Source organism: Sagittula salina (genome assembly GCF_017813235.1).
In the GTDB taxonomy this organism is placed as follows: domain Bacteria; phylum Pseudomonadota; class Alphaproteobacteria; order Rhodobacterales; family Rhodobacteraceae; genus Sagittula; species Sagittula salina.
Genome location: NZ_JAGISH010000005.1, coordinates 56,274 through 112,646, shown reverse-complemented (window position 1 = coordinate 112,646; position 56,373 = coordinate 56,274). Strand labels below are relative to the sequence as shown.

The following is a 56,373-nucleotide window of genomic DNA, read 5'->3' as shown; positions in this document are numbered from 1 at the left end:
AGGGCATGTTCACCACGGCGCTGGAAGAGGGCGAGATCATCACCGCCGTCCGCTTCCCGATTCCCGAGAAGGCTGCCTACATCAAGTTCCAGCAGCCTGCGTCGCGGTTCGCACTGGTGGGGGTCTATGTCTCGAAAGGCGCGGGTGGCGTCCGCGTGGCGGTGACGGGGGCCTCGAATGATGGGGTCTTCCGCTGGAGCGAAGCCGAGGCGGCACTGGCGGGCGATTTCTCGGCCGGTGCGGTCGAGGGGCTGGCAGCGCCATCGGGGGCGGACATGATTTCTGACCTGCACGGGTCGGGCGATTATCGCGCCCATCTCGTCAAGGTCCTGACCAAACGGGCCGTGGCCAAGGCCAACGGCTGACGCCGCGCCTGTGCCGAAAAATAGCCCCGGCTCCTTGGGCCGGGGTTTTTTCTGTCCCAGCATGGGACATTCAGGAACCGGTTTGTTTTCAATAGCTTGACGGCCCATTGTTAACCCGGTCTAAAGGAATTTCCCCGTGTCCCGTTCCCATTTTGTTCATTGTCGGGGCGGATGCCTTGGAGCATTTGGGGCGCCCGGTACATGCGGGCGGCGAGGGGCTTCATCCTGCATGAAATGCCCGGAGCGTGGACGGCGGGGTGCGCCACCAGTCAGGGACAATCCGGTGGGATCGTCTGGTAGGCCCGGAGGGACTCGAACCCCCAACCAAGGCGTTATGAGCGCCCTGCTCTAACCAATTGAGCTACAGGCCCACCGTGCCGGTGTGATTAGGCGGGGGAAGGCAGCGCGTCAAGCGGAACGGGATGCTGAGGTGTGAGCAAAAGCGGGCCAGCTTGGATTGGCGCGAACCGGTACGAGCCGTGAGCGGTAGGAGAGGCCGTGCCAACCGGGATCGGTGGTGACGTGGGCCTGCGCGGTTTCGATTCCCCGCGATCTGGGGGTCGCCGCGCCGCGCTGGCGCGTTGCAGCCTGCGTGCCTTTGGGGTAAGCGCGGCGCAACGAATTGGCCGACCCCCCGGCCAGAGCTTCGGAGAGCGAGATGAGCGACGGCAAGAATGGGCTGACCTACGCGGCGGCAGGCGTGGATATCGACGCGGGCAACGCGCTTGTCGAGCGGATCAAGCCCGCCGCGAAGCGCACCAACCGGGCCGGGGTGGCCTCTGGCCTTGGCGGCTTTGGCGCGCTGTTCGATCTGAAGGGCGCGGGCTATGACGACCCGATTCTGGTCGCCGCAACCGACGGCGTGGGCACCAAGCTCCGCATCGCCATCGACACCGGCCATTTCGAGGGCGTCGGTATCGACCTTGTCGCCATGTGCGTCAACGATCTGGTCTGCCAAGGCGCGGAGCCGCTGTTCTTTCTCGATTACTTTGCCACCGGCAAGCTGGAGACCGAAAGCGCCGCGCGCGTGATCGAGGGGATCGCGGAAGGCTGCGTACGGTCCGGCTGCGCGTTGATCGGCGGCGAGACGGCGGAGATGCCGGGGATGTATCCGGCGGGCGACTTCGATCTCGCGGGCTTTGCCGTGGGCGCGATGGAACGCGGTACGGCGCTGCCCGAGGGCGTGGTGGCGGGCGACGTGCTGCTGGGACTGGCTTCTGACGGGGTGCATTCCAACGGCTATTCGCTGGTGCGCAAGCTGGTCGAACGCTCCGGGCTTGGCTGGGACGCGGACTGCCCTTGGGCGGACGGAAGCCTTGGCGCGGTGCTGCTGACGCCGACGCGGTTGTATGTGAAGCAGGCGCTGGCGGCGATCCGTGCGGGCGGCGTGCATGCGCTGGCGCATATCACCGGCGGCGGCCTGACCGAAAACCTGCCGCGCGTCCTGCCAGAGGGTCTGGGCGCGGAAATCGACCTTGATGGCTGGGAATTGCCCGGCGTGTTCCAGTGGATGCGTGGCGTGGGCGGTATCGCGCAGGCGGAGATGCTGAAGACCTTCAACTGCGGCATCGGCATGATCTGCGTCGTTTCCGCCGGTCGGGCGGAGGCGCTGGAGGCGCTGCTGGCGGCGGAGGGCGAGACGGTCCATCGTCTGGGCACCGTCGTGCCGGGCGAGGGCGTGCGCTACAGCGGCACGCTGTGACTGCGGGCGGAGACGAAGGGCCTCGGCGCGATGCCCGGCCAGAGATGCGGCCAGAGATCCGGCCAGAGATCCGGCGCGATACTCCGCCTGAGTCACGGCCGGAGCCTCGACAGGCCGGAGGCGAGGGCATGACGCGGGTGGCGATCTTTGTTTCGGGCGGCGGGTCGAACATGGTCAAGCTGGTCGAAAGCATGACCGGCGACCACCCGGCGCGCCCCTGCGTTGTGCTGTCGAACCAGACGGGGGCGGGTGGACTGGTGCGTGCGCGCGAGATGGGCGTGCCCACCGTGGCGGTGGATCACAGGCCCTTTGGCAAGGATCGCGCCGCATTCGAGGCCGCGCTGACAGAGGCGCTGGCGCCGTATCGGCCCGACCTGATCTGCCTTGCGGGGTTCATGCGCGTGCTGACGGCGGGATTCGTAGATGGCTGGCGCGGGCGGATGCTGAACATCCATCCGTCTCTGCTGCCCAAGTATACCGGGCTGCACACCCACGCCCGTGCGCTGGAGGCGGGCGACCGGGAGGCGGGCTGTACCGTGCACGAGGTGACGCCCGTGCTGGACGACGGGCCGATCCTGGGCCAGGGGCGCGTGCCGGTGGAGGAGGGCGACACACCGGATACGCTGGCCGCGCGGGTTCTGACGATGGAGCACCGGCTCTATCCCGCCTGCCTGCGCCGCTTTGTCGAGGGGGAGCGCGATCCGCTTTACCTGCCCTGAGCGGTCGAAAACGGTCGTGACCGGCCGTGGCCGGCCATCCGTGGGAGGTTCCATTTCCCCTCCCGTCGAAATAGGCTATGCGGAGAAATCCGCCGCGCGATGCCAACAAGAACGGAATACCCTGCGAATGCAGACGATTTACACCACCGAAGAGCTTTCCGAATTCTGCGCGAAGGCCAAGGGGCAACCCTATATCACCGTCGATACCGAGTTTCTGCGCGAGCGGACCTATTATTCGAAGCTGTGCCTGATCCAGCTGGCGCTGCCGGGGCGTGACGGTCCGGCCGTTCTGGTCGATCCGCTGGCTGGCGCGCTGTCGCTGGAGCCGCTGCTGGATGTCTTTCGGGACGAGAGCATCGTGAAGGTGTTTCACGCGGCGCGGCAGGATCTGGAGATCTTCTTTATCGACCACGGGGTGATTCCGCAGCCGCTGTTCGATACGCAGGTGGCCGCCATGGTGGCGGGTTTCGGCGAACAGGTGGGCTACGAGACGCTGGTCAAGAAGATCGCCAAGCAACCGCTGGACAAGTCGAGCCGTTTTACCGACTGGTCACGCCGCCCGCTGACCGACGCGCAGAAGACCTACGCGCTGGCCGATGTGACGCACTTGCGGCAGATCTACGAATTCCTCAGCCAGAAGCTGGAGGAGACCGGCCGCGCCCGCTGGGTGGCGGAAGAACTGGGCGTGCTGACCGATCCGGAGACCTACATCACGCGGCCGGCCGAGGCCTGGCAGCGGATAAAGACGCGGTCGAACAGCCAGCGTTTCCTGGCCATCGTGCGCGAACTCGCCGCGTTCCGCGAAACCTATGCGCAGGAGCGGAACGTGCCGCGCAACCGGGTGTTCAAGGACGACGCGCTGGTCGAGCTGGCTTCGACCAAGCCCGCCAATGCCAATGACCTCGGGCGGTCGCGGCTATTGCTGCGGGAGGCGCGCAAGGGCGCGATCGCGGACGGAATTCTGGCAGCGGTCCAGGCCGGGCTGGCTGTGCCGAAGGAGGACCTGCCGAAGGTGGACGACGGCCCCGACCGGCTGCAGGTGAACCCGGCGCTGGCCGACCTGCTGCGGGTGCTGCTGAAGGCCAAGACGGAGAAGTTCGGCGTGGCCTCGAAGCTGATCGCGCCGGCGACCGACCTCGATGCCATCGCGGCGGGGCAGCGGCATGTCCAGGCGCTGAGCGGCTGGCGGCGCGAGGTCTTCGGAGATGACGCACTGCGTTTGTGCGAGGGCAAGATCGCGCTGGCGGCGAAGGGCAAGCACGTCGAGGTCATCGACCTGGATTGAAGGCCGGGCGCCGGGACGGGTGTGGTGTTCCGGCGCGGCTTATCACCGTGAATGGACGGGTTCTACCGCAATGGGGGCCGATCAGCGGCGCGAACTGCGTACGTTGTTGCGGCCCTTGACGCGGATGGTCGAGACGGTGGCCAGCTCGTTGTCCGTCACCCAGACCGCCGCCGTCACCGTGCGCGCGGCAACCGGACCGACGGGGCCGCGATACTGCTCCGCCCTTAGGGCGTAGGTCAGCGTGCCCGCGTCGCTTTCGTCATCCAGCTTCACCAGTCTGACAGCGTAGGGGCCCTGATAACGGGTGACACCCACGGCGCGGATCAGTGCCCCGCCGGGGCGGCGTTCGACGTGCAGTTCGGTCACGTCATCGACGTCGATACCGGCGTAGGTTTCCACCTTGGACTGGCGGAAGATCGATTCCTGTCGCCGCGGGATCAGCGGGTTGTAACCCTCCTGATCCGGGCGGATGTCGGCGCGCACCGTCGTGCTGCTTCCGAACCAGTTCATCGGGTTGAAGCGCGACTCGCGCACCGTGCCGCAGCTGGTCAGGACCAAAGCCGAAAGAACCATGACAGTGATCGGTGTCTGCATCGCGTGCCTCGCATTTTCTTGCCTGACGGTTACCCCATCGGGGCGCGCTTGAAAAGCCTGCGCGGTCTCTGGACCTTCGGGCCCGCGCCGCTTACCTCGGGGGGACAAAAGGAGACGGACCATGGCGCAGGCGGCATTCGAAGAAGTTGTGGAAGATTTCGAGTTCCTCGAGGACTGGGAAGACCGTTACCGGATGGTGATCGATATGGGCAAGGCGATGCCCGACATGCCGGACGCACTGAAAGCGCCCGCGACCAGGGTAGAGGGCTGCGCCAGCCAGGTCTGGTTGCACATCGCGCCCGAGGGCGGCGTATTTCACTTCCAGGGCGACAGCGATGCGATGATCGTAAAGGGGCTGATCGCGCTTCTGCACCGGCTTTATGACGGCGTGCCGGTGGCGGAGGTCGCGGCGATCGACGCCCGCGCGGAATTGGGGCGGCTGGGTCTGAACGAACACCTCTCCGCGCAGCGGTCCAACGGGTTGCGCGCCATGATCGAGCGCATCCGGAAAACCGCCGCCTGAGGGACCGCCCGGAATCCGCTTGCAATCCGGGCGGCAATGCGGTTCCTGCCCGGCAAGCCCGCAAACCGGGTCAACCAGGAGGGATTGCGATGAAGGTCCGCGTGTACGTGATGCTGAAGACCGGTGTTCTGGACCCGCAGGGCGAGGCCGTGCGCCACGCACTGGGTGCGCTTGGCTTCGACGGCGTCGAAAGCGTGCGGCAGGGCAAGGTCATCGAAATGGAACTCGCCGATGGCACCCCCGAGGCGCGGATCAGTGAGATGTGCGAGAAGCTGCTCGCCAATACGGTAATCGAAAGCTACCGGATCGAGACGTACTAAGTCGAATACAAGCGAAAATCTCGGGCTGCGGCGAGAAATCGAAACCCCGCCTTAGGATTATTCGTGCCATTCCCGGTCTGACCTTAAAAGACCGGGGATCCGCATGTTCCGCTTCCGCAAGAACCTGAAACTGACTCTTTCGCTCAGCATCGCCGCGATCCTTCTTGTCGTGTGCGGGGGGTTGTTTTTCGCCTTCGACCAGCAAAGCCGAAACAGCGCGGCGGAGGCGGCCCAGGCCCGGCAGTACGCCTCGTTGCGGGTTCTGCTCGACCGCTTCGAAAGGTCCTATCCCGACATCACCTACACGCTGGGCGAGGACGGCAGCGTATCGGATGTGACCTGGCCCGCCATGGCGGCGCCGGAGGGTCACGACCTGATCGACGATGTCGGCCGCATCTCCGGAGAGACGGCGACGCTTTTCCAATGGGTTCCGGAAGAGGGCGATTTCATCCGCCGCACCACCAACATCGTGAAGCCTGACGGCGAGCGGGCAGTGGGCACATGGCTGGGAAAACAGAACCCGGTACACGGCGAAATGCTGGCGAAGCGCACCTTCGAAGGTCAGGCGGTCATTCTCGGGAAACCATATTACACGATCTACCAGCCGATCATGGATGGGGCGGGCAACGTGGTTGGCATCTTCTACGTCGGGGTCGACAAAGGCGCCATCGACGCCCAGGTCCATGATCGGATGATGCTCGGTTCCATCGCCACCGGCGTTGCGGTCGTCTTTGGCATCATCGCCGGCCTGATAGCGCTTAACGCCGGGTTGCGGCCGCTGTCGCATATCTCGGCCCGGCTGGAGGATATGCGGGAGGGCGATCTGGCGAAGCCGGTGCCGCATACCAACCGGCCGGATGTCCTGGGGAGTACCGCGCGCGCCGTCGAAAACTTTCGCCAGAAACTGTCCGACGCGGCGCAAGCCGAAAAGCGCAGCGAAGAAGCGCGTGAGATACAGGCACGGGTGGTTTCGGCGCTTCGCAAGGGGTTGGAGGCCTTGGCCCATCGCGACCTGTCGGCCCGCATCGATCCGGCGGATTTCCCGGACGAATATGAAGCGCTGAGACGCGACTTCGATGAGGGGGTGCGCAGCCTCGCGGAGGCCATCCAGAAGGCCGAAGGCGTCGCCAGCAGCGTGCGGATGGCGGCGAGCGAGATCGGCAGCACCTCGGACGAACTGGCTCACCGGGTGGAAATGCAGGCAGCGACGCTGATGCAGTCGGCAGAGGCGCTGAATGGCCTGACCGGCACCAGCCGCGATATCAAGCAGAACGTCGAGGAGGCAGACCAGCTCGCCACGAAGTCCCGCCGGCTGGCGGACGAGAGCGGGCAGGTGGTGCGGGATGCGATCTCTGCCATCAACCGGATCGAGCAGACTTCCGACAAGATCAACCAGATCATCACTGCCATCGACGACATTGCCTTCCAGACCAATCTTCTGGCCCTGAACGCAGGGGTGGAGGCCGCGCGGGCTGGGTCCGCCGGGAAGGGTTTCGCCGTGGTGGCATCGGAGGTGCGCGGGCTTGCCCAGACCGCCGCGAATTCGGCGCAGGAGATCAAGGCCCTGATCACCGCCAGCGGGGAGGAGGTCAGCGAAGGCAGCCGCCTCGTACAGAAGACGGGCGTGTCTCTGGAGCAAGTCCAGACGCAGGTGGAAAGCCTCGGCCAGTTGATTTCCAACATCGCGGGCGCTGTGCGCACCCAGACTGATGGCCTGGGCAACATCAACGAGGGCGTCCAGCGGCTGGAGGGTGCGACCCAGGAGAACGCGGCCATCGTCGAAGAACTGAACGCTTCCGGTCAGAGTCTGAACATAGAAGCGGAGCGCCTGACGGAGACGATGGGTTTGTTTACCCAAGGCAGGGGCGCGCCGAAAAAGGGCAACTGGGACAAGGCTGAGGCAAAGCCCGCGTCGACGGCCGTGCCGAAGACCGCTCAGAAGCCAGCCACGAACGCGTCCCCGAAGCCGGCCCCGAAACCGGCCGCTATGCCGGCGTCAAAGCAAGCCGCGACCCCAATTCAGGAAAAGAAGGCGGTGAACGCTCCGGATCCGGCCCCGACTTCTCCGGCACCGACGTCCGGCGGCACCAACACCGACTGGGGAGAAGAGTTCTGATCGGAGCCGCGCTGAGCCGCCAGATGTCGCTGCGGTTCGCGAGGCTTCGGTGCCGCCTGCCGCAACGCTCGTGGACTGTGCGGTCCGGCCTCCGGAAAACAAGCGCCGGGAAGCGCGTAAATGCACGGGCGGCCGTCGAACATAGACCAGCCCGTGAGCCGATCTCGGAAGATTGCGTGGGTGAGTGACGAGGGGCCCGAGAGATCGGCAACTGGCAGGAGCGGGCTGCGGAAGACGCCCACTGTGGCAGGCGCGGTTGATTGCAGCGGGACACTGGGAGGGCGAGCCACGGAACTCCGAGCCGGAGGGAACGCGGGGCGGTACGGCCCCGTGCTCAGGGCAGGCAGCGGACCCCACGACGGAACCCAACCCCGTTCGGCACGACCAGGTCCGGTTCGGCAGGCACGAGGTGCCATGGCGCTGTCAAATCTGCGTTGATGTGCTAAGGGAAGCGCCGTGGCGAGTCGCCGCGTCAAGGTTCGAGCGCCATCCTGCGCTGTCTTATCGCGCCCGCCAACCCAAGGCCAAGGAAAGGACCGCCCGATGAAAGCTGCCGTCATCGTTTTCCCCGGATCGAACTGCGATCGCGACATGGCCACGGCCTTTGAACAGGCGGGGCTGGACGTCACCATGGTCTGGCACAAGGACAGTGACCTGCCGGAGGCTGTCGATCTTGTCGGCGTGCCCGGCGGCTTCTCCTTTGGCGACTATCTCCGCTGTGGCGCCATCGCGGCCAATGCGCCTGTCATCGGCGCGGTAAAGCGCCATGCGGAGCGTGGCGGCTACGTTCTCGGTGTCTGCAATGGCTTTCAGGTGCTGACCGAAACCGGCCTGCTGCCTGGCGCGCTCCTCCGCAACGCGGGACTGCAATATATATGCCGCACCGTCGGCCTTACCGTCGAAGGCGAGTCGATCTACACGGAAGCCTACGGCAGCGGCACGCGGATCGACCTGCCCATCGCGCACCATGACGGCAACTACTACGCCGATGCAGACACGCTCGACCGGCTGGACGGTGAGGGCCGCGTGGCCTTCCGTTACACCGACAACCCCAACGGGTCGGCGCGGGATGTCGCGGGCATCCTGTCCGGCAATCGCCGTGTCCTGGGCATGATGCCCCACCCGGAGCGCGCGTCTGAAGCCGCTCATGGCAACGAAGACGGTGCGCGCCTTTTCGCCCATCTGACCCAGGCGCTGGCCTCGGCCTGACTTGAGCCCACCCCGCACGCGGCCTATCTTGCGCCGCATGGCAGACGCTCGTAACACGCTGAGACAACGGCGTGCCGCCCCCATCGGGGGGCGTGCACGGATTGCGCTTGTCGTGTTGCTGATCGGCGCCGTGGCGACGGTCTGGGTGACAAACTGGCTACTGACCGACCGCTTTACCGAGACGACGCGCAACCGGGCCGAACTGCGGCTCGCGCTATATTCCGGTAACCTGATTTCCGAATTGCGACGCAACGCCATCGTGCCGGAGCTTCTGGCGCGCGACAAGGCGCTGCTGGATGCGTTGAACGCGCAGGACTACACGCAAAGCTCGCAGCGGTTGATTTCCTTCGTGGACGAGATCGGCGCGGCGTCCCTGATGTTGCTGGACCGCGAGGGCCGCAGCGTGGCGGCCACCGACCGCAACCGGCTGGCGGAAAGCCACCGCACCGCGCCCTATTTCATTGAAGCCGTGCGGGCAAATGCCACTGTTTTCACCGAAATCGCGCGGGAGGCGGGCGGCTACCGTTTCACCTACTCCCGGCGGATGGAGACGGCTGGCGACACGGTAGGCGTCATCGTGGTCGAAGTCGATCTGGCCAAGTTCGAACGGGCCTGGGCGGGGATTTCGGACGCCGTCATGGTGACCAATTCCGACGGGATCATCGTGCTCGCGACAGAGCCGCGCTGGCGTGGGCTGACGCCGGAGGAGGCCCTGGGCAAGCCCGAGGACGGTGCCATCGAGCGGTTGATCGCCTCCGCCGCCGACTGGACCGCGACCACCGCCGACGCCTACCTGCGCGGCGAGGCGGTCATGCGGATCGACGGGCGCATTCCTTTCCGGGGCTGGACGCTGTCGACCTTTACCACCTATTCCAGCGTGCGCGAGCGTGTGAACGCCGTGCTGGCGCTGGAGATCATGGGATTCGCCATCCTCGCGGCGCTGGTTTTTTACGCTCTGTCGCGCAAGAACGCCGTGCGCATGGCCTTGTTTCAGCGGGAATCAACCGAGTTGCGCGCACTGAACGCCCGCCTTCAGCGGGAGATCGCCGAGCGTGAGAAGGTGCAGAAGAACCTCGCGGTGGCGGAGCAGTCCCTTGCCCAGTCGTCGAAGCTTGCCGCCCTGGGCGAGATGTCGGCCGCCGTGGCGCACGAGTTGAACCAGCCTCTGGCGGCGATGAAGACCTACCTCGCGGGGGCGCGGCTTCTGCTGAAACGCAACCGCCCCGATGAGGCGCTGACCGCCTTTCACCGCATCGACGACCTGATCGAGCGTATGGGCGGCATCACGCGTCAGTTGAAGGGCTTTGCCCGCAAGGGACAGGAGGCCTTTACGCCCTTTGACATGGGCGATGCGCTGGCCTCAAGCCTCTCGATGATGGAGCCGCAGCTGAAATCGCGCCGGGTGAAGATCACAAAGATCCTGCCCGCGGAGCCGGTGAAGGTCATGGGCGACCGGATGCGGGTGGAGCAGGTGCTGGTGAATCTCTTGAGAAACGCCCTAGATGCCACCAAATCAGTGGATGATCCGCAGGTTGAGATCATCCTTGCAGCCGGTGAAACCGCCACGCTGAGCGTGCGCGACAATGGAGACGGGATCGAAGACCTCGAAGCGCTCTTTGAGCCCTTTTACACCACCAAGGCCCCCGGCGAGGGGGTAGGCCTCGGACTTGCGATCTCTTCGGGGATCGTCTCGGAGCTGGGCGGGCGTCTCACCGCCCGTAACGGCGAATCCGGCGGCGCGGTGTTTGAAATGCAACTGCCCGTGTTGAACGCGGCGAGTGAAGCAGCGGAGTAATGACGCATATGGCGAACGCGATGAAGATTGCCATCGTAGACGATGAACAGGACATGCGGCAGTCGATCAGCCAGTGGCTGGCGCTGTCGGGCTACGATACGGAGACCTTTGCCAGCGCCGAAGAGGCGCTTGGCTCGGTCGGGCCGGACTATCCCGGCATCGTGATCTCCGACATCAAGATGCCGGGCATGGACGGGATTCAACTGCTTAAAAAGCTGATGGGATCGGATTCGAGCCTGCCTGTCATCATGATTACCGGCCACGGTGACGTGCCGATCGCGGTAGAGGCGATGCGCATCGGGGCGTTCGATTTCCTCGAGAAGCCGTTCAACCCGGACCGCATGTCGGAGCTGGCAAAAAAGGCGACCAACGCGCGTCGGCTGACGTTGGACACGCGCCAGCTACGCCGCGAACTTGCCGAGGGCGGCCAGATCATGAAGAAGCTGATCGGCGCCAGCCCGGCGATGGAGCGGTTGCGGGAGGATATCCTCGACCTTGGACAGGCCGACGGCCATGTCCTGATCGAGGGCGAGACCGGCACCGGCAAGACGCTTGTGGCCCACGCGCTGCATGCGGTGGGGTCGCGCGCCGGCAAGAAATTCACGTTGATTTCCTGCGGGGCGATGGACGAAGACGCGCTGATGAAGCGGCTCTTTGGTCCGATGCAGCCCGACGACACCCGTCTGCCCGCGCTGGAAGAGGCGCGCGCCGGGACGCTGGTGCTGGAGGACATCGAGGTGCTGTCGGACGCGGCTCAGGCGCGGCTCCTGTCGGTCATCAACGATCAGGGCACGCCCCCGGAAACGCGGATCGTGGCGATCTCCAACCTGCAGGAAGAGGGTCGCACCTGCGAACAGGCGCTGCGCCCGGATCTGTATTACCGGCTGGCCGCGCTGAAGATCGTGGTGCCGCCGCTGCGGGCCCGCGGCGAGGATATCCTGACACTGTTCACGCGCCTGTCGGAATCCTTTGCCGACGAATACGGCTGCGACGCGCCGAAGGTGTCGGCGCAAGAGGCGGCGCAGTTGTTGCAGGCCCCCTGGCCGGGCAACGTGCGCCAACTCATCAACCTCGCGGAACGCGCCGTGCTGCAATCGCGGCGCGGCCAGGGCACGATTGCCTCTCTGTTGATGTCGGACCACGATCAGATGCAACCGGTGATGACCACCGAGGGCAAGCCGCTGAAGGAATACGTCGAGGCGTTCGAACGGATGCTGATCGACAACACCATGCGGCGGCACAAGGGGTCGATTGCCAGCGTGATGGAAGAGCTTTGCCTGCCGCGCCGGACGCTGAACGAGAAGATGGCAAAATACGGCTTGCAGCGCTCCGACTACCTTTGAGGGCTGCGGAAGGCGCGTGACGACGGTCTCGCCACGCGCAGGCAATCTTTGAAGAAATGACAGCAAGGACGGGCGCGTAACGGCCCCGTCCTTGTGCGATTCCGGGGGGTTGCCTCTGGCCCGAAATGGGCTGAGGGTGCGCGCGCGAAGGGGAGGGTTCCATGGCGGCATTCGCGCAGGCGCATCTTGTTGGCTTGATCTGGGTTGCGGTGGCGCTGGGGCTGGGCGGAATCCTCAAGGGCGCCACGGGAGCCGGTGCACCGGTGATCGCGGTGCCGGTGATCGCGCTTTATTTCGACGTGCCCACGGCCGTGGCGGTGATGGTGCTGCCGAACTTCGCCACCAACCTGATCCAGAGCTGGAAATTCCGTGCGCATCTGCCTGCGGGACGCTTTCCCTGGCTGTTTGCCGGGGGCGGGTTCGTCGGCGCGTGGATCGGGACCGTGATGCTGGCGCATGTGGCGCCGCAGATACTGCTGATGATGGTGGCGGCGGTGGTGTTTCTGTATATCGGTTTCCGGCTGGCGCGGCCCGACTGGGCATTGTCGCGGGCGGTGGCGGATCGTGTGGTATTCCCTACGGCGACCGTGGCGGGCGTGCTGCAGGGCGCGACTGGGGTCAGCGCGCCGGTGTCCATTACCTTCCTGAACGCCATGCGGCCCGAACGGGCGGTGTTTGTGGCGACAATCTCGCTGTTTTTCCTCGCCATGACGCTGGTGCAGATCCCGGCGATGACGTGGTACGGGCTGCTGACGCCCTCGCGCGCCCTGGGGAGCGCCGCCGCGCTGGTGCCCATCGTGGCGGCCATGCCGCTGGGTGCCGCATTGGCGAAACGGCTGCCGAAGGAGGTTTTCGACAAGACCATCCTCGTGATGCTGGCCTGCGTGGCGGCAAAGCTGGTCTGGGACGCCTCGCTGCACTGATCCTGCCGCCTGAGCCCAAGCCCGACCTCGAGCCCGGACCGAACCGGAAACCAACGGATCCGAAACGGAAACCAACGGATCCGAAACGGGAAACGGCGCCCCTGTGAGGGCGCCGTTTCGGATTGCCTGCCTGAGGGGGATGCCTCAGGCCCGGCGACGGCGGCCGCCGCGACGGCCCCCGGACTCGCCCGCGGTGCCTGCGGGTTTGTTGAAGGCGATCCAGTTTGCCCCGCCTGCGTCCTGGTTCATCAGCAGGTTGGCGGCGCGGATTGCCTCCATTTCCTTGCCCGCCCGCGGTTGGGTGGACCCCATCCCGAAGAGCGTCACAAAGGTTTCGTCGTCCATGTCCGCCGGCAGCGTGATGCCTGCCGCAGCAATTGCGGCTTTCTTCTCTGCGATGGCTTTGGGGCCGATCGGCAGGGCCACCGGGTTCATGATGGCCGACGTCATGCCCGCGCCCATCGCCATCGGCAGGAAGGCGTTGTTCACACCGTGCCGGTTCGGCAGACCGAAGGAGATGTTGGACGCGCCGCAAGTGGTGTTCACACCCAGTTCTTCGCGCAGGCGGCGCACGAGGGTGAAGACCTGATGCCCCGCTGTCGCCATGGCGCCAATGGGCATCACCAGCGGGTCGACCACGATGTCATGGGCAGGAATGCCGAAATCCGCCGCGCGCTCGACGATCTTTTTCGCCACGGCAAAGCGGACCTCCGGGTCCTCGGAAATGCCGGTGTCGTCATTGGAGATCGCCACCACCGGCACGTTGTACTTCTTGACCAGCGGCAAAACGAGTTCCAGCCGCTCTTCCTCGCCGGTGACGGAGTTCAGCAACGGGCGGCCTTCGGCGGCGGCAAGGCCTTTTTCCAGCGCACCGGGAACGGAGCTGTCGATGCACAGTGGTACGTCCACCACCTTCTGTACCCGCTCGACCAGCTGGCGCATCAATTCCGGTTCGACAAAGTTGTTGTCGGCATAGCGCGGGTCTTCGGCCATCTTGTTGGAGAAAACCGCGCCCGAGTTGATGTCCAGAACGGTGGCCCCGGCGGCGACCTGCGCGATGGCATCGGCCTCCACGCGGGAGAAATCGCCGCGTTCGAGTTCCTCGTTCAGAATCTTGCGGCCCGTGGGGTTGATCCGCTCGCCGATCACGCAGAACGGCTGGTCGAATCCGATTATTGCGGTCTTCGTCTTCGACTCGACGATGGTCCGGGTCATGCTGTCTCTCCTGTGATGCGCCGGAGGATGTCCTCCAGCGCCATGTCGTTGAAATCCTGAAGCGTCAGCGCCGCGCCATGGGACCTGAGGTCCGCGTCCGACAGGCTGGAACGGATGCCCACGGGCAGGGCACCCGATGCCGCCGCCGCCCGCATCCCCGAGGGGCTGTCCTCGAAGGCGACGGCGCGGGCGGGGTCCACGCCGAGACGCTCCATCGCGGTGAGATAGGGCAGGGGGTCGGGCTTGCCGCGCGCGCATTCCTCGCCGATCACCAGCACGTCGAAAGCCGCCCGCAGGCCGATGGCCTCCAGCATGGCTTCGGCGTTGAGGCGCGGCGCATTGGTGACGACGGCCAGCCCCCAGCCCTCCGACGCGGCGCGCGCCACCAACCGGTCCACACCGGGCATGCCGGGGTAGGGTTTGGGCAGGCGGGTGCGGAACGCGGCCTCTTTCTCCTCCGACAGGCGTCCCGGGTCACCGGCGCCGGGCAGCAGGTCGGCGAAAATGTCGGCGTTCAGGCGCCCGTGGATGTGCCGGAGGTAGAACTCCTCTGTCACGTCGTGACCCGCGGGGGCCAGCATATCGGCAAAAACCTCCCGATGCAGGCGGTCGGTGTCCAGCATGGTGCCGTCGAGGTCGAAGAGAAGCGCGCGGTCTGTCATGGGTCAGGCGTTCGCGGGTTGCGCGGCGGGGCCGCCGTTCCGGGTGGCCCATTCGGCGTTCGGCCTGATGCCGCCGAGCGGAAAGAAATGGACCTGTTCGATGCCGAAATCCGGGTTGGCGGCCTTGTGCGCGGCAAGGTCGGTCAGCACGTCCGTGGGCTCGTAAGGCAGCAGCAGCTTGGAGACGTCCATGGCGCGTTTCTGCAGCACCTTCAGCGAGGGGCCGACACCGCAGGCGATGGCGAACTTGATAAGGGTCTGCAGCTTGGCCGGACCTGCGATGCCGATGTGCACGGGCAGGTGGATGCCCTCGGCTTGAAGCCGGGACACCCAGTCGATGATCGGCTGCGCCTCGAAGGCGAATTGCGTGGCCATGGCCATCTGCGCGTCGGTGCGTTCGCTGAACGACTGCTTCCAGCGCGCGGCCTCCATCACGGCCCGCTCGCCGCCGTCCATGTCGATGTCTCGGTTGCCTTCGGGGTGGCCGGCCACGTGCAGGCGTTCAAAGCCCGCCTTGTCGAATAGCCCCGTCTCCATCAGTTGCATGGAGCAGTGGAAGTCGCCGTGCGGTTCCTTCACGCCGCCGCCCAGCAGGAGGGCCTGTTTCACATCGGCCTCGCCCTGGTACATGGCAATCCAGTTTTCCAGCGTGGCGGCGTCCTTGATGATGCGCGCCGGGAAATGCGGCATGACGGGGTAGCCTTCGTCGCTCAGACGCTTTGCCGTCGCGACCATCTCTTCGATGGGGGTGCCCTCGATATGGGCGATATAGACGCGCGTGCCCTGGGGCAGGAGGTCGCGGAAGCTTTCTACCCCGGCGGCCGTGCGCGGCATGACCTCGATGGAGTAGCCTTGCAGGAAGGCCTCCAGAGCACCGTTCGCGGGCGTGGTGTGCAGGTCTTCGCGCTTGCGGAAGTTGAACAGAGCCATAAGGGCCTCCTTCAGGGACATGCGGGCAGGGTCATGGGGGGCAGGGTCATGGGGGCAGAACGACGGGCCAGGGGCGCGGGATGCTCAGGTGTCGACGCGGGCCTGCGCCCAGCCGTCATTGGCGATCAGCGCCTTGATCCGGTCGGTGTCGTAGTCGGCCTCGATTCGCGCGGCCTCGGCCTGCGCTGCCTGCATCGGGTCGCCGTCGACCTTTCCCTCGACCGCCTTGCGCCATTCCGCGAGGTAGGCGTCGGTCTCCGCGGCGCCGGTCTTCATCGCGGCGCGGTCGATGGCCTGCTCGAAGCGCTCCGGCAATTGCACCTTTGCCCCTCGGCGGCCCTTGCCGACGATGACCTGCGCGGGGATGTCCCGCCAGTAGACGATGGTCAGATCCTGTGTGCCCATGCGTTGATTCCCCCTGGATGCCCATAGTGATGGTACTTGTCCTGTTCGTACCCGCGTGACCGCCGCCCCCTGCGTCGTTTTTCGACCCAAGGCGCGCTGTCCGCGACAAGGTAGAGAAAACCGCGCCCGGGGGGAACGGCAGCACCCCCCCAAAGTTTTCAGGAAAATGATGAGCGCTTTGACGGTTAGCGGCCAGTCGAGGGACAGTCTTCGGCAAGTCGCAACGGCAAGCGGGCCCAACCTCAGACATCCCGACATCATGGGTATTCCATCCAGGAGTGCGCCGCCGGTGATCTCGACGGAGCGCCTGACCACACCGCAGCGCTTTGTCGATCAAGATTGGAGCGCCCCCGTTATGAATTCCGCAACCCGCCGGATGCGCGGGTTCATGCGGCTTGCTAGTTGGCAGCGTGATGCGTACATTGAACCCAAGTTGAAATCGGAAAGAGGCGCATCGAAATGGCGCCCAAGCGTCCCAAGGCTGCGGGCGCTTTCCCGAGACCGGTCGAGAGTCCCGCGCCGAAAAGCCCGGATCCCAACGCGCTGTATGCCGCGCTGGATCTGGGAACAAACAGTTGTCGCATGCTGATTGCCCAGCCAAAGGGCAGCCAGTTCCATGTGGTCGACAGCTTCTCGAAATCCGTCCAGCTGGGACAGGGGCTCGAGATGTCCGGCCGTCTTGGCCGCGCCTCGATGGGGCGGACGGTGGCTGCCCTGAAGGTCTGCAAGCAGAAGATCGACAGGCACAGCGTGACCCGGATGAGGCTGGTCGCGACAGAGGCCTGCAGACGGGCCAAGAACGCTCGTGACTTCATCCGCCACGTTCGCCGCGAAACCGGTCTGACGCTGGAGATCATCCAGCCAGAGGAGGAAGCCCGTCTTGCGGTGATCTCCTGTGCGCCGCTCGTCTCTACCAAGACGGAGCAGCTGCTGGTCGTCGACATCGGCGGCGGCTCCACGGAATTGGTGTGGATCGACCTTTCTGCGGTGGAGCCGCGCGAACGGCCGCGCGCGATCATGCGGCTGCATGCGGGCTTTCATCCGCCGCACAGCCCGTTTCCCACGGCCAAGGTGGTAGACTGGATATCGGTCCCGCTGGGCGTGGCCACATTGCGCGACCAGTTCGCGGATGTGGAGGACGATGGCGCGCGCTACGCGCTGATGAGCTGGTTCTTCGAGGAGAACATGGCGGAGTTCACGCCCTACCAGGACCAGCAGGCCCGCGAGGGGTTCCAGATCGTCGGCACGTCCGGCACGGTCACGACGGTGGCGGCCTCGCATCTGGGTCTGCGGCGCTACGACCGGACAAAGGTTGACGGCTTGCGGATGTCCTCGGACCAGATCGAGGCGGTCATCAACCGTTATCTCGAAATGGGACCGACGGGGCGCCGCAAGGACCCGCGCATCGGCCCGGACAGGCATGCGCTGATCATGTCGGGGTCCGCGATCCTGCAAGCGCTGTTGCGGGCATGGCCCACGGATCGGCTGTCGGTCGCGGACCGGGGCCTGCGCGAGGGATTGCTCTATGCGCAGATGTCAGCGGATGGCGTTCTGGAAGACGGTCCGCTATAGACGGCTCTCCGGGCAAAGAGGTCGGGGGGCGCTGCCCTCCGGACCCCCGGAGGTCTTTTGAAAGCACACAAGCAGGAAGGTCGCGCTGATGGCGAAGGGGCCGAAGAATACATCCGGGCGCGGCGAGCGCGATCTGAAGGTGAAGGTGAAGACCGCGCGCGGCCGCACGCTGTCCTCCACCCGCTGGTTGCAGCGGCAGCTGAACGATCCCTATGTAAAGCGCGCGAAGGTGGACGGCTTTCGCGGTCGCGCCGCCTACAAGATCCTCGAGATCGACGACAAGTACCGCTTTCTCGTGCCCGGCGCGCGGGTCGTGGACCTTGGCTGTGCGCCCGGTGGCTGGTGCCAGGTCGCCGCGAAGCGGGTGAACGTTCTGGGCGACCGCCCCGGCAAGAAGCAGGGGTTCATCCTTGGCATCGACTTGCAGGAGATCGAACCGCTGGCCGGGGTCGAGCTGCACCAGCTGGATTTCCTGTCGGAGGGTGCGGACGACAAGATCAAGGACTGGCTGGGTGGCAAGGCCGACGTTGTGATGTCGGACATGGCGGCCTCGTCCTCGGGGCACAAGCAGACCGACCACCTGCGCATCATCGCGCTGTGCGAGGCGGCGGCGGAACTGGCGTTTGACGTGCTGGAAGAGGGCGGGACATTTGTCGCCAAGGTTCTGGCGGGGGGCGCGGAAGGATCGCTTCAGGCGGTGCTGAAGCAGCGCTTTGCCAAGGTTGCGAATTTCAAGCCGCCAGCCAGCCGGGCCGATTCCTCCGAAAAGTTCGTGGTGGCAACGGGATTTCGTGGCTGAGGCGCGTTTGGCACTTCAGTTTTTTCCTGAACTTATCCGCGAAGCCTTTGCCATAAACTGCGACGCACACGCGGCCGGGCCAGCGTGCTTGTCGCCTGTTCCTGCATGCGCGTGATGTCCTCGGGTGACAGTGCGGTGGGCAGCCTGCCGGGAGCGGTTGCCGCCGGTTCATCGGGGCCATCTGTCACCGCTTCCTGTCGATAGAGCGAGAACAGACGGCTGTGGCGGCTCTGACGGGTCGGGGCCTCCGTATCGGGCGCGGTGAGCAAGGGCTTGGTTCCGGGATGCATGGTTGAAAATCGCTTACTGGATGCCATGCGGGCGTGGCGAATCCAAGGCGCTCAGAAGGATGGTTTGCCATTGACCCGGGGGCGGAGGGGCGGTTGGGTGACGCAACAGGCAACCCCCGGAGCGATCATGACCGTCATTTTGTGTTACGGCGACAGCAACACCCATGGCACGGCGCCGATGGCCGCGCCCGGCGGGCAGGACCGCCATCCGAAGGGGCGCCGCTGGCCGGATGTACTAGCGGCGGAACTGGGCGAAGGCGTCGAGGTGATCCCGGAAGGATTGCCGGGGCGGACCACGGTGCACGAAGATGTGGTGGAGGGCGGCTGCCGCGACGGCGCGGCCGTGCTGCAGGCGGTGCTGAATTCCCATCGGCCCATCGACCTGATGATCCTGATGCTGGGCACCAACGACCTGAAGAGCCGCTTTTCCGTGACCGCGTGGGAAATCGCCCGCTCGGTGGAGCGGCTGGTGCTCATGGCAAAGGCAGAGGGCGTGGTGCGGCGCATCCTCGTCGTGGCCCCGGTCCCGGTGCGTGAAATCGGGTCTCTGGCGGAGGTTTTCGTCGGCGCGGAGGCGCGGCAGGCCGGGCTGACCGAGCTGTTGCGCGCGGTTGCGGAGCGGCAGGGATGCGGTTTCTTCGACGCTGGCGCATGCGCGGTGGTGTCGCCGGTGGACGGCGTCCACATGGAGGAGGCGGGGCATATCGCCATCGGTCACGCCATGGCGGCGGCCGTGCGGGACGCGCTGGCGTGATGCGCTGGCTGCTGCCACTGGTGCTGGCGGGCTGTACCTCGACCGCCGTCCTGCCGCGCGCGCCCGTGCCGCTGCGCAACCCGACCGCGCCGGTGGCCAGCCAGACCGACGTCTCATTGTCCCGGCTGGGCGGGCGCTGGCAGGTGGTGGAAAGCTCGCGCGCGGAAGCCGGGACGGAAGTCCTGTTCGGGGCCAACGCCATGCGTTTCGGAACAGACACTCGGGTTCTGGTTCCGCAGGGACTGGGACGGTTCGACTGGGGCGAGGGCACGCTCTGGGTGCATTGGCTGGACGCCGACAACCGGACGCTGGCGATGGGCGATCCGGGTGGAGGCTGGTTCGCCATTCTCGACCGGACGGGCCGCCCCGGCGAACGGCTGCGCGCGGCGCGCGAGATCCTGGAATGGTACGGCTACGACCTGTCGCGGCTGGCGGTGACGGAGAGAGGGGCATGAAACAGGTGGCGGCGATCATCGGCGGCGGCGTGATCGGCGGCGGCTGGGCCGCGCGTTTCGCGCTGATGGGCTGGGAGGTCCGCGTCTTCGACCCCGACCCGGAGGCCCAGCGAAAGATCGGCGCGGTGATGGAGAATGCGACCCGCACCCTGCCCATGCTCTATGAAAACCCCATGCCGACGCCCGGCGGGATCAGCTATCATGGGAGCGTCGCGGATGCGGTCGCCGGGGCGGTTTGGGTCCAGGAAAGCGTTCCGGAGAAGTCCGGTCTGAAGTTACAAGTTTTCAAGGAGATACAGGACATTTGTGATGTCGATGCGGTGCTGGCGTCCTCGACCTCCGGCTTCAAGCCGTCCGAATTGCAGGCGGGGGCGGCGCGACCCGGGCAGATCGTCGTGGCGCACCCCTTCAACCCGGTCTACCTGCTGCCGTTGGTGGAACTGGTGCCCGGCCCGGCCGCCGCGCCCGAAACGATTGATCGGGCCAAGGCGATCCTGACCCGGATCGGCATGTACCCTTTGCACGTCCGCGCGGAGATCGACGCCCACATCGCCGACCGTTTCCTCGAGGCAGTGTGGCGCGAGGCGCTCTGGCTGGTGAAGGATGGTCTCGCCACCACGGAGGAGATCGACAACGCGATCCGCTATGGCTTTGGCCTGAGGTGGGCACAGATGGGTCTGTTCGAAACCTACCGCGTGGCGGGCGGCGAGGCTGGGATGCGGCATTTCATGGCGCAGTTCGGTCCGTGCCTGTCGTGGCCATGGACCCGGCTGACGGATGTGCCGGATTTTACCCCGGCGCTGGTGGATCTGATCGCCGAGCAGTCCGACGCCCAGTCCGGGCAGAGCACGATCCGGGAGCTGGAGCGGCTACGCGACAACAACCTTGTCGCCATCCTGCGCGCTCTGAAGGGGCAGGAGGCGGCAGCGGGGCGCTTGATCCTCGACCACGACGCGGGTTTGCGGCGGCCATTGGGGGACGGTGTGCCCCTGGTCGCTGTGCGGCGGACGGTGCCCGTGGACTGGGCGGACGTTAACGGCCACATGAACGAAGGGCGCTACGGGCAGGTGTTTTCGGATGCCTCGGAGGCGCTGATGGCGCATGTCGGCGCGGACCGGGCCTATATCGATGCGGGCATGAGCTATTTCACTGCCGAAACCAACATGAAGTATCTGGCGGAGACCCTTGTTGGTGAATCGTTTTATGTGGAAACGCGGGTGATGTTTGGCGAGGGAAAGAAACTGCGTCTCTGGCACGAGATGAAGCGGGCGGATGGCACGTTGCTTGCCACCTGTGATCAGTTTTTGCTGCATGTCTCCTTGGAAACACGGCGCAGCTGCGCTCCCTTGCCGGAGGTGGCGGAGGCGGTGGAACGCCTGGCTGCGGTGCATCGAGAGTCCGCACATGCGAAAAAGGAAACGGACCATGGATAAGCGTGCCTTTCTGACGGATCTGTTCGACGCGGCGGTGGACGCGGCGGACCCGGTGCTGGCGTTGCGGGACGTGCTGCCGCCCAAACCTGCGGGACGAACGGTGGTCATCGCCCTTGGCAAAGGGGCGGCGCAATTGGCCGCGGCCTTCGAGGATCTGTGGGAAGAGGCCGGCAATGGCGCGCTGGAGGGGATCGTGGTCACCCGCTACGGTTACGCCGCACCATGCCGCCACCTGACCGTGCTGGAGGCGGCCCACCCGGTACCGGACGAGGCCGGGCTCGTGGCAACGCAAGCGGTGTTCGACGCGGTGGAGGGACTGACGGCGGCGGATCTCGTGGTGGCGTTGGTCTGTGGCGGTGGCTCCGCTCTCCTGCCCGCGCCGCCTGAGGGATTGACGCTGGCGGACGAGCAGGCGCTGAACCGGGCGCTTCTGGCCTCGGGCGCGCCCATCGGGGTGATGAACGCCATCCGCAAACACGTCAGCCGGATCAAGGGCGGGCGTCTGGCCGCCGCCTGCGCCCCGGCGCAGGTGGTCAGTCTCGTGGTTTCGGATGTGCCGGGGGACGATCCGGCGCAGGTGGCCTCTGGCCCGACGGTGCCGGATTGGGTCAGCCGGGAGGATGCGCTGCGCATGATCGAGACCCGAGGCATCGTTCTGCCTGAGCGTATCATGGCGCATATCGAAGCGGAGGCCGCTGCGGCGCCGAACCCGCTGGACGGGTGCTTTGAGGGGAATGTCGTGCGCGTCGTGGCCTCTGCTCGCCTGTCGCTGGAGGCGGCGGCGGCAAGGGCGGAGGCCGCGGGTATTCCGGCGGCGATCCTGTCCGACGCGATCGAGGGCGAGGCGGCGGTCGTGGGCGGCGTGCACGCGGCCATCGCCCGGGAGGTGGCGCTGCGCGGGCGTCCTTTCCGTGCCCCGGTGGTGATCCTCTCCGGCGGTGAAACCACGGTGATGCTGGGCGATAACCCCGGTCGAGGCGGACGTAACACGGCCTTTCTGTTGGGTCTGGCGCAGGGGATCGAAGGGCTGCCGGTGACGGCGCTTGCGGCGGATACCGACGGCATCGACGGGTCGGAAGACAACGCCGGGGCCTTTGCCGATGGTGAGAGCATGGCGCGGCTGCGCGCGACCGGGCAGGATCCGCGCGGGTTCGTTCACCGGCAGGACCCCTATGGCGCGTTCGAGGTGTTGGGTGATCTCTTTGAACCGGGCCCGACGGGGACGAACGTGAACGATTTTCGCGCTATTCTGGTCGATGTCCGTTGAACGGTTTCACCCTGGCGGTGCGGGGCGACTCGGGTGTCCTTTCCGGGCGGGCGACAGACGTATCCTGTGAAACGTCTGCTTCCGGGATGAGACCGGCGCGATTCAGGTATTTCTGAATCAAAGGAGCGGACGGTCGGGCCGACCCGGATTGTCAGCCGTAGTCGTAGCCGAGGCGGGATTCGGTTTCGAGATTCAGACGGCAGCGCAGGAAGTCGAGGTCGGCTTCGGGGACGGCGCGCGGTGTTTCCGGTCGCGCCTCTACGCTGGCGCGGAATCTGGAACCGAGGCGTCTGACGACGGGCCGGTAAGGGCCGGGCGGCAGCAGGGCGAGATGCCGGGCCACGTTGGCGAGGAAGGCCTCGGGTGCCTGTTGAACCGCCTCCAGCCGACACACAACCAGTGTGCAGTCCCGTCGCATGAAGGACAACAAAGAGGCGAGCTTGGCCCGCCGCAGCGAAAACAGGTCGGGAAAGGGCAGGCCGGTCAGCGGATTGCGGTCGTGTTGCAGCGGGCGACCATCGCCGCCGAGATCGGCCACCTGCGGGAAGTAGCGCTTGCGATCGGCGATGGTTTCCCACGGGTGGCGGATAAAATCGGAATAGCCCAGCCGCTGCATCGCGGGCGGCGTGTGCCATGGCTTTGCGTGCATCGACAGCGACCACGGGCGCGCGTCGCGCACGCAGGCGACGATCAGCACATCCGGCGGGATCGCCGTCATCTGGGGGAAGCCGTGCTTCCATCCGAGCGCCTCTATGGGTTGGAGGGGGGTATTGCGACCCAGCAGGCGTTTGACGAAGTTCGTCCCGGAAGAGCGTTCGCCAAAGACCTGAACGCGGGCGGGTGGTACCGGGCCGGGCTGGATGTGCCAGCCGGTCTCGGGGAAGACGGCGGGAATTTCCGGCGCGCTCTCCGGTGTAAAGTCCAGGTTCATCCTGTGTCTGCTTTCCTGCCCGTGTTGTCTTTTGTGCCACCTTAGCCACGTGCGGGGAAAAATGCGATTCTCATGCGGCGTGCGGAACGTTATCCTGCACGAACGGTCCCGGCAGAGGGCGAGGGAGACGAGCGGATGCAATCGGTTGCAGCGGCGCTGACCATGGTGCGCGACGACGCGTTTTTCCTGAAGGCGTGGTTGAGGCATTACGGTGAAACGCTCGGGCGGGAGAACTGTTATATTGTCAACCACGGCCGGGGCGAAGAGGTGGCGCAGCTGGCCGAGGGGTGCAACCTCATCGGTATTCCCGGCGACCCGCATCCGAATTTCGACATGAAGCGGTGGCGGATGCTCAACAACTTCGTGCAGGGCCTGCGCTGCTACTATGACCACGTCATTGTGGGCGACGTTGACGAGCTGGTGGTGGTCGACCCCAGCGATGGGCGCAGCCTGCTGGAGTGGTTGCGCACGGCGCGGCGCAAACGGGTGGTGACACCGCTGGGGCTGGAGGTGATCCACCGGATCGACTTGGAACGCGAGGCGATCACCGACCGCATCATCGGACCACGCCGCCATGTGCGCCTTGCGCCGCATTATTCGAAGCCATGCATCATCAGCCACGGCGTGAAGATCGCGCGCGGCGGGCACTACACACAATATGACAAGCTCCACGCGCCGGATGAGTTGTATTTGCTGCATCTGAAGTTCTGCGACTTCACGAATTACGTCGAGGTGATGAACGCCCGCAACGCGGTGACCGAAAGCACCGGCGCGACGGTGCAGGAAGCCTCTATCGGGCGGCATTGGTTCGCGGAAGCGCGCGGCGAGGACCGGGCGGTTTTTGACGGCTTTGCGGAGTTGGAGATGGAGGACGGTTTTGACCTCGGCTGGGTGCGCAAGCGGATGCACCGCAGCTGGGGGTCACGGGGGGACACCGGTTTCTGGCAGTTCGCTCGCCCGGACTACGCGCAGCAATATCTGCTGCCTGAGCGATTTGTCGGCGTGGTCTAGTCGGGGCGCTGGTATCTGGCGCCTGTTCGACGAGCCCCCCCTTGACGGTGGTCTGGGGACCTGGCGCCGTTTGCCTCGCTCAGTGACCGTTGGAGGCGACCGAAGCGATTTTGTCGAGTTGCAGGCCCGGAATCGTATCCCCGAAGGCTGCGGAAGCCGTCAGGATCGCGGTCTGGGAATTGCCGTCCAGCATCCCGAAGCCCATCTGCCAGATGCCCGGGGGCGTGTTGAACAGTGTCAGCGCCAGCATGCCGCCGGTCAGGATGCCGCCGGAGTTCTTCCTCTTCCCGCCGGTCTTTGACATGTAGCGCATGAGGTGCATGCAAAGCATCACCATGGAGGCCGCCAGCAGCACCGCCAGCCCATGCATGATCCAGCCGTGGTATTCGTCCGGCAGGGAGCCCTGACGCAGGGAGGCGGCGATATGGTCGCGCCGGTAGGCGACAGAGACCACGAGGTAGAACCAGCCGAAGCCGAGTAGCGCCATTCCGAAGGGTTTCGCCGGGGTGGCGTCCCTTGCGTAGGCGGCGTGACCCATACGCGCGAACCGCGGGTCGACCCGTGCGACACGGGTGCGGAAATCGGCGTGGGTGAGTTTTTTCATTGCAGCGGTCATGTCCAAATTGTTACCGGCGGATTCAGGCGGAATCACGATGAATTTGGGCGTTTGCGTCACAATCGTCTGTCCAAAAGGTTAGGGTTTTAACCATTTGGGCCATCAGCGGCGCATTTCCGTGATCTCGCCGCGAACGAACAGGTCGCAGTGGGCATGATCGAAGCCGCAGGAGGCGTGCGGGAGAGATATATGATTCGGGTTTGCGGGCGGGTCCTGTTCGGGGCCCGCCCGGTTCTGCCTCAGCGGATCGCGTCGAGGATGCGTACCCAGCTTCGGATGCCCTTGTGGAAGCTGTCCACGTCGTATTTCTCGTTCGGGGAATGGATCTGGTCGTCGTCCCTGGCCCACCCCACCAACATGGTGTCCATGCCAAGGATCGACTTGAAGTATCCCGCCACCGGGATTGATCCGCCGCAGCCGGTAAAAGCGGCTTCAGCGCCCCATTCCGCGCCGAGCACCGCGCGCGCCTGTTCGAACGCCGGGTGCGTCGTGGTCATCTGTCCAGCGGGGGAGGCACCGTGCGCGTGGAACTCCGCCCCCACGTCGGGTGGCAACTGACCGCGCACCCACGCGCGGAAGTTTTCACGGATGGCGTGCGGGTCCTGCTGGCCCACGAGGCGGAACGACACCTTTGCGCGGGCCTGTGAAGGCAGTACCGTCTTGAACCCGTCGCCGGTGTAACCGCCTGTGATGCCGTTGATTTCCGCCGTGGGGCGGGACCAGATCATCTCCAGCGCGCTGCGGTCCCGTTCGCCGGCGGGCGTCGACAGGCCGACATCGCCCAGGAAAGCGCCGTGGTCGAAGTGCAACCCGTCCCACTGCGACTTGATCTCCGGGGGCAGTTCCGGGACGCCATCGTAGAAGTCCGGCACCTGAATGCGGCCCTCGTCGTCGTGCAGGTTCCCAAGGATCTTCGTCAGCACCCGGATGGGGTTCATCGCCGCCCCGCCGTACATGCCGGAATGCAGGTCCTTGCTGGGGCCGGTCAGCACCACCTCCTCTCCACAGAGGCCACGCAGCTGGGTCATGATCGCGGGCACGCGGCTTTCGAACAGGCCTGTGTCGCAGATCAGGGCGATGTCGGCCTTCAGTTCTTCGGCGGTATGGTTGAGGAAAGGGATGAGGGAGGGCGAGCCGGATTCTTCCTCGCCCTCGAAGAAGAACGTGATGCGGCAGGGGAAGGCACCGTTCACCGCCTGCCACGCCCGGCACGCCTCGACGAAGGTCATGAGCTGGCCCTTGTCGTCCGACGCACCGCGCGCACGGATCACCCGACCCTTGTCGGTGTCTTCGATGGCCGGGTCGAAGGGATCGCGGTCCCACAGTTCCAGCGGGTCCACCGGCTGCACATCATAATGGCCATAAAAGAGGACATGCGGCCCGTCACCGTCGACGTGGCCCATGACCATAGGATGACCGGGGGTGGTGCGCTTCTCTGCCTTCACGCCGAAGGATTCGAGATCCGCCACCAGCCAGTCGGCGGCGCGGTCGCAGTCCGCCTTGTAAGCGGGATCGGTGGAGATCGACGGGATTCGCAGCAGCGCCATGAGGCGGTCGAGCGCCTCCGGCAGGTCTGCGTCGATACGGGCGAGGGTGGCGTCGAGAGACATGGGAAACTCCCTTGTGAATGTTGGGGCGGAGCCTAGCCGGATCGGGGACAGTGTCCAGCCGGGCCGGGAAAGGGGGGCAGACCGGGCATCATCGGAGATTGATTGAATTTGCATTCCGAAAACGGGCGGGCGTCAGTGCGCGGAGGTTTACGCAGGCGATGGTTTGGCTTACTGCGCGGTCGGTGAAGGCCGGCTACACCCAAGGTCGGTACATCCATTGCTCCGGCAGGGGTCCCAAGGCGGTTTCCGATCCGCTACACTGGGGGCTACGGGGAAAGATGGAGACGGGATATTTGTTTTGCACGCTTGATCTCTGTCAAGGATGCGACGGATGGTCCGCCTCTAGACGGTAGACAGACGCTTTATAGGGCTTTAGTTATTCACGAACTTGAATGCGGTAGTACACCGCGGCACAGGGTTCGCAGACGACAATGACGCGCCCATGACCAGAAGGAGGAGCCCGGTGGACTACACCGCGAAACTCGACGACGCCCTCAACGCCTTGCACCGCGAGGGCCGTTACCGCACCTTCATCGACATCGAGCGCAGGAAGGGTCAGTTTCCGCACGCCACCTGGACGAAACCCGACGGGACAGAGGCGCCGATCACCGTTTGGTGCGGCAACGACTACCTCGGCATGGGTCAGCACCCGGTCGTTCTGGAGGCGATGCACGAGGCCCTCGATGCAACCGGCGCCGGCTCTGGCGGAACGCGCAACATTTCCGGCACCACCGTCTACCACAAGGCGCTGGAAGCGGAGCTCGCCGATCTGCACGGCAAGGAAGCCGCGCTGCTGTTCACCTCTGCCTACATCGCGAACGACGCGACGCTTTCGACGCTGCCGCGCCTGTTCCCGGGCCTGATCATCTATTCCGACGAACTGAATCACGCCTCCATGATCGAGGGTATCCGTCGTAATGGCGGGGCAAAGCGGATCTTCAAGCACAACGACCTCGATGACCTGCGGGCCAAGCTGGAAGCCGACGACCCTGCCGCGCCGAAACTGATTGCTTTCGAATCGATCTATTCGATGGACGGCGATTTCGGCCCGATCGAGGCGCTTTGCGACCTCGCGGATGAATTCGGCGCGCTGACCTACATCGACGAAGTGCACGCCGTCGGCATGTACGGCCCCCGCGGCGCGGGCGTGGCCGAACGGGACCGGCTGATGCACCGCATCGACATCATCAACGGCACGCTGGCAAAGGCCTACGGCGTCATGGGGGGCTATATCGCCGCCTCGGAAAAGATGTGCGACGCCGTGCGCTCGTATGCGCCGGGCTTCATCTTCTCGACCTCGCTGGCGCCCGCGCTGGCCGCCGGGGCGCAGGCGTCGGTGGCCCATCTGAAACGTGACCACGCGCTGCGCGACAAGCATCAGACCCAGGCCAAGATCCTGAAAACGCGTCTGAAAGGCATGGGCCTGCCCATCATTGATCATGGCTCCCACATCGTGCCGGTGATTGTCGGCGACCCCAAGCATACCAAGCAACTCAGCGACATGCTGCTGGAAGGCTACGGTATCTACGTTCAGCCGATCAACTTCCCCACCGTGCCACGGGGCACGGAGCGCCTGCGCTTCACGCCCTCGCCGGTGCATGGCCCGGACGAGATGGACAAGCTGATCCGCGCGATGGACGAACTCTGGTCGCACTGCGCGCTGAATCGTGCCGAATTGGCGGGATAACGCCCGGTACTCCTGTCAAATTAGTTGTAGTGTGGTAACGTAATCGCAATAACCGGGCTGCACGAATCGTGAAGGTCCGGGTAGGGCAGGCACGGACAGACAGGGAAATCGGGGCAGTCGCGCATGATCGGGCGTAAATCCCAGAGCAGACCGGAAAGCACGGACGCCACACAGGGGTTCGAAAGCTTCTCGCTTAAGCTCGGAGACGTTATGCGCGGCGAACGCGCGACGCTGGGCAAGTCGCTGCTGGATGTCCAGCGCGAACTGCGCATCAAGGCGAGCTATATCGCGGCCATCGAAAACTGCGATCCCTCTGCTTTTGACACACCCGGGTTTATAGCAGGTTACGTTCGCTCCTATGCGCGTTACCTTGGCATGGACCCCGACGAGGCCTTTGCCGGGTTTTGCGAGGAAAGCGGATTTTCCGTCGCCCACGGCATGTCGTCGGAGGCCTCGGTCGTGGGGCGCAAACCCAGTGCCAGCGCGGCCAAGCGCGCTGACGAGGTGTTGAAGCCGCGCGTCCGCAACCCGCTCTCCGAACCCAATCTGCCCTTTGCGCCAGCCTCTGACGGCCTGTTTTCCGACATCGAACCGCGGGCCATCGGCTCCTCTCTGGTGTTGCTGGCGCTGATCGGCGGCATTGGATACGGCGGCTGGGCAGTCCTGCAGGAAATTCAGCGCGTGCAGGTCACGCCGGTGGATCAGACGCCGGTCGTACTCTCGGAGCTGGATCCGCTGGAGTCCGCTCGCGCACAGCCTGAAACAGTGCCAGAAGACGAGATCGCCGCCATGGCCGCGTTTGGCGGCACGGCCGCGGAAACCGGGAATGGAACCGGAGTCTTCAACCCGCCCACGACCGAAGCCTTTGACCGGCTCTACCGGCCACAGGCGCTGGACGTGCCTGTTCTGGTGGCGCGCGATGAACCGATTTCCACGCTCGACCCCGAGGTGGGCGGGCTCTTCGCCGGGCGCGGCGGCGCATTGCCGTCCGTTCAGGACAGTTCCATGGCGGCCGCGGCGCTGGCGCAGGGCCTGATCGATCGCGCGGGTGCGCCCGCCGCCACGCCGGTGGCGATGACGGGCGTCACAGTGATTGCGGTGCGCCCGGCATGGGTACAGGTCTCCGACGAGGCGGGCGCGGTGTTGCTGAGCCGCGTGATGAACGCGGGTGAAACCTATGCCGTGCCACGCGAGGCGGCTTCGCCCCGCCTGCAGGTGGGCGAATCCGGGGCAGTCTACTTCAGCGTGGACGGGCAGGCCTATGGCCCCGCAGGCCCGAGCGGCGCGGTGACCGAGAACATCTCGCTCGCGGCGGCAGAACTGACGGATCGTTACGCCCCCGCTGACACGGGCGCAGACGACGACCTCGTGGCGACGCTCTTTGAGCTCGACCTGCAGCGCGCCGCGTCATCGCCGCTGGTGGCCTCGGCCGATCCCGGCCAGACAACTCTGGTCACGCCGCAGCCGAGCCAGACGGCGGAAAAGGCAGAGCCCGTCGGCCCGCGCGTGCTGGCCGATGCGCCGCCGGGTATCACTGTGGTCGCCACGCAGGAAACCTGGGTGGAGGTGACGTCGCCCTCCGGCAAGAAATTGTTCGCCCAGACCCTGCAGGCCGGGCAAACCTATCAGGTGCCGCAGACCGACCAGCCCGCGACGATCTTTTCCGGCAATGCCGGGGGCGTGTTTTTTGCGGTCAACGGTCAGACCTTCGGCCCATATGGACAGTCCGGCAAGTTCGGTCGCAATCTCGCGCTTTCGGCGGATGCCATCACCGCGAAGCTGCAGGTGGCCGACCTGAGCCAGAACCAGACGCTCGCCCGGGTCGTCGCGGAGCTTCGACTCTCCGACCCGCTTCCCGGGCGCTGAGGGGGCAGGTGCGGCGGATCGACCCTTCCGCCGCCCTTGACGCCCGACTATATCCGACAGGACACCACTGACAGGAGCCTCGACATGAGCCTCAACCATGTTCGCCCCTGGCGGAACATCTACCGCCGCACGTCACGCCAGATCATGGTGGGCAACGTCCCGGTTGGTGGCGACGCCCCGATCAGCGTCCAGACGATGACCAATACGGCCACCACCGACGTGCGCGCCACGATCGCGCAGGTTCAGGCCGCCGCCGAAGCCGGTGCCGACATCGTGCGCATCTCCGTCCCGGACGAGGATTCTGCGAAGGCGCTGAAGGAGATCGTTCGCGAAAGCCCGGTTCCCATCGTGGCCGACATCCATTTCCACTACCGTCGCGGGATCGAGGCCGCCGAGGCAGGCGCCGCCTGCCTGCGGATCAATCCGGGTAACATCGGGTCGCAGGACCGCGTGCGCGAAGTCATCAAGGCTGCGCGCGACCACAACTGTTCGATCCGTATCGGAGTGAACGCCGGGTCGCTGGAAAAGCACCTGTTGGAAAAATACGGCGAGCCCTGTCCGGACGCCATGGTGGAATCAGGCCTCGATCACATCAAGATCCTCCAGGATAACGATTTTCACGAGTTCAAGATCAGCTGCAAGGCATCTGACGTCTTCATGGCGGCTGCCGCCTACCAGCAACTGGCGGAACAGACCGATGCGCCCATTCACCTTGGCATCACCGAGGCGGGCGGGCTGGTTTCCGGAACCGTTAAAAGCGCCATTGGCCTTGGCAATCTGCTGTGGATGGGCATCGGTGACACGATCCGCGTTTCGCTGTCGGCCGACCCGGTCGAAGAAGTGAAGATCGGCTACGAAATCCTCAAATCCCTCGGCCTGCGTCATCGTGGCGTCAATATCATCTCCTGCCCAAGCTGCGCGCGGCAGGGCTTTGACGTCATCAGGACGGTGGAGATCCTCGAAAAGAGGCTGGAACACATCAAGACGCCGATGAGCCTTTCCATTATCGGCTGCGTGGTCAACGGCCCCGGCGAGGCGTTGATGACGGACGTCGGCTTTACCGGCGGCGGCGCGGGGTCGGGGATGGTCTATCTGGCGGGCAAGGCCAGCCACAAGATGTCCAACGCCCAGATGGTCGACCACATCGTGGCCGAGGTCGAGAAACGCGCGGAGGCCATCGAGGCCGGGCAAGAAGAGGCGACCGCCGCCGAATAACGGTGCCCGAGGAAGCATCCCGCGCCGTGGTGGCCTGCCGAGGCGACTTGCGATGGTCCCGGATACTGGCGGAATTTGGGCATTGGTCTGCCCGCCAAACGGCACCGCGCCGGTCGGTTTTCCGGGCGGGGTGCCTGAAGCGAAGGCGTTCAGCGCAGAAGGTAGTTGCGCAACACGATCGCGGGCATTGCGCCCCGGATCAGCATCTGGGGCAGAACGTAGCTTGGCACCACGTCAAATCCGAGGCGCTCGAACACCGGGCGGCTTTCGTCGTCAAGCGGAATGACCTTGGCGGTCAGTCCCATGTCCTTTGTCAGGGTGCGCACTGATGCCTCTGCCGCGGCGCAGTCCGGGCAGTCCGGGCCAGTGAACAGGACGATGGCCGCGCCATCACCGAAAAGCCAATCGGCTTCTGCCGCGATGCGGGCGCGGTCGGCGTTCTTTTCCTCGCCATAAATGTCCACCTGCGGCGGGGCGGTGAGCGCGCGCAGGCGTTCCTCCGCTGTGGGAGCGAACTGCGCCGCCGCTCCCGAAGCCAAAGCCGAGACGAAAACCGGCGCTGCGAGCAGCAGCGCCGGAAAGAGAGACCTGGACCGGATCAATTGGCAGCGCGGCCCTGTTCCACGATCTGCTCCATTGCGGCGAGGGGGGCGTAGCCGCGCACCATTTCGTTGCCGAAGACGAAGGAGGGCGTGCCGCTTATCTGCATCGCCTGTGCCAGGGCGCGGGTTTCGGTGATCCGGCGGGTGACTTCTTCGCTGTCCATCTCGGCCTCGATGGCCGCGTAGTCCAGTCCCAGCGTCTCTGCCACGCGCTTCAGTTGTGCCTCGCCGGGGTTGCCTTCTAGCGCCATCAGGGCGTCGTGCACCTGTCCGTAGGCTTCGTCTCCGGCAGCGATCTGGGTCGCAACGGCAAAGCGCGAAGAGACCACCGACGCCTCTCCGAGGATCGGGAATTCCTTGACGATCAGACGGATGTTGCCGTCCTTTTCCAGAAGCTCCGCGACCTCCGGCTGAGCCTTGCGGCAGTAGCCGCAGCGGTAGTCCATGAACTCGACGATGGTGAAATCCCCGTCCGGGTTGCCGCCGACCCACGAATACCCGTCATTGAACAGCGCCTCGGCGTGCTGGTCGACCAGGTGCTGATCGACCTCGACCTGTTGGTCGGCCTCCATCTCTTCGAGCTTCGACACCGCTTCCATGATGACCTGCGGGTTTTCCAGCAGGTAGTCGCGTACGGCCTCGCCAAAAGCGGCCTTCTGCGTGTCGTCCATGGCGGCAAAGTCGTAATCCTGTGCGAAAGCCTGCGTCGCGGTCAGCAGGCAGGCGCTCGCGACGCCGGCTTTGAGTAGGGTTTTCATGGGGTCTCCCGTGGATTGTCTTTTGTCGGTCGGGGTCAGCCTAGCGACGTTTCGCCTGTTTTGCTGCATCTATCACATCCATGGCCCTTTGCCATGGGGCGGAACCGCGCGGCAGCAGACCGGCCGCGCGGGTGGCGTGCAGCTCCGCGTCCTCCAGCCGCCCGGTCAGGGCGTAGCGTTCGGCGGTGGCAAGCGACGCCATGCCGTTCTGACCCTGTTTGGCGTAGGCCACGCCCAGGTCGCGCAGAAGCCGGGGGTCGGAAAAATCGCGCCCGCGCGCGGCCTCAAGCGCGCTCAGGGCGCCCTTCGCGTCGCCCGCCGCCAGACGCGCACGTCCCAGCCCTCCCAGGATTAGCGGTTCGCGCGGGGCGGCATTGGCGGCGGCCTGATAAACTTGGACGGCCGCCTTGAACTGACGTGATTCCAGCAGGATCTGGCCCTTCAGTTCCAGGATGAACGGATCCTGTGGGCGCATCGCAATGGCCCCGTCGATGGCTGCAAGCGCCTTTTGCAGATTGGATTGGCGGTGCCAGGCCACCGCCTGCCGCATGAGACCGACGTCCTTGTAGGGGTCCTTGCCCGCGCGCCGCAGCGTCCAGTTCGGCGCGCGCTTGAAGGCCGAGAGCTTGCCCTGCGCGCGGGCGAACCAATAGTTCGCGACCGCATTGGGCTGCCCCGGCTTCGCTCCGGCGACCAGCCCTTGCAGCGCGCGCATCCGTTCGCGCGACAGCGGGTGGGTGATGGCATAGGGGTCAAGGCGGCTTTCATCGAGGTTCAATTGCCCCGTGAAGATCGAAATGGCATCGACCGCGCCCTGCGGGTCGATCCCCGCTCGCGCCATGTAGCGCACGGCAGAGATGTCGGCAGAGCTTTCCTCTGACCGGGTGTGGGTAAAGAAACGCCGCGCGGCCGAGGCCTGACTGCCCGCGGCGATGCCCACGGCCACGCCCGGATCGGCGCCCGAGACGCCCGCCGCCACCGCCAGTAACATCCCCAGCCCCGCCGCGTTGCGGGCGGATCGGAAGTTGGTCACGCGCCGGGTGATGTGGCCGTTGGCGATATGCGCCGCCTCATGGGCCATGACCGCCTGCAAGGCCTCTGCGCTTTGTAGTTTCAAAAGCAGGCCGGAGTGAATGAAGATATGCCGCGTGTCGGTGACGAAGGCGTTCATGGAACTGTCGTCCAGCACCACGATATCGACCTGCGCCGCGCTTAGCCCGGCGGCGTTCAGCACCGGCGCGGCAAGCTGTTTCAGAGCGTACTCCATATCGGCATCGCGCAGGAATGTGGCGGCGCTGGCCGGGGAGGCGGCCAGCAGGAACGCCATCAGGAGGGCGCAAAGACGGGAGAGGATGATTGACGGCACGCGGGTCTCGCTTCTAAGGCTCGGGTCGACAGTTTCAGGCAGAGTAGAGAGGCAGCCATGCGGAGTTCAAGACGCGGCACGGTCGATCCCTTCATCGTGATGGATGTCATGGAGGCAGCGCGCGCCCGCGAGGCCGCCGGACACCGGGTGATCCACATGGAGGTGGGGCAGCCGGGCACCGCCGCGCCGCGCCTTGCCCGCGAGGCACTGGCCCGCGCGCTGCAGTCCGATCCCTTGGGCTACACGGTCGCGCTGGGGCTGCCGGAACTGCGCTCACGGATCGCGAAACTCTACGGGGACTGGTACAACGTCGACCTTGACCCGGCCCGGGTGGTGGTGACCTCCGGGTCGTCGGGGGGCTTCGTGCTCGCCTTCACAGCGCTGTTTGACGCGGGCGACCGGGTGGCGCTGGGGGCTCCGGGCTATCCGTCGTATCGGCAGATCCTGAAGGCGCTCGACCTCGATCCGCTGGAGGTGCAGGCGGCGGCGGAAAACCGCTTCCAGCCGGTCCCGGAGGATCTGGCGGGCCATGATTTCGAGGGGCTGCTGGTCGCCTCGCCCGCGAATCCCACCGGGACCATGCTTGACAGGCCAGCTTTGACTCGGCTTGTCGAAGCGGCGCAAGCCAAGGGCGCGGCGTTCCTCTCGGACGAGATCTACCACGGCATCGAATACGATCGGAAGGCTGTCACAGCGCTGGAGATCAGCGACGACGTGGTGGTGATCAACTCGTTCTCGAAGTTCTTCTCCATGACCGGGTGGCGCGTCGGTTGGCTGGTGGTCCCCGACAGCCATGTGCGGCAGGTTGAACGGCTGGCACAGAATCTCTTTATCTGTCCGCCGCATGTCAGCCAGGTCGCGGCGCTCGCCGCGATGGACGCGCACGAGGAGACGGAGGCAAACCTTGCCGTCTACACCAGGAACCGTGAGCTGATGCGGCTGGGTTTGCCAGATGCCGGTTTCGATCGCATCGCGCCGCCTGACGGGGCGTTCTATTTCTATGCCGACGTCAGCCATCTGACTTCGGACAGCGTGACGTTTGCGCAGGAAATCCTCGACGAGGCGGGCGTCGCCGTGACGCCGGGGCTGGACTTCGATCCGTTGCGCGGGGCAGGGACGCTGCGGTTTTCCTACGCACGCAGTACGGCGGATATCGAAGAAGGGCTGGCGCGGCTGAAGGCCTTCATGCGCAAACGCGGTCTGGCCCGGGTCTGAGGCGGCGGGAGCCTTGAACTTGCCCCTGTGAACTTGCCCCTGTGAAGGGGCGACGTGGGGTGGTAGGTTGACCGCCAGGGATCACCGGCAAACGGGACCACGAGCAGCCATGACCAGAACAATCGTCTTTCTTTGCATGATGATCTGCGCCGCGCCAACGGTCGCCCAGGAGGGGCCGCGCGAAAGCTCGGGCCTTGCGCGCTATGCCGGCGGCGGGTTTGTCGACCGCCGGTTTGGCGGGACTGAACTGGAGCTGTCGATCTCGCAGGGCGTCCCATGGCGCGTCTTTACCGTGGCGGACCCCTACCGGTTGGTGGTGGACTTCCGCGAGGTCGACTGGACCGGTGCCACGCCGACCGCGCTTGACGCCAGCGAGCGTGTGAAATCGGTGCGGGTTGGCAGCTTTCGGCCCGGTTGGTCGCGTCTGGTGGCGGAACTGGCGGGACCGCTGGCGGTGGACGAGGCGAGCCTTGCCGTACCCCCTGACGGCGGAGCGGCCAAGCTGCGCCTGACGCTTCAGGAGGTGGACGACGCGGGGTTCCGCGCCCGGGCGGGCGTGCCCGTGGACCCGAACTGGACCTTGCCAAAGCCGCAGGCCGTGCAACCCAAGCCGAGGGCGCCCGGCGCCCCGCTGGTGGTCGTGCTGGACCCCGGACATGGTGGCATCGACCCCGGCGCACAACGCGCGGGGGTGAAGGAAGCCGACCTCGTGCTACAGTTCGCCCGCGAGCTGCGTGACGTGCTGTTGCGATCGGGCAATTACGAGGTGGTCCTGACGCGCAACGCGGATGCCTTCGTCTCGCTCGAAGGACGGGTGGCGGCGGCGCACGCGGCGGGTGCGGATCTGTTCATTTCGCTTCACGCGGACGCGCTGGAGGAAGGGAACGCGCATGGCGCTGCGGTCTACACGCTGGCAGGCGATGCGTCGGACGCGGCCTCGGCGGCACTTGCGGAGCGCCACGACCGCGATGACATCCTCGCGGGCATCGACCTGACCGGGTCGGATGATCGGGTGGCACAGGTCCTGTTGGATCTCGCGAGGCTCGACAACGGGCCGCGCAGTCGTCTGATGGCGCGGCATGTCGTGACGGGTATCAGCGACGCACTCGGGGCCGCACACAAGGACCCGCTGCGCGAGGCCGCGTTTTCCGTACTCAAGTCGGCGGATATCCCGTCGATCCTGATCGAACTGGGTTTCCTGTCGTCGCAGAACGATTTGCGCAGGCTACAGGACCCGGCGTGGCGCGCGGGCATGGCAGCGGGTATCCGCGACGGCCTTGCGGCCTGGGGAATCGAGGACAAGGCCCTTTCGCGGCTACGAAGAAAGTGACGCCTGCTGCGGCGGAGAGGCCGCGCCGGGACCCCGTCGGGACAAGGGACGATGCCCGGTCCGGGGGGATGCCTTCGCGTCGCAGATCCCGCTGGCCGGCAAGTCTGAAACGGGATGGCGGAACTGGACGACCGGCAAAGCGCGCTATCTGAGGGGAACATCCTTGAGCGGGGTGGCGCGCAGCCGGGTTGGGATGTGTTTTGACCGCCACGGGTAAAACCGTTAAGGCGGCGGTGATAGGCTCGGGCTGACAACAACGGGGACTTGCGTGACGCGGTTCATCTTCTCCTTCTTCGGCGGCATCTTCGCCATGGTGACCATGGGTGTGATGATGATCGCGCTGACCATCGGCGCGGTTTTCTGGATGTATGGCCGCGACCTGCCCAGCCACGAACATCTGGCGCAATACACGCCGCCGACGATCAGCCGGATCTATTCGCGCGAGGGTCGCGTGATCGACGAATTCGCGCAGGAACGCCGCCTCTTCACTCCCGCGAACGAGATTCCGGATCTGATCAAGAACGCCTTTATTTCGGCGGAGGACAAGAACTTTTACACCCACAAGGGGTACGACGTGCGCGGCATCCTCGCGGCAGCGCTTCAGGCGGCGCGGTCTGGCGGCGGCGACGTGCGCGGTGCCTCGACGATCACGCAGCAGGTAATGAAGAACTTCCTGCTCTCCGGCGACCGCAAGGTGGAGCGCAAGATCAAGGAAATCATCCTCGCTTCCCGCGTCGAGGAGGCCCTGTCGAAGGACAAGATCCTGGAACTGTACCTGAACGAGATCTTCCTCGGTCAGAACTCCTACGGGGTGACAGCCGCCGCACAGACCTATTTCAACAAGACCCTGTCGGAGCTGGAACCGCATGAGGCCGCGATGCTGGCCTCCATGCCGAAGGCACCGTCCGATTACCATCCGGTGCGCCGCAAGGAGCGCCTGACCCAGCGCCGCGACTTCGTCCTCAAGGAGATGATGGAAAACGGCTATATTGATCAGACGACTTTTGAACACGAGGTGGCGCAGCCGCTGCGATCCGTCCAGAACGAAGACTTCGCTCCCTATGCCGATGCACTTCCGCCGCGCGACTACTTCACCGATGAAATCCGTCGGCAATTGAGCCGCGACTTCGGGGAGGACCAATTCTTTTCCGGTGGCTACGTGGTGCGTGCGACGCTCGACCCGGAGATGCAGACCGAAGCGGCACATGCCCTGCAGGCCGCGCTGGAACGCTATGACCGCGGGCTGGGCCGCTGGCGCGGCACCGGCAAAAGCATCGACCCCGCCACGCTGTCCGACGAAGGCGCATGGCGCGCGGCGTTGGCCGATGTGCGCGTGGCCCGCGACATCGACCTCGAGAGCCGCTGGTATCCCGCGGTGGTGCGCGAAGTCCGGGAGAACGCGCTGCTGATCGGCATCGAGGATGTGGCGCTGGACGATCAGCGCGGGATGGAAGTGCCGCGGTCGGACACCGACTGGTTCAAGGGTTCGCTGAAGGACAATTTCGAAGCGGGCGAGGTGGTCCACGTCCGCGCCATGACAGAGGATGCGTCCGGCGATTTCATCCGCTGGACCCTTAGGCAGGTGCCGCAGATCCAGGGCGGTTTCATGGCGATGGACGTGAACACCGGTCAGGTGATCGCCATGCAGGGCGGTTTCAGCTATCAGCACTCCGTTTTCAACCGCGCGACGCAGGCGCGGCGGCAACCGGGGTCGTCGTTCAAGCCCTTCGTCTATGCCTCGGCTCTGGATTCCGGCTACACCCCCGCCACCATTGTCGTAGACGCGCCGATCGAGATCGACACACCGCAGGGCGTCTGGCGACCGAAGAACGCGTCGAACAAGTACTACGGGCCGACGCCGCTGCGCACCGGCATCGAACAGTCGCGCAACCTGATGACGATCCGCCTCGCACAGGAGGTCGGCATGGACGTGGTGGCCGACTACGCGGAAAAGTTCGGCGTCTACGACAACATGGGGCGGGTACTGGCCAACGCGCTTGGCGCGGATGAAACCACCCTGTTCAAGATGGTCGCGGCCTACGCCATGTTCGCGAATGGCGGCGAGCGCGTGCAGCCGACGCTGGTCGACCGCGTGCAGGACCGTTATGGCAACACGGTCTACAGTCACGACGCGGCACCGGGGAACCGGCGCGTCTGCACCGATTGCTATGATCCGAACCTCCCCCCGGGGCGCAGCCCGCGCATCGTCAATGAACGCGAACGGGTCATGGACCCCATCACGGCCTATCAGCTGACCTCGATGATGCAGGGCGTGGTGGAACGGGGCACGGCCTCGCGGTCTGTCCACCTCGACGTGCCGACGGCTGGCAAGACTGGCACCACCAACGACGCCAAGGACGTGTGGTTCGTCGGTTTCACCTCCAACGTGGTGGCGGGCTGCTACATGGGGTACGACACGCCGCGATCGTTGGGACGTGGAGCCTCTGGCGGCGGGTTCTGCGGCCCGGTCTTCGAACAGTTCATGAAGAAGGCGGTCAAGAAGTATGGCGGCGGTCCCTTCAAGGTGCCGGAAACCTGCAACTTCGTGAACATCGACCGTTTCTCCGGTGCGCGGCTGGGCGAGGGCGCGTCGGGTCCCAATGTGGTGGCCGAGTGCTTCCGCGAGGACGACCTGCTGAACGGTATCTGGGGCGTGCAACTGGACGGTGGCTTTGCCATCTCCGGAAGCTTCGACCTGATCCAGCCCGATGGCGGATCCATCGCCAAGGAAGTCACCACCTCCACCGGCAAGAAGGCCGTGGTCGGTCCGAAGGCGGGTTTCGGCACGCTGTCATCCGGTGGCCTGTATTGAGGGCGGACTGAAAACCCACGCCAAGGGGGCCGCGCCGGAACCGGTTTTCGGCGCAACATGGCCGGCGCGCGCGACCTCCATGGTCCCTTGCCCGTCTGACCCGCCCTTGTTATCACGCGGGGCCTGAACGTCCGAGGAGTCCATCATGCGTGCCGAAGCCCAGAACACTGTCGAGAAGATCCAGAAGTCGCTCGACCTGCTCAAGCAGCGGCTGGGCTGGGAAACCGCGCAGTTCCGGCTAGAGGAGTTCAATGCCCGCGTCGAGGACCCGAACCTGTGGGACGATCCGGCGGCCGCCCAGAAGCTGATGCGCGAGCGTCAGGGCCTGGTCGACGCGATGGAGACCTACACCTCTCTGACCCAGGAGTTGTCGGACAACGTCGAGTTGATCGAGTTGGGCGAAATGGAGGACGACGAGAGCGTCGTGGCGGAGGCCGAGACAGCGCTGAAGGCGCTGGTGGAAACCGCCGCCAAGAAGGAGCTTGAGGCGCTGCTCGATGGCGAGACCGATGGCAACGACGCCTTCCTCGAGATCAAGGCAGGTGCGGGCGGTACTGAGGCCTGCGACTGGGCCAACATGCTGGCACGGATGTACGTCCGCTGGGCGGAAAAGCGCGGCTTCGAAGTCGAGCTCCAGGAAGAGCAGGCGGGCGCCGAGGCGGGCATCAAGTCGGCCACCTACCAGATCAAGGGCAAGAACGCCTATGGTTGGTTGAAGTCGGAATCGGGCACGCATCGGCTTGTGCGGATTTCGCCCTTTGGCAAGGGTACACGGGAAACTTCCTTTGCCGCCGTGGGTGCTTACCCGGTGATCGACGACAATATCGAGGTTACGGTGAACCCCGCCGATATCCGTATCGACACGTTCCGATCCTCCGGCGCGGGCGGACAGCACGTGAATACCACCGACTCGGCTGTACGGATTACCCACCAGCCGACCGGCATCGTGGTGACCTCTTCGGAGAAATCGCAGCACCAGAACCGCGACATCGCCATGAAGGCGCTGAAATCGCGGCTTTATCAGTTGGAGCTGGATCGCCGCAACGCGGAGGTTAACGCGCTGCACGAGGCCAAGGGCGATGCGGGTTGGGGCAATCAGATCCGATCCTATGTCCTCCAGCCCTACCAGATGGTAAAAGACCTGCGCACGCAGTACGAAACAGCCGACACGCAGGGCGTTCTAGACGGCGACCTCGATCCCTTCATGGAAGCGACGCTGGCATTGCAGGTTGCTGGCAAGAGCCGGGCGGACGCGCGCGGCGAGGACTGATCCGTTCGATGGGCTGGGGAGCCTGCGGCACGCCAGGGGGCGCTGCCCCCCGGACCCCCCGAGGTATTTTCAGAACCAAAGAAGAAGAACTGTCCGGCGGCGAGGCCGGTCAGGTCGAACGATGAAGCCGGGCAGTCCGGCCCCGCTATCGTCAGGCCAGACTGTCGTAGAAGCCCGCCCAGTTGCGGGGTTCGGGGTAGCGTTCGCGAAAGCACCGCCGCCGGTCCGGGGCCTGTGTGCGGTACCAGTCGGTGAAGCCCCGTAGCGCGGCGGCGCCGCGCCGGACCTTCCACAGCACGCAGTCGCGGCTGGTTTCAGGGGCGATAAGCCATGGCGGTTCGTCGTGGATTTCGCGGTCGGGCAGGCGTTCCCCCAATTCTTCGAGTGCCGAACGCAGGCGGGCAAAACCATCCGGGCTTTGCATCAATGCGGGCACGTCGATGTGTCGAATCCGTCCGTCGTCACCGCGCCGGATCGGGTTGCGGTCCCTTATCATATGCTGCTCTCCTCCTACACCCTAAGGTAGAGGATCGCGGGCGTAGGTAAAGAAAACCTTGATAGGTGAGTGAGGCGCGGCGGGGGAATGTCCCGATCAGGGCGGCTGCCGCTTTATTCGGCAGGTTCGGAGACCTTGGGCGGCTGCGGGCGGTAGACCAGCGGCGCATCGGCGGCGGCGTGGGCGTCGGCGCGCGCCTGGAGGTCGATGTGATGCGGCGACTTCACGCAAACCGGGTCAGTGGCGTTCGGATCGCCCAACAGGGCCATCGCCTGACACCGGCAGCCGCCAAAGTCCTTCAGCTTGCGATCGCAGGATGCGCAAGGCTCTGGCATCCAGTCCGTGCCGCGATAGGCGTTGAAGGCCGCACTATCGTACCAGATGTGGTGCAGGGCGCTGTCGCGGACGTTCTCGAAACGCAAGTGCGGGATGGTCTGCGCCGCGTGGCAGGGCAGAACCTGCCCGTCGGGCGCAACGTTCAGCCCGGCCTGTCCCCAGCCGCCCATACAGCGTTTGGGGTACTCCTCGTGGTAGTCGGCGGGCACGTAGTCGATCACCAAAGTGCCTTTGAGCCGTTCGCGGGCCTCCAACACGATGCGCGTGGCCTCCCGGTTCTGTTCGCGCGTGGGCATCAGCGCATCGCGGTTTTTCAGCGCCCAGCCATGGAACTGCACGGTGGCGACTTCGATCCGGCGGGCACCCATTTCCTGTGCGATTTCCAGCGCGCGGGGCAACTGGTGCAGGTTCTTGCGGTGCAGCACGGCGTTCAATGTCAGGGGGAATCCGATCTCCTTGATCCAGCCCGCCACCATCATCTTGCGGTCAAAGCCGCCGCGGTAGCCGCCGATCTCGTCAGCCATCTCGGGCGTGGTGCCCTGAAGCGATAATTGGATATGATCGAGCCCGGCTTCGTCCATCTCGCGCAGGCGGCGTTCGGTCAGGCCTATCCCGGAGGTGATCAGATTGGTATAAAGCCCTGCACCGCGGGCCGCATGGATCAGTTGCGTCAGGTCGCGGCGGGAGGCCGGTTCGCCCCCCGACAGGTGCAGTTGCAAGACGCCAAGGTCGGCCGCCTCGCGGAAGACGCGCGCCCAGGTGTCGGTGTCGAGTTCGGCGTCGATACGGGCCATCTGCGCCGGATTTGAGCAATAGGGACAAGAAAGCGGGCAGCGGTGTGTCAGCTCTGCCAGCATGGCGATGGGGGGCGGGGGACTGGTCACAGGGGTCGGGGTCATCCGTGGGCCTCCGTCAGGTCAAGGAAACGGCGGTCGGCCAATGTCTTCAGGAAGGCGGCGCTGTCCTTCGCGATCTGGGCATGGGGCGCCTGATATTTCTCTGCCAGCGTCGTGGTGATCTGATCGAAGCTGCGTGCACCGTCGACCTCGGACAGGATGGCATGGCCGATCCCGTCCAGCGTCACCGTGCGCTCGGGTGCCAGCAGCACCCAGGTATCGCGCACCCGGTCGAAGTGGACGCGAACGCCGCGTGGCAGCGTGGGGATGGCGCCGCCGTCAATCATGACGCCTTTGCCAGCAGCAGGCCCTCGCCCGGTCGCCACGCGCCCGGCGGCATGCGGCCTTCGACGTAGCCATTCCAGAGTGCGTCCAGCTGAGCCCAGAGCACGTCTGTCTTGAACTCGAGCGCGGCGGCGGCCATGTCCTGCTTTTCCGCGGTGTCGCCGTGATCCAGAACCCATTGCAGGCCGAAGGCCACATCCTTCGGCGCCTCCTTCAGACGGTTCTGGAAGTAGCTCAGAGACGAATCGTCAGCGAAATCGTAATGCTGCAGCAGGCCTTCGATGCGGTTGGCGTGGATCGCGGGGGCAAAGAGTTCGGTCAGAGAGGCGGCAACCGCCTCGAGCAGGGTCTTGTCCCGGACGAAGCGGACGTAGGCATCGACGGCGAATTTCGTCGCGGGCATGATGCCGGCACGCGACTGTACGTAGGCCGGGTCCAGCCCCACCGCCTGCGCCAGCCGAAGCCAACGCTTGATGCCGCCCTCGTTGGTATCTGTGCCGTCGTGGTCCTCGATGCGCGAGCGCCAGGCCCGGCGCAGGTCAGGGTCCTCGACACGGGACATGAAGGCTGCGTCCTTCATCGGGATGGAATGCTGGTAGTAGTAGCGATTGATGACCCAGGCCCGCACCTCGTCGGGGGTACACTGGCCGCCATGCAGGCGGTGATGGAAGGGGTGCTTGTCGTGGTAGCGCTCCGCGCCGATGCGACGCAGGCGGGCTTCGAAGTCTTCGCGCGAGGCGGCAGGCTTCTGGTTCTGGTTCACGGGATCACCTCCATGCCGTCGGTTCCGATGGTCCACCCGGCGGCCTCAGCCTCGGCCCGTTCGGGCGAATCCGGGCGCAGCACCGGGTTGGTGTTGTTCATGTGGACGTAGACGCGGCGGGCGATATCCAGGCCTCCGAAGGCGTTAAGCGAACCGTCCGGGCCGCTCATGGACATATGCCCCATTCGGGCGCCGGTCTTCTGGCCCAGTCCTTCCCGGATCATCTCGTCATCACGCCAGAGCGTGCCATCGAAGAACAGCACATCCGCGCCCTTGATACGGGCGCGCAGGTCGTCATTCAGGCAGGCGCAGCCGGGGATGTAGAATATCCGCTTGCCCTGCGCGCGGAGATCGACGCCCACGGTGTTTTCACCCAGAAGCCGCGTCTCTACCGTTTCGCTCTCCATATAAAGCGGCACCTTGCCCGGTACGGCGAACAGCGTGGCCGACAGGCCAGGCGCGAGGTCGAAGGGCCGGTCGAGCGCGATCGGGCGACGTGTAACCACGGTAGGGTTCAGCGCCTCGAAGATCGGGTTGGCACGCAGAACTTCGTGAATCGTTTCGGTGGCAAACAGCGTGAAGGGTTGCATCTCACGCAGGGTCAACAGACCTGCCACGTGGTCGATGTCTCCATTCGTTACCAGCACCGAAGACAGCGGCAGATTGCGCAGGCCGGTGGGACGCAGGGGCGTGGCGTCGGCCAGTTGCCCCCGTATGTCGGGCGAGGCATTCAGGATCGCCCAGGTTTCACCGTCGCCGGTGACGGCGAGCGAGGATTGCGTCTGGGCCGGGATCTGTCCGGCGCGTGCGGCCGCGCAATTCGGGCAGCCGCAATTCCACTGGGGCAGCCCGCCACCGGCTGCTGCCCCGAGGATGTGCGTGCGAAACGCCATGGTGGTATCCCGCACGCCGCTGGCTTCAGAACAGGACTTCGCGCTCTTCGTCGTGCTCCGGGCCGTACATGTTGATTTCCATGCCGCACTCGATTTCGCGGATCTTCGGGGTGGTCCATGCCATGGGTCTATCCTCCTTCAAGACCGGTTTCAGTGATCTTCAGGATGACGCGGCGCCAGGATTCTGGCGATTCTTAATTTCTAAGGACGCATTGGCATTGGCCGCGGCAACGCCGAAAGGGGGGGGGAGGCGACACGAGAGATGAATATGAAATTTTCTTATGACGTATATGTTTTTACTTGAAAAAATGGCGTTTCCCCGTTTCGGAGCGCTTGCTCCATCACGGGGCGTGACCGCTCCTAAAGTCGTAATTTGCGCATGGAGGACCAGCGCGACCGGCTTTCTTGATGCGGCGCATTGGAGCTGTCACTCAAGCATGTTGACCTGAACGGAAAATATCCGGTCTATTGAATGTCACCGGGAAAGCCGGACCGGGCAAGCGTTACGGAGAGGGCAGGCATGACGCAGGATCACACGCCGGAACACGGCGCGCCGGAGCTAGGGCCCGTTTCGACGGCCATGCTGGCCGAGGCGCTCCGGCGCGGTTGGCGCGACCTGACCCGTGCACCGGGTTTCGCGCTGGCGCTGGCGGGGCCTTGGGTGCTGGGCGGATGGCTGATGGTCTGGATCACCTTGGCCACGGGGCAGAGCTACTGGCTGGTCTTTGCCGCCATCGGTTTTCCGCTGATCGGGCCCTTTGCCGCCACCGGGTTCTATGATGTCAGCCGGCGGCTGGAGGAAGGACGGACGCTCGACTGGACGAAGATCCTGTCTGTCATCCTGCGGCAATCGAAGCGCCAGCTCCCCTCGATGTCGGCGGTGATCCTCGTCATTTTCCTGTTCTGGTTCTTCTTCGCGCACATGATCTTTGCGCTGTTTCTCGGGCTATCGACCATGACCAACGTCTCGTCGAGCTATGATGTCTTTCTTACTGCCAATGGGTTGGCGATGCTCGCGGTCGGGACGGTGGCAGGCGCGGGGTTCGCGGCCCTGCTTTTCATGATAACGGTGCTTGCGCTGCCCATGCTGCTGGATAGGGAAATCGACTTTGTCACCGCCATGATCACGTCCTTTGGCTACGTCCAGCGGGAACCGCTACGGATGTTCGGGTGGGGCGCATTTATCGCTGGGTCAACATTCGTCGGGATGCTGCCCGGGTTCCTGGGACTGATGGTCATATTGCCGGTTCTTGGCCACGCGACCTGGCACCTGTACGACCTGCTGGCCTACGGCACACAGCGCGGCCGAACCTCGCCCGCAGGAGCGCTGGCAATGCGCTGAGGCACGCCCTCAGGAGAAGGGTTCGCCGATCTTCAGAAGCGTGCGATGGTACGGCAGGAGGTCCTCCTCCGATACCAGGCCGGAAGCGCGCGCCACGGGCAGCACCCGCAACAAGTCGCGCCCGAGGTATTCATAGACCATGCGTTCCACACGGCGCCCGGCGATGCCCTCGCGGACGGAGCGCGCGACATAGCCGGTCCAGTAGTTGTTCTCGAAGGTCGGCACGCGGGTGAGGTAGGTGAAGGTGTTGCTGACCGTGCCACGGCGGCTGATCAGGATGCCGAGGCCGTCTTCCTGCGGCAAGACCGCGCCGCGAAACTCACGCATGGTGGCCGTGGCAGGCAGGCCCTGAGCCGCCATGGCTGCTTTCGCCTCGAACCCTCTGACCACCGTGCCACCGTCGGTGCGGAACGTGTAGGTCACCCCTTGAACGAAACGTCTTTCGTCGGAGAACGACCGCCGCGAGAACCGGTAGAAGCCGGAGGGCAGGATTTCTTCGGACACCGGGCGCAGCGCGCCGTCGAAGTAGTCGGCCACCGCCGGGTTCAGCGCCGCAGCAGCCGGCTTTTGTGTGATCTCGTCGACAGGCTCCAGAAGGATGCGGGCGTCGACGCCGAAATAGCTGCAAATTCGGTGGAGTACGTCGGGGCGAGGAAAACTTTCCCCGGCGAGGTAACGGTTGTACTGCGTGCGATTTACTCCGAGCTCCCGGCAGAGCGCGGAGATGGAGACGGCCGTTTGCGACAACTGCCGCAGGTTCGCGCCAAACATGCTGCGAAGTTCTGCCGGGCAGGGTGACCGCGCCTGTGATCGCGCCAGTGACCGGGCCGGAGCGGCCGGTTCCGGGGCAACCGCTTTCCGGGGCCGAGAGGTGCAAACGGGCGGCTTGGCGAGATCGGTCAATAGCTGTCTCTAGTTGGCGTCAGTGCTGATGCTTTTCAGAGTCAAACCGTGCCGGGATGCGTCACAAAAATCAACCCGATGGCGAGAATTCCGACTGGCAGCCGACCACCGATCTAGAGAAGACTTGCTCGGTAAAAGCTCGGGGGACGTTGCGTTCGAGGCGCCGGCGCCTCGGCCTGCGGGAGGAATGACCGCACCCATGTTAAAGCCCCCGGTCATGAATGGCACCGTCATCAACCCGGGGGCTTTTCTATTGCGATCAATCGCTCGGCTCGCCATTCAGTGGCGTGGACCGGATGTCATGGGGCGGCGACTGGCCGCGCGAGGCACCTGTGGAATCAGGCGCCGCGGGCCAGAGCGGCGACGCCTGTGCGGGCGATTTCGCGCAGTCCGAGCGGGCGCATGAGATCGGCAAAGGCGTCGATCTTGTCCGGCGTGCCAGTCAACTGGAAGACGAAGCTTTCAAGCGTTGAATCCACCACCTGAGCGCGGAAGATATCGGCCAGCCGCAAAGCTTCCACGCGCTTGTCACCGGCGCCCGAGACCTTCAGCAGCGCCAGTTCCCGCTCGACGGAGGGGCCCTCGACCGTGAGATCGTGCACGTCGCGGACAGGGACGATGCGCCCCAGCTGCGCCTTGATCTGCTCGATAACCTGGGGGGTGCCCTTTGTGACGATGGTGATGCGCGATAGATGGCCCTGGTGGTCCACCTCCGCGACGGTGAGGCTTTCGATGTTGTAGCCCCGGCCGGAGAACAGACCGATCACCCGCGCCAGCACGCCGGGTTCGTTTTCAACCAGTACCGCGATGGTGTGGGTTTCGGTCACGTCCGAGAAATTCGGACGGAGGTTGTAGGCAGAGTGCTTCGAGGAGCCTTTTTTGATTTTCAAAGCGGACATGGGATGACCCTGTTTGTTTGGCGGCGCTTGGCGACCGTCGGGAATTCATGAGGGCAGGGGGCAAGACACCCCCTGCGAGCGATCACACCAGCACCGCGCCCTTGCCTGCGATGGCATTGGTGGCGTTGACGTCGCCCAGCAACATCTTGTTGTGCGGCTCGCCCGAGGGGATCATGGGGAAGCAGTTTTCGTGCTTTTCCACCAGGCAGTCGAAGACCACCGGGCCGTCGTAGCGGATCATCTCCATGATCGCATCGTCGAGGTCTTTCGGGTCCTTGCACTGGATGCCCTTGCAGCCGAAGGCCTCGGCCAGCATGACGAAATCGGGCAGCGATTCCGACCAGGAGTGCGAGTAACGCTCGCCGTGCAGCAGCTGCTGCCACTGGCGCACCATGCCGAGGCGTTCGTTGTTGAGGATAAACTGCTTGACCGGCAATTCGAACTGCTTCGCAGTTCCCAGTTCCTGCATGTTCATCAGCCACGACGCCTCTCCGGCGACGTTGATCACCAGCGCATCGCGGTGCGCCATCTGCACGCCGATGGAGGCCGGGAAGCCGTAACCCATGGTGCCGAGCCCGCCGGACGTCATCCAACGGTTCGGGTCCTCGAAGCCGAGGTACTGCGCTGCCCACATCTGGTGCTGGCCCACCTCGGTGCAGATATAGCGGTCCATGCCCTTGGTCAGCGCCTCGAGCCGCTCAAGCGCGTACTGCGGTTTGATGACGGTATCGGAGCCCTTGTAGGACAGGCAATCGACCTTTTTCCACTCTTCGATCTGCTGCCACCACTTGTCCACCGCTTCGCGATTGACCTTGCGGCCGCGCGATTTCCAGAGCGCAAGAACATCCTCCAGCACGTGGGCGATGTCACCGACGATGGGTATGTCGGTCTTCACCACCTTGTTGATGGACGATGGGTCGATGTCCACGTGCACCTTGCGGCTGTCCGGGCTGAAGGCGTCGATGCGGCCGGTGATGCGGTCGTCGAAACGGGCGCCGAGGTTGATCATCAGATCGCAGCCGTGCATGGCGAGGTTGGCCTCGTAGAGGCCGTGCATCCCCAGCATTCCCAGCCAGTGCTTCCCGGACGCGGGGTAAGCGCCGAGGCCCATGAGTGTGGAGGTGATGGGGAAGCCGGTCGCCTCCACGAGTTCGCGCAGCAGTTGAGAAGCCGCCGGGCCGGAGTTGATGACGCCGCCGCCGGTATAGAACACCGGACGGCGCGAGGTTTCGATCGCCTCCACGAGGTCCTCGATCATCTCCATGTCGCCCTTGACCTGCGGCTGGTAATGCCGGGTCGAGACCGCCGGTTTCGGCTGGTAGGCGGCAGAGGCGAACTGCACATCCTTCGGAATGTCCACCAGAACCGGGCCTGGGCGACCAGCGGTGGCGACGTGGAAGGCCTCATGGATGGTCTTCGACAGGGCCTCGGTCTCCTTCACCAGCCAGTTGTGCTTGGTGCAGGGGCGGGTGATGCCGACGGTGTCTGCCTCCTGGAAGGCGTCGGATCCGATCATGAAGGTCGGCACCTGCCCGGTGAGAACCACCAGCGGGATCGAGTCCATCAGCGCATCCGTCAGGCCGGTCACCGCGTTTGTGGCACCGGGACCGGAGGTCACGAGAACCACGCCGGGTTTGCCGGTCGAGCGCGCGTAGCCCTCGGCCATGTGCACCGCGCCCTGTTCGTGCCGGACGAGGACGTGCTGAATCTCGTTCTGCTGAAAGATCTCGTCATAGATCGGTAGCACGGCGCCGCCCGGGTAGCCGAATACGACTTCCACGCCCTGATCCTTGAGGGCCTGGACCACCATTTTCGCTCCGGTCATCTGACGTGTCATAACTGTCTCCGATCTTGACACTGAGGGCGCTGCCGCCCGTTCTCTCGCGCATAAAAAAGCCCCCGGTCGGGTGACGGGGGCGCATGGGGTCCTCATAGGGTTCCGTTACCGGCCCATGCGCCTTTCTCCTACGACTACGACTAGCGTGTTCATGAAGGGTGCTCCTTGAATGCGCGGGCAACTTAGGCGGGGCAGCCGCAAGCGTCAACACGGGAAAGGGCCGGATCGGGCAGAAACCGGAGATATTTTTTTCATTTGTTGCGTCAGATGGGGCCGCACGGCAATTTTCGTCGATGCCCTTGTGCCGGTTTGGCGGGACCTTTCGGCGAGATTGTGCCGGAAGTGGAAACGGTTCGTGGCGGAATCCTGCGCAAAACCTGTGCAAGCCCGTGCAGGCTTCGCGGCCTCGGTTACGGGAAAGTGATCTGAAATCAGGTGTTTGGTCCCCGATCATCGGGTTCGCGCGAAGGTTTTGCAATACTCCCACGCGATTATGTGAGTTGATCGTAAAAGGTATTTCCTGAAGGGTGCCTTTACGGCAGCGCATGAACAGCGTGCCGCAGAGGTCGCCTGGGAGGGCGAAGGAATGACACGCAATATCTTTTACCGCGATTTCACGCTTTGCAAGGCGGCAGCCCTTGTCGGCCTGATTGGCGCGGCGCTGATGTTGGGCGGTGTTCCCAAGGCCGACCCCGACATTGCAGGCGCTGTGGCAACCTCCGGAATTGTGGTGCCCGTGGCCTGGCCCGATGTCACGTCCATCCCGCCACCCGTTCCGTCCCGCGCTGACCAGACAGAGCTGGACATCACTCAGACGGTTATCGATCTCTGATCCTCGACAAGACCCAAGAAGACCCAAGGCACGGCTCGGCGGCTCCTTCGGGAGCCGCTCTTTTTTGCGAACGGGCACGGTCAGAAATTAACGCCTGTACCCTGCAAGACACCGTGTTCCAGCGCGTAACGGGTCAGTCCGGCGGTGGTGGCGATGCCCAGCTTGCGCTTGATGTTCTTGCGGTGGGTTTCGACCGTTCGCACGGAGATGTCGAGCGTGATGGCCACCTCCTTGTTGGATCTGCCCTGCGCCAGTTGCAGCAGCACGGTCTGTTCGCGCGTGGTCAGCGGGTCACGGCCGCCGGTATTGATCGGCGTCAGCGCCCCGGTGGCGCCGGTACAAAGGTAACGCTCGCCGCGCATCACCGCGTCGATCGCGTGCTTGATCTCTTCGGTGGGCACGTCCTTCAACACGTAGCCGCGCGCGCCATGCGACAGTGCGGTCGAGACATACTCCGGCGTGTCGTGCATCGACAGCACGAGGATTCGGGTTTCGGGCGCGCGTTCAAGGATCATCTCGGTGGCCGACAATCCGCCCAGCCCCGGCATGTTCAGGTCCATCAGGATGACGTCGGGGGCGAGTTCGTCCAGCCGGTCGATCATCGCCTGCCCGTCGCAAAGCGTGGCGGCGACCTCGATATCGTCATAACTTTCGAGGATGGCCTCGATGCCCTCGGCGACGAGCGGGTGATCGTCCACGATGACGACTCGGGTCATGCCTTCAGACTCCTGTTGCGCGGGCTGCCTTCCTCGGGGGGGAGCAGGTGGGTAAGCGGGACCTGCGCCTCTACCACGGTTCCAGTGCGAGAGGAAAGCACACGCAGCGTCCCGCCCAGCTGATCCATGCGTTCCTGCATATTGCGCAGGCCGATGCCCTGCTTCGGGCTTTTCCCGGTCGCCGGTTCCAGCCCACAGCCATTGTCGGTGATCCGCAGCGTCGCGCCGGAGCGATGGCCGCGCAGGTCGATCTCCACCTCCGTGGCGCCGGAATGGCGCTCGATGTTGGTCAGCGCCTCCTGAGCGATGCGGTAGAGCGCGATCTTCGCGTCCTGGTCCAGACGATTGCGGAAGACAACGGTCTCGAATCGGGTGGCGATGCCGGTGCGGGTCCGAAAGTCGTCGGTGAGTGCTTTCAGCGCGGGACCGAGGCCGAGATCGTCCAACACGCCGGGTCGCAGATCCCGGGAAATGCGGCGGACCTCCTGAATCGCCTGGCCGAGGTTGCCGGCGCCCTTTTCCAGCGTGTCCAGTGCGCGTGGATCGCCCGCTGCCAGCCTGCGCCGCGCGATGTCGAGCGCGTATTTCACGCCGACGAGGATCTGGCTGATGCCGTCGTGCAGTTCGCGCGCGACGCGGCCGCGCTCTTCTTCCTGTGCGTCTAGCACGCGCTGGGTCAGTTCCTTCAGCTTGGCATCCGCAAGGCGCCGTTCGCGAATGTTCATACCGAGGCCGGACAAGAAGACCATGAGCAGCGCGGCAAGCGTAATGGCCCCGATCCAGAGGAACGTGCGCTGCACGCGGGCCTCCACTTCGGCGCGGGCCTCCGCCACGGTCAACAGAACGTCGTCGATGAAGACCCCGGTGCCCACCGCCCACCGCCATGACGGGAAGGAGGTGACATAGGTGATCATCCGGGCTTCCTCGCCGGTGGAGGGTTTCGGCCATAGGTGATCGACATAGCCCGCGCCGGCGCGGGCGGTGGCGATGAACTCCTGCACCACGGCCTTGTCATCGCTGTCGCGCAGCGCCCATTGATCGGTATTGATCAGATCCGTCTGGCGCGGGGAGACCAGGTTTCGCCCGTCGTAGTCGTAAACGAAGAAGAACCCTTCCTCGCCATAGATCATTGCCGACAGGATCTGCATCACCTGCTTTTTTGCCGCCGCGTCGTCGGGTGCAGCGGAACCGTAGATGAAGTAGAAACCGTTGCGGGCCTGCGTGACGTAATTGCGCAGTTCGCGTTTCTTGGCCTCGATCAGTTGCGTTTCGAGCCCCTGTATCTCCCGTTCAGCCAACGTGCGTGCCTGCACGGCCACCAGCCCGGCGATGGCCGTGACAGCAAGGATCAGAGGGACGGAGGCGAGAAGAAAGAGCTTCTGCGCATAAGAGAGGCGAAGGCGCGGCATGGGGCCAGAAAAACAAAGCGGACGGTGCTGGCAAGGGCAAATGCGGGGTTCTGTGCGCTGGCCCGCAGTTTTCCCTGCGGGATTGGTCCGTTGTGAAGCAGGGTGCTGCCGGATTGGTGGAATTTATGCGAAATTGATGGTATGCGAAATTGGTCACTTCCTTCGGGGGGGGGCGGGTCCGGTGGTGGTCGGCTGGTGACCACGGGCCTCGTGATGGTATCGGAGTGGATGCGCGCCGTGGGACATTTTAGTACACGCAACGCGGTAGACAAACGCGATGCGCGGCACGGTTGATCACGTCAACCAAGCGCCCAACCCAGAGGCAAAAAGCTGCGCTGCGCTGCAGCGGGGGTGTGTTAAAGATTCTGTCCAACTCCGTATCAGTGGGTATTCCCAACCCTGAAACCGGGTCCTAGGGTGCGTGCACTTTCAAGGAATTGCGCAAGGTGGGGAGCTTTGCGCACAAAACGAGAATCTGGGAGGATTCCATATGGATCGTCGTTCTTTCCTGCGCGCCTCGACGGTGGGCGCGGGCGCAGCTGCTGCATCGACTCTGGCGGCGCCGGTCTACGCACAGGGCAAGCGGACCCTGACCATGGTCACCTCGTGGCCGCGCGGCTTTGCCGTGCTTGATGATGCCGCACAATATCTGGTGAAATTCGTTGGCGAGCTGTCCGGCGGCGACCTGACCATCGACCTGAAGGCGCCGGGCGAACTGGTGGGGGCGTTCGAAGTGTTCGACGCCGTGTCCTCGGGCCAGGCGGACATGTATCATGCCGCCGACTACTACTTCATTGGCCAGCACCCGGGCTTTGCCTATTTCACCGCCGTGCCCTTTGGCGGCACCGCGCAGGAAATGGTGAACTGGTACTACCATGGCGGTGGTCAGGACCTGCACGACGAGCTGGGCGCGATCTTCAACCTGAAGGGCCTGATGGCGGGCAACTCCGGTTCGCAATCCGGCGGCTGGTTCCGCAACGAGATCAAGACGGCTGACGACTTCAACGGCCTGAAGTTCCGCATGCCAGGCCTTGGCGGTCAGGTTCTGGGCAAGCTCGGCGCTTCGGTTCAGAACATTCCCGGCGGTGAACTCTATCAGGCGCTGTCCTCGGGCGCGCTGGACGGCCTCGAGTGGGTCGGCCCGCTGGCGGACGAGCGCGCGGGCTTCCAGGAAGTCGCGAAGATCTACTACACCGCAGGTTTCCATGAGCCGGGTTCGGCGCTGTCGGCAAACGTCAACCTCGACGTCTGGAACGAACTGTCGGACCAGCACAAGTCGATCCTGCAGTACGCCTCCATGGCGACCACGCACTACCAGCTGGCCGAAACGCTGGCGAACAACGGTGCCGCGCTGGCACGCCTGCAGGCGCAGGGCGTGAAGACGCTGCAGTTCTCCGACGACGTGTGGGATGCCTTCGGCGCGGCCTCCAAAGAGGTCATGGACGAGAACATGAACGACGAACTGTTCGCAAAGATCCGCACCTCCTTCGAGGAGAGCCTGGCGACCTCCGCATCGTGGATCAACAAATCGGACGGCTTCTACGTTCAGCAGCGCGTCCGCGTGCTGGGTCAGTAAGGCCTGATCGCTACGCGGGGCCCCTTCGGGGGCTCCGTTCACTTTCGCGAGCCGGGTACGCAGGCGCGTATCCGGTTCGCTGCCCGTGAGGCCTGAGTGAATCTGGGCGCCATGGCCTCATCGGGCGGGACAAACTACGGGGAGCATCATGGACGAATCCGCGGCAGGCGGCGGAGTCTTTGCGGGGATCGGCTGGGTCCTGCAGAACTTCGCCATGGCATTCTGGAATCTGGGGTATGCGATCACGCACCCCGCAAGCTGGCTTGACTGGTCGGACAAGACCGCGGTCATGCGCTTTGTCTATTACGGCGCGTCGGTCGAATTCTTCTTCGTGGCCTTCACCTTCTTCCTCGTGATCTTCCTCGTGGGACTGTGGAAACGGCAGTTCCTGTGGAACGTTGTGATCGGGCTGGAATTCATGGGCAACTGGATCGGGCGGTTCTTTGCCTGGGCGGGTCTCGTGATGGTGTTGCAGCAGGTCATCATCGTCTTCATCCAGCGCATCTTTGCCCGGCCGGACATCATGATCGGCTTCGGCATCCCGGTAGGCTTCGACGTGTCGTGGTGGGGCGAGGAGTTGAAGCTCTATAACGCGATGGTGGTTGCGCTCTGCCTGACCTACACCTTCATTCAGGGCGGTCATGTACGGGTCGACCTCGTTTATTCCGCGATTTCCTTCCGGGCAAAGCGCGTGATCGACATGGTCGGATCGCTGATCTTCATGATCCCGATGGCGGTGCTTCTCTGGCTTTACACCTGGTTCTTCCTGTGGCGCGGCCTGATCGTGCCGAACCCGTCGGCCTCGAACAAGCTGGAGCAACTGCTTGCCAAGGCTCGTATCATGAAATGGAACGTGGAAACCATCGGGCCCAGCCCGAACGGCTTCAACGCATATTTCCTGTTCAAGGTGCTGATGGTGGTGATGATCGGGCTGATTTTCATTCAGGCATGGACCTTCTTCTACCGCTCATTCCTCGAATGGGTCGAAGGCGAGGAGTCCGAAGGAAAATACGCAGACAATGACGTGCTCGAAGTGGGTGAAGAACCCTACGATCACGCGGAATTCTGAGGGGGCAGACTAGAAAATGCTTTTCGGATTGGACGGCATCGAGATCGGGCTGATCATCGTCTTTTTGACGCTGTTCTCGGCCATTCTCTCGGGCTTCCCGGTGGCCTTTGCCATCGGGGGCGCGGGTATGATCTCATTTGGCATCATCGCTTCGCTCGACAGCGCGGGTCTGCTGATGCATCAGGCCATCGACACCGGGTCGACGGAATACGCGGCGCTTCTGGCGCAGGGCGTGCCGGAGAAGGCGATTTCCGTCTTCCGCTATCCGGACCTGCCGCGGGAGGCGCACGCGCTTTTCCAGAACGGATGGCAGGTGGCGATGGATCGCAACATCTCGTTCATCGTGAACCGCGTGAACGAACGCGTCATCGCCGGCCAGTCGATCGAGACGCTGCTGGCAGTGCTGATGTTCGTGCTGATGGGGATCGTGCTGGAACGTTCGAAGATCGCCAACGATCTTCTGACGACCATGGCGCGGGTCTTTGGGCCGCTGCCGGGGGGGCTGGCGGTATCCATCGTGGTTGTTGGCGCGTTCCTCGCGGCCTCCACCGGCATCGTCGGCGCGACGGTCGTGACCATGGGCCTGCTCGCGCTGCCCACCATGCTGCGCAACAACTACTCGCCGGAACTGGCGACGGGTGTCATCGCGGCATCCGGCACGCTGGGGCAGATCATTCCGCCCTCCATCGTGATCGTCCTTCTGGGCACGCTGGCGGGTGACCTTTACTCCACCGCGCAGGACGAACGCGCCGTTCTGGCGGGGTGCTCCGACGCGCTGACCTATCTCGGCAAGCCGGCGGTTGTTTCTGTCGGTACTCTTTTTCAGGCGGCGCTGTTGCCGGGCATCCTCTTGGCGGGCCTTTATGCCGCTTATGCCTTTGGCTATGCGATGCTGAACCCGTCGAAGGCGCCCGCCGTTGCGTTGGGCGAGTCGAACGGTGAGGCAGTCACGCGTGGCGAAGCCTTTACCTGGTACCTCGGTGTGCCTCTGGCCCTGATCCTCGGCGCGGTGATCCTTGGGCAGGTCAATGTTGTGGGCTCGCAGACGATCCGTGTGGATAGCTACTCTGACGCCGGTGCCACGGCATCGCTGCGCACCAAGGTCGGCGAGCAGTGCAAAACCTCGATGATCGAGCTGCACGGTCAAGCGGCCTGG

Annotated in this window: 52 protein-coding genes and 1 tRNA gene (2 of these 53 running past the window's edge); 30 read left to right on the top strand and 23 right to left on the bottom strand. The window is 64.8% G+C overall.

What is annotated here, in order from left to right:
* Positions 1–365, top strand: partial view of an FAD binding domain-containing protein gene (locus J5474_RS10345; RefSeq protein ID WP_209360833.1) — the end only. It extends 427 nt beyond the left edge of the window; only the last 365 of its 792 coding nucleotides appear in the window; the start codon falls outside the window, past its left edge; it ends in the stop codon at positions 363–365.
* A 294-nt stretch (positions 366–659) separates the two neighbouring features.
* On the opposite strand, the gene J5474_RS10340 is transcribed toward J5474_RS10345, so the two are convergent.
* Positions 660–736 (bottom strand) — tRNA-Ile (locus tag J5474_RS10340).
* A 287-nt stretch (positions 737–1,023) separates the two neighbouring features.
* On the opposite strand from J5474_RS10340, the gene purM reads away from it, so the two are divergent.
* From purM to rnd, 3 genes are all read left to right on the top strand, one after another.
* Positions 1,024–2,067, top strand: coding sequence for a phosphoribosylformylglycinamidine cyclo-ligase (purM, locus tag J5474_RS10335; protein WP_209360832.1), 1,044 nt, complete (start codon positions 1,024–1,026; stop codon positions 2,065–2,067).
* Between the two features lie 128 nt (positions 2,068–2,195).
* Positions 2,196–2,786: a phosphoribosylglycinamide formyltransferase gene (gene purN / locus J5474_RS10330; protein WP_209360831.1), complete on the top strand. Its 591-nt coding sequence runs from the start codon at positions 2,196–2,198 to the stop codon at positions 2,784–2,786.
* A 127-nt stretch (positions 2,787–2,913) separates the two neighbouring features.
* The gene (gene rnd / locus J5474_RS10325) at positions 2,914–4,071 is read left to right on the top strand and encodes a ribonuclease D (RefSeq protein WP_209360830.1); all 1,158 of its coding nucleotides are present in this window, start codon (positions 2,914–2,916) and stop codon (positions 4,069–4,071) included.
* Positions 4,072–4,152: 81 nt separating this feature from the next.
* On the opposite strand, the gene J5474_RS10320 is transcribed toward rnd, so the two are convergent.
* The gene (locus J5474_RS10320) at positions 4,153–4,665 is read right to left on the bottom strand and encodes a hypothetical protein (protein ID WP_245216382.1); all 513 of its coding nucleotides are present in this window, start codon (positions 4,663–4,665) and stop codon (positions 4,153–4,155) included.
* A gap of 121 nt (positions 4,666–4,786) precedes the next feature.
* On the opposite strand from J5474_RS10320, the gene J5474_RS10315 reads away from it, so the two are divergent.
* The 7 genes from J5474_RS10315 (at position 4,787) to J5474_RS10285 (ending at position 12,894) form a co-directional block, all read left to right on the top strand.
* On the top strand, positions 4,787–5,188 hold the full coding sequence (locus tag J5474_RS10315) for a SufE family protein (protein WP_209360829.1): 402 nt from the start codon (positions 4,787–4,789) through the stop codon (positions 5,186–5,188).
* An 89-nt stretch (positions 5,189–5,277) separates the two neighbouring features.
* On the top strand, positions 5,278–5,508 hold the full coding sequence (gene purS / locus J5474_RS10310) for a phosphoribosylformylglycinamidine synthase subunit PurS (RefSeq protein WP_209360828.1): 231 nt from the start codon (positions 5,278–5,280) through the stop codon (positions 5,506–5,508).
* 103 nt (positions 5,509–5,611) lie between these two features.
* Positions 5,612–7,624 carry a methyl-accepting chemotaxis protein gene (locus J5474_RS10305; protein WP_245216381.1) on the top strand — a complete coding sequence of 671 codons (2,013 nt, stop codon included), beginning with the start codon at positions 5,612–5,614 and terminating at the stop codon, positions 7,622–7,624.
* A gap of 543 nt (positions 7,625–8,167) precedes the next feature.
* Positions 8,168–8,833, top strand: a complete 666-nt coding sequence (purQ, locus tag J5474_RS10300) for a phosphoribosylformylglycinamidine synthase subunit PurQ (protein ID WP_209360827.1) — start codon at positions 8,168–8,170, stop codon at positions 8,831–8,833.
* A 37-nt stretch (positions 8,834–8,870) separates the two neighbouring features.
* Positions 8,871–10,628 (top strand): sensor histidine kinase, encoded by a 1,758-nt coding sequence (locus J5474_RS10295; RefSeq protein ID WP_209360826.1) that lies wholly within the window; start codon positions 8,871–8,873, stop codon positions 10,626–10,628.
* An 8-nt stretch (positions 10,629–10,636) separates the two neighbouring features.
* Positions 10,637–11,971, top strand: coding sequence for a sigma-54-dependent transcriptional regulator (locus J5474_RS10290; protein ID WP_209361017.1), 1,335 nt, complete (start codon positions 10,637–10,639; stop codon positions 11,969–11,971).
* 161 nt (positions 11,972–12,132) lie between these two features.
* Positions 12,133–12,894, top strand: coding sequence for a sulfite exporter TauE/SafE family protein (locus J5474_RS10285; RefSeq protein WP_209360825.1), 762 nt, complete (start codon positions 12,133–12,135; stop codon positions 12,892–12,894).
* Between the two features lie 144 nt (positions 12,895–13,038).
* On the opposite strand, the gene J5474_RS10280 is transcribed toward J5474_RS10285, so the two are convergent.
* The 4 genes from J5474_RS10280 to J5474_RS10265 form a co-directional block, all read right to left on the bottom strand.
* The gene (locus J5474_RS10280) at positions 13,039–14,109 is read right to left on the bottom strand and encodes a methyltetrahydrofolate cobalamin methyltransferase (protein WP_209360824.1); all 1,071 of its coding nucleotides are present in this window, start codon (positions 14,107–14,109) and stop codon (positions 13,039–13,041) included.
* Positions 14,106–14,771 carry an HAD family hydrolase gene (locus J5474_RS10275; protein ID WP_209360823.1) on the bottom strand — a complete coding sequence of 222 codons (666 nt, stop codon included), beginning with the start codon at positions 14,769–14,771 and terminating at the stop codon, positions 14,106–14,108. Before J5474_RS10275 ends, J5474_RS10280 begins: the two co-directional genes overlap by 4 nt.
* Before the next feature lie 3 nt (positions 14,772–14,774).
* Positions 14,775–15,701, bottom strand: a complete 927-nt coding sequence (locus J5474_RS10270) for a methylenetetrahydrofolate reductase (RefSeq protein WP_209360822.1) — start codon at positions 15,699–15,701, stop codon at positions 14,775–14,777.
* An 84-nt stretch (positions 15,702–15,785) separates the two neighbouring features.
* Positions 15,786–16,106 (bottom strand): virulence factor, encoded by a 321-nt coding sequence (locus tag J5474_RS10265; protein ID WP_209360821.1) that lies wholly within the window; start codon positions 16,104–16,106, stop codon positions 15,786–15,788.
* Positions 16,107–16,565: 459 nt separating this feature from the next.
* Between J5474_RS10265 and J5474_RS10260 the strand changes: the two genes are divergently transcribed.
* The 6 genes from J5474_RS10260 to J5474_RS10235 all read left to right on the top strand — a co-directional run bounded on the left by J5474_RS10260 (position 16,566) and on the right by J5474_RS10235 (position 22,676).
* Positions 16,566–17,678: a Ppx/GppA phosphatase family protein gene (locus J5474_RS10260; protein ID WP_209360820.1), complete on the top strand. Its 1,113-nt coding sequence runs from the start codon at positions 16,566–16,568 to the stop codon at positions 17,676–17,678.
* A gap of 88 nt (positions 17,679–17,766) precedes the next feature.
* Positions 17,767–18,477 carry an RlmE family RNA methyltransferase gene (locus J5474_RS10255; protein WP_209360819.1) on the top strand — a complete coding sequence of 237 codons (711 nt, stop codon included), beginning with the start codon at positions 17,767–17,769 and terminating at the stop codon, positions 18,475–18,477.
* A gap of 417 nt (positions 18,478–18,894) precedes the next feature.
* Entirely contained in the window at positions 18,895–19,521 is a 627-nt protein-coding gene (locus tag J5474_RS10250; RefSeq protein WP_209360818.1) for an SGNH/GDSL hydrolase family protein, read from the top strand.
* Entirely contained in the window at positions 19,521–19,976 is a 456-nt protein-coding gene (locus J5474_RS10245) for a lipocalin (RefSeq protein WP_209361016.1), read from the top strand. The genes J5474_RS10250 and J5474_RS10245 overlap by 1 nt, the downstream gene beginning before the upstream one ends.
* Positions 19,973–21,409, top strand: a complete 1,437-nt coding sequence (locus J5474_RS10240) for a carnitine 3-dehydrogenase (RefSeq protein ID WP_209360817.1) — start codon at positions 19,973–19,975, stop codon at positions 21,407–21,409. Before J5474_RS10245 ends, J5474_RS10240 begins: the two co-directional genes overlap by 4 nt.
* On the top strand, positions 21,402–22,676 hold the full coding sequence (locus tag J5474_RS10235) for a glycerate kinase type-2 family protein (protein WP_209360816.1): 1,275 nt from the start codon (positions 21,402–21,404) through the stop codon (positions 22,674–22,676). The genes J5474_RS10240 and J5474_RS10235 overlap by 8 nt, the downstream gene beginning before the upstream one ends.
* Before the next feature lie 151 nt (positions 22,677–22,827).
* Here J5474_RS10235 and J5474_RS10230 read toward each other — a convergent pair whose 3' ends face one another.
* Positions 22,828–23,607, bottom strand: a complete 780-nt coding sequence (locus tag J5474_RS10230; protein WP_209360815.1) for a hypothetical protein — start codon at positions 23,605–23,607, stop codon at positions 22,828–22,830.
* A gap of 135 nt (positions 23,608–23,742) precedes the next feature.
* Between J5474_RS10230 and J5474_RS10225 the strand changes: the two genes are divergently transcribed.
* Positions 23,743–24,618 (top strand): glycosyltransferase family 2 protein, encoded by an 876-nt coding sequence (locus J5474_RS10225; protein WP_209360814.1) that lies wholly within the window; start codon positions 23,743–23,745, stop codon positions 24,616–24,618.
* Positions 24,619–24,697: 79 nt separating this feature from the next.
* Here J5474_RS10225 and J5474_RS10220 read toward each other — a convergent pair whose 3' ends face one another.
* Together J5474_RS10220 and J5474_RS10215 are read right to left on the bottom strand one after the other, a co-directional pair.
* Positions 24,698–25,222, bottom strand: coding sequence for a hypothetical protein (locus tag J5474_RS10220; protein ID WP_209360813.1), 525 nt, complete (start codon positions 25,220–25,222; stop codon positions 24,698–24,700).
* A 251-nt stretch (positions 25,223–25,473) separates the two neighbouring features.
* Positions 25,474–26,844 carry a M20/M25/M40 family metallo-hydrolase gene (locus J5474_RS10215; RefSeq protein WP_209360812.1) on the bottom strand — a complete coding sequence of 457 codons (1,371 nt, stop codon included), beginning with the start codon at positions 26,842–26,844 and terminating at the stop codon, positions 25,474–25,476.
* 463 nt (positions 26,845–27,307) lie between these two features.
* Between J5474_RS10215 and hemA the strand changes: the two genes are divergently transcribed.
* The 3 genes from hemA (at position 27,308) to ispG (ending at position 31,612) form a co-directional block, all read left to right on the top strand.
* On the top strand, positions 27,308–28,531 hold the full coding sequence (gene hemA / locus J5474_RS10210; protein ID WP_209361015.1) for a 5-aminolevulinate synthase: 1,224 nt from the start codon (positions 27,308–27,310) through the stop codon (positions 28,529–28,531).
* A gap of 123 nt (positions 28,532–28,654) precedes the next feature.
* Positions 28,655–30,397, top strand: coding sequence for a helix-turn-helix domain-containing protein (locus tag J5474_RS10205; RefSeq protein WP_209360811.1), 1,743 nt, complete (start codon positions 28,655–28,657; stop codon positions 30,395–30,397).
* 84 nt (positions 30,398–30,481) lie between these two features.
* The gene (gene ispG / locus J5474_RS10200; protein WP_209360810.1) at positions 30,482–31,612 is read left to right on the top strand and encodes a flavodoxin-dependent (E)-4-hydroxy-3-methylbut-2-enyl-diphosphate synthase; all 1,131 of its coding nucleotides are present in this window, start codon (positions 30,482–30,484) and stop codon (positions 31,610–31,612) included.
* Positions 31,613–31,761: 149 nt separating this feature from the next.
* Here ispG and J5474_RS10195 read toward each other — a convergent pair whose 3' ends face one another.
* The 3 genes from J5474_RS10195 to J5474_RS10185 are packed head-to-tail and all read right to left on the bottom strand — an operon-like array spanning position 31,762 to position 34,338.
* A complete protein-coding gene (locus tag J5474_RS10195) occupies positions 31,762–32,214 on the bottom strand; it encodes a thioredoxin domain-containing protein (RefSeq protein ID WP_209360809.1) in 453 nt (150 codons plus the stop codon).
* Positions 32,211–32,972 carry a DsbA family protein gene (locus J5474_RS10190; protein WP_209360808.1) on the bottom strand — a complete coding sequence of 254 codons (762 nt, stop codon included), beginning with the start codon at positions 32,970–32,972 and terminating at the stop codon, positions 32,211–32,213. Before J5474_RS10190 ends, J5474_RS10195 begins: the two co-directional genes overlap by 4 nt.
* Positions 32,973–33,012: 40 nt before the next feature.
* A complete protein-coding gene (locus tag J5474_RS10185) occupies positions 33,013–34,338 on the bottom strand; it encodes a M48 family metalloprotease (RefSeq protein ID WP_483414422.1) in 1,326 nt (441 codons plus the stop codon).
* 57 nt (positions 34,339–34,395) lie between these two features.
* Here J5474_RS10185 and J5474_RS10180 point away from each other — a divergent pair, with 57 nt between their 5' ends.
* The 4 genes from J5474_RS10180 (at position 34,396) to prfB (ending at position 40,965) form a co-directional block, all read left to right on the top strand.
* Entirely contained in the window at positions 34,396–35,553 is a 1,158-nt protein-coding gene (locus tag J5474_RS10180; RefSeq protein WP_209360807.1) for a pyridoxal phosphate-dependent aminotransferase, read from the top strand.
* Positions 35,554–35,662: 109 nt separating this feature from the next.
* Entirely contained in the window at positions 35,663–36,883 is a 1,221-nt protein-coding gene (locus J5474_RS10175) for an N-acetylmuramoyl-L-alanine amidase (protein WP_209360806.1), read from the top strand.
* Between the two features lie 268 nt (positions 36,884–37,151).
* Entirely contained in the window at positions 37,152–39,695 is a 2,544-nt protein-coding gene (locus J5474_RS10170; protein ID WP_209360805.1) for a penicillin-binding protein 1A, read from the top strand.
* 145 nt (positions 39,696–39,840) lie between these two features.
* A complete protein-coding gene (gene prfB / locus J5474_RS10165; protein WP_209360804.1) occupies positions 39,841–40,965 on the top strand; it encodes a peptide chain release factor 2 in 1,125 nt (374 codons plus the stop codon).
* Between the two features lie 151 nt (positions 40,966–41,116).
* On the opposite strand, the gene J5474_RS10160 is transcribed toward prfB, so the two are convergent.
* The 6 genes from J5474_RS10160 to pqqA all read right to left on the bottom strand — a co-directional run bounded on the left by J5474_RS10160 (position 41,117) and on the right by pqqA (position 44,758).
* Entirely contained in the window at positions 41,117–41,461 is a 345-nt protein-coding gene (locus J5474_RS10160; RefSeq protein ID WP_209360803.1) for a hypothetical protein, read from the bottom strand.
* A gap of 113 nt (positions 41,462–41,574) precedes the next feature.
* Entirely contained in the window at positions 41,575–42,696 is a 1,122-nt protein-coding gene (pqqE, locus tag J5474_RS10155; RefSeq protein ID WP_209360802.1) for a pyrroloquinoline quinone biosynthesis protein PqqE, read from the bottom strand.
* The gene (gene pqqD / locus J5474_RS10150) at positions 42,693–42,980 is read right to left on the bottom strand and encodes a pyrroloquinoline quinone biosynthesis peptide chaperone PqqD (protein ID WP_209360801.1); all 288 of its coding nucleotides are present in this window, start codon (positions 42,978–42,980) and stop codon (positions 42,693–42,695) included. Before pqqD ends, pqqE begins: the two co-directional genes overlap by 4 nt.
* Positions 42,977–43,741: a pyrroloquinoline-quinone synthase PqqC gene (gene pqqC, locus J5474_RS10145; RefSeq protein ID WP_209360800.1), complete on the bottom strand. Its 765-nt coding sequence runs from the start codon at positions 43,739–43,741 to the stop codon at positions 42,977–42,979. Before pqqC ends, pqqD begins: the two co-directional genes overlap by 4 nt.
* Positions 43,738–44,634 carry a pyrroloquinoline quinone biosynthesis protein PqqB gene (gene pqqB, locus J5474_RS10140; protein WP_209360799.1) on the bottom strand — a complete coding sequence of 299 codons (897 nt, stop codon included), beginning with the start codon at positions 44,632–44,634 and terminating at the stop codon, positions 43,738–43,740. Before pqqB ends, pqqC begins: the two co-directional genes overlap by 4 nt.
* A gap of 25 nt (positions 44,635–44,659) precedes the next feature.
* On the bottom strand, positions 44,660–44,758 hold the full coding sequence (gene pqqA / locus J5474_RS10135; RefSeq protein ID WP_209360798.1) for a pyrroloquinoline quinone precursor peptide PqqA: 99 nt from the start codon (positions 44,756–44,758) through the stop codon (positions 44,660–44,662).
* 396 nt (positions 44,759–45,154) lie between these two features.
* Here pqqA and J5474_RS10130 point away from each other — a divergent pair, with 396 nt between their 5' ends.
* Positions 45,155–45,976: a DUF2189 domain-containing protein gene (locus J5474_RS10130; protein WP_209360797.1), complete on the top strand. Its 822-nt coding sequence runs from the start codon at positions 45,155–45,157 to the stop codon at positions 45,974–45,976.
* Positions 45,977–45,985: 9 nt separating this feature from the next.
* On the opposite strand, the gene J5474_RS10125 is transcribed toward J5474_RS10130, so the two are convergent.
* The 3 genes from J5474_RS10125 to J5474_RS10115 form a co-directional block, all read right to left on the bottom strand.
* On the bottom strand, positions 45,986–46,747 hold the full coding sequence (locus tag J5474_RS10125; RefSeq protein ID WP_209360796.1) for a helix-turn-helix domain-containing protein: 762 nt from the start codon (positions 46,745–46,747) through the stop codon (positions 45,986–45,988).
* A 470-nt stretch (positions 46,748–47,217) separates the two neighbouring features.
* A complete protein-coding gene (ilvN, locus tag J5474_RS10120) occupies positions 47,218–47,778 on the bottom strand; it encodes an acetolactate synthase small subunit (RefSeq protein WP_209360795.1) in 561 nt (186 codons plus the stop codon).
* 82 nt (positions 47,779–47,860) lie between these two features.
* Positions 47,861–49,615 carry an acetolactate synthase 3 large subunit gene (locus J5474_RS10115; protein ID WP_209360794.1) on the bottom strand — a complete coding sequence of 585 codons (1,755 nt, stop codon included), beginning with the start codon at positions 49,613–49,615 and terminating at the stop codon, positions 47,861–47,863.
* Between the two features lie 586 nt (positions 49,616–50,201).
* Between J5474_RS10115 and J5474_RS10110 the strand changes: the two genes are divergently transcribed.
* Entirely contained in the window at positions 50,202–50,447 is a 246-nt protein-coding gene (locus J5474_RS10110) for a hypothetical protein (protein WP_209360793.1), read from the top strand.
* A gap of 80 nt (positions 50,448–50,527) precedes the next feature.
* Here the strand turns inward: J5474_RS10110 and J5474_RS10105 are convergent, their stop codons facing one another.
* The gene (locus J5474_RS10105) at positions 50,528–51,163 is read right to left on the bottom strand and encodes a response regulator transcription factor (RefSeq protein WP_209360792.1); all 636 of its coding nucleotides are present in this window, start codon (positions 51,161–51,163) and stop codon (positions 50,528–50,530) included.
* Positions 51,160–52,572, bottom strand: coding sequence for a cache domain-containing protein (locus J5474_RS10100; protein ID WP_209360791.1), 1,413 nt, complete (start codon positions 52,570–52,572; stop codon positions 51,160–51,162). Before J5474_RS10100 ends, J5474_RS10105 begins: the two co-directional genes overlap by 4 nt.
* Positions 52,573–53,062: 490 nt before the next feature.
* On the opposite strand from J5474_RS10100, the gene J5474_RS10095 reads away from it, so the two are divergent.
* From J5474_RS10095 to J5474_RS10085, 3 genes are all read left to right on the top strand, one after another.
* Complete coding sequence (locus J5474_RS10095; RefSeq protein ID WP_209360790.1) at positions 53,063–54,148, top strand: TRAP transporter substrate-binding protein; 1,086 nt, start codon at positions 53,063–53,065, stop codon at positions 54,146–54,148.
* A gap of 148 nt (positions 54,149–54,296) precedes the next feature.
* Positions 54,297–55,217, top strand: coding sequence for a TRAP transporter small permease subunit (locus J5474_RS10090; RefSeq protein WP_209360789.1), 921 nt, complete (start codon positions 54,297–54,299; stop codon positions 55,215–55,217).
* Between the two features lie 16 nt (positions 55,218–55,233).
* On the top strand, positions 55,234–56,373 hold the beginning of the coding sequence (locus tag J5474_RS10085) for a TRAP transporter large permease (RefSeq protein ID WP_209360788.1). Its footprint extends 1,215 nt past the window's final position; the window shows 1,140 of its 2,355 coding nt (coding positions 1–1,140); it begins with the start codon at positions 55,234–55,236; its stop codon lies off the right edge, out of view.

Excerpts from the sequence above, each read along its gene's own strand:
- J5474_RS10175 (WP_209360806.1), top strand. The coding sequence starts at position 35,663 with ATGACCAGAACAATCGTCTTTCTTTGCATGATGATCTGCGCCGCGCCA.
- J5474_RS10095 (WP_209360790.1), top strand. The coding sequence starts at position 53,063 with ATGGATCGTCGTTCTTTCCTGCGCGCCTCGACGGTGGGCGCGGGCGCA.
- J5474_RS10320 (WP_245216382.1), bottom strand. The coding sequence starts at position 4,665 with ATGCAGACACCGATCACTGTCATGGTTCTTTCGGCTTTGGTCCTGACC.
- pqqB (WP_209360799.1), bottom strand. The coding sequence starts at position 44,634 with ATGGCGTTTCGCACGCACATCCTCGGGGCAGCAGCCGGTGGCGGGCTG.
- purN (WP_209360831.1), top strand. The coding sequence starts at position 2,196 with ATGACGCGGGTGGCGATCTTTGTTTCGGGCGGCGGGTCGAACATGGTC.
- J5474_RS10230 (WP_209360815.1), bottom strand. The coding sequence starts at position 23,607 with ATGAACCTGGACTTTACACCGGAGAGCGCGCCGGAAATTCCCGCCGTC.
- pqqD (WP_209360801.1), bottom strand. The coding sequence starts at position 42,980 with ATGATTGACGGCGGCGCCATCCCCACGCTGCCACGCGGCGTTCGCGTC.
- J5474_RS10215 (WP_209360812.1), bottom strand. The coding sequence starts at position 26,844 with ATGTCTCTCGACGCCACCCTCGCCCGTATCGACGCAGACCTGCCGGAG.
- J5474_RS10190 (WP_209360808.1), bottom strand. The coding sequence starts at position 32,972 with ATGAAAACCCTACTCAAAGCCGGCGTCGCGAGCGCCTGCCTGCTGACC.
- J5474_RS10125 (WP_209360796.1), bottom strand. The coding sequence starts at position 46,747 with ATGTTTGGCGCGAACCTGCGGCAGTTGTCGCAAACGGCCGTCTCCATC.
- purQ (WP_209360827.1), top strand. The coding sequence starts at position 8,168 with ATGAAAGCTGCCGTCATCGTTTTCCCCGGATCGAACTGCGATCGCGAC.
- pqqE (WP_209360802.1), bottom strand. The coding sequence starts at position 42,696 with ATGACCCCGACCCCTGTGACCAGTCCCCCGCCCCCCATCGCCATGCTG.
- J5474_RS10115 (WP_209360794.1), bottom strand. The coding sequence starts at position 49,615 with ATGACACGTCAGATGACCGGAGCGAAAATGGTGGTCCAGGCCCTCAAG.
- J5474_RS10180 (WP_209360807.1), top strand. The coding sequence starts at position 34,396 with ATGCGGAGTTCAAGACGCGGCACGGTCGATCCCTTCATCGTGATGGAT.
- J5474_RS10285 (WP_209360825.1), top strand. The coding sequence starts at position 12,133 with ATGGCGGCATTCGCGCAGGCGCATCTTGTTGGCTTGATCTGGGTTGCG.
- J5474_RS10270 (WP_209360822.1), bottom strand. The coding sequence starts at position 15,701 with ATGGCTCTGTTCAACTTCCGCAAGCGCGAAGACCTGCACACCACGCCC.
- rnd (WP_209360830.1), top strand. The coding sequence starts at position 2,914 with ATGCAGACGATTTACACCACCGAAGAGCTTTCCGAATTCTGCGCGAAG.
- pqqA (WP_209360798.1), bottom strand. The coding sequence starts at position 44,758 with ATGGCATGGACCACCCCGAAGATCCGCGAAATCGAGTGCGGCATGGAA.
- J5474_RS10205 (WP_209360811.1), top strand. The coding sequence starts at position 28,655 with ATGATCGGGCGTAAATCCCAGAGCAGACCGGAAAGCACGGACGCCACA.
- J5474_RS10220 (WP_209360813.1), bottom strand. The coding sequence starts at position 25,222 with ATGAAAAAACTCACCCACGCCGATTTCCGCACCCGTGTCGCACGGGTC.
- prfB (WP_209360804.1), top strand. The coding sequence starts at position 39,841 with ATGCGTGCCGAAGCCCAGAACACTGTCGAGAAGATCCAGAAGTCGCTC.
- ilvN (WP_209360795.1), bottom strand. The coding sequence starts at position 47,778 with ATGTCCGCTTTGAAAATCAAAAAAGGCTCCTCGAAGCACTCTGCCTAC.
- J5474_RS10305 (WP_245216381.1), top strand. The coding sequence starts at position 5,612 with ATGTTCCGCTTCCGCAAGAACCTGAAACTGACTCTTTCGCTCAGCATC.
- J5474_RS10100 (WP_209360791.1), bottom strand. The coding sequence starts at position 52,572 with ATGCCGCGCCTTCGCCTCTCTTATGCGCAGAAGCTCTTTCTTCTCGCC.
- J5474_RS10315 (WP_209360829.1), top strand. The coding sequence starts at position 4,787 with ATGGCGCAGGCGGCATTCGAAGAAGTTGTGGAAGATTTCGAGTTCCTC.
- J5474_RS10295 (WP_209360826.1), top strand. The coding sequence starts at position 8,871 with ATGGCAGACGCTCGTAACACGCTGAGACAACGGCGTGCCGCCCCCATC.
- purS (WP_209360828.1), top strand. The coding sequence starts at position 5,278 with ATGAAGGTCCGCGTGTACGTGATGCTGAAGACCGGTGTTCTGGACCCG.
- ispG (WP_209360810.1), top strand. The coding sequence starts at position 30,482 with ATGAGCCTCAACCATGTTCGCCCCTGGCGGAACATCTACCGCCGCACG.
- J5474_RS10250 (WP_209360818.1), top strand. The coding sequence starts at position 18,895 with ATGACCGTCATTTTGTGTTACGGCGACAGCAACACCCATGGCACGGCG.
- J5474_RS10245 (WP_209361016.1), top strand. The coding sequence starts at position 19,521 with ATGCGCTGGCTGCTGCCACTGGTGCTGGCGGGCTGTACCTCGACCGCC.
- J5474_RS10225 (WP_209360814.1), top strand. The coding sequence starts at position 23,743 with ATGCAATCGGTTGCAGCGGCGCTGACCATGGTGCGCGACGACGCGTTT.
- J5474_RS10240 (WP_209360817.1), top strand. The coding sequence starts at position 19,973 with ATGAAACAGGTGGCGGCGATCATCGGCGGCGGCGTGATCGGCGGCGGC.
- J5474_RS10130 (WP_209360797.1), top strand. The coding sequence starts at position 45,155 with ATGACGCAGGATCACACGCCGGAACACGGCGCGCCGGAGCTAGGGCCC.
- J5474_RS10160 (WP_209360803.1), bottom strand. The coding sequence starts at position 41,461 with ATGATAAGGGACCGCAACCCGATCCGGCGCGGTGACGACGGACGGATT.
- J5474_RS10280 (WP_209360824.1), bottom strand. The coding sequence starts at position 14,109 with ATGACCCGGACCATCGTCGAGTCGAAGACGAAGACCGCAATAATCGGA.
- purM (WP_209360832.1), top strand. The coding sequence starts at position 1,024 with ATGAGCGACGGCAAGAATGGGCTGACCTACGCGGCGGCAGGCGTGGAT.
- J5474_RS10090 (WP_209360789.1), top strand. The coding sequence starts at position 54,297 with ATGGACGAATCCGCGGCAGGCGGCGGAGTCTTTGCGGGGATCGGCTGG.
- J5474_RS10110 (WP_209360793.1), top strand. The coding sequence starts at position 50,202 with ATGACACGCAATATCTTTTACCGCGATTTCACGCTTTGCAAGGCGGCA.
- J5474_RS10275 (WP_209360823.1), bottom strand. The coding sequence starts at position 14,771 with ATGACAGACCGCGCGCTTCTCTTCGACCTCGACGGCACCATGCTGGAC.
- J5474_RS10265 (WP_209360821.1), bottom strand. The coding sequence starts at position 16,106 with ATGGGCACACAGGATCTGACCATCGTCTACTGGCGGGACATCCCCGCG.
- J5474_RS10235 (WP_209360816.1), top strand. The coding sequence starts at position 21,402 with ATGGATAAGCGTGCCTTTCTGACGGATCTGTTCGACGCGGCGGTGGAC.
- J5474_RS10105 (WP_209360792.1), bottom strand. The coding sequence starts at position 51,163 with ATGACCCGAGTCGTCATCGTGGACGATCACCCGCTCGTCGCCGAGGGC.
- J5474_RS10290 (WP_209361017.1), top strand. The coding sequence starts at position 10,637 with ATGGCGAACGCGATGAAGATTGCCATCGTAGACGATGAACAGGACATG.
- J5474_RS10260 (WP_209360820.1), top strand. The coding sequence starts at position 16,566 with ATGGCGCCCAAGCGTCCCAAGGCTGCGGGCGCTTTCCCGAGACCGGTC.
- J5474_RS10255 (WP_209360819.1), top strand. The coding sequence starts at position 17,767 with ATGGCGAAGGGGCCGAAGAATACATCCGGGCGCGGCGAGCGCGATCTG.